Below are 57,671 nucleotides of genomic sequence, written 5' to 3'. Positions count from 1 at the left end.
TGGCCTGAAGAGTTTTTATAATAAACATTGCGTTTCCGCCGAAGAGAATGAGCCCGGCCAGAAGAAGGACCATCAGACCGCGCCAGGGAACACCGGAGAAGCGAACCGAAACATCCCGATGGACCGTTTCACCGGCGCCGGCCGCCGTCAGCGAAACCAGACCGGCATCCCGGGGCTGCCAGGCGATGCGGCCGAAACTATCCGTCGTCCCCAATTCATTCTCCACCGAGACTTCGCTATTCGGGCGATAGAGGGCTTTGACAGTGGCGCCCGCGACCGGCGCCTCGTTCCATGTCACGGTGATGCTTGCCGGTTCGCCTTCCGCGGGAACTTCAGGATTTACGGCAAGCTCCAAGGCCTTCAGCGGGAGAACGCCGAGGAGGACAGCGGCGGCGGCAAGAGTAATGAAGGAACGCATCATGATTCCCCTCCCGGATAATCTTTCAACTCACCCGAGGATTCTTCGTTCTTATAACCCCGCATAAGAGTCAGCACCGCGGCCCCGCCCACACTAATTGTAATCCATGCAAAAAGAGCCAGGTGCGGGAGGATCTGCAGCCAACCCCAGGGCTTTGTGAAGTTGGCGCGGAAGGCTGATCCATAGAGCCCCTCCCGAATCTCATTGACGACGGAGGCCACGAGCACAAAGAGAATAAGAGCGGGAATGATAAACTTGATTAGAAAATCAAAACCCGATCCAAGGGTGTATCGGGAATTCATATTGATCGTTTGACGGATTTTCTTCACGCCGTAGATCCATCCAATGAGGAGGCATTCGATGAGGCCGACGATCAGCAGGCCGTGCGAAAAAGCCCAATGATCGATGAGATCGAGAAGTGTGAATCCAAGCGTTCCATCATCCTCCAAGCCTCTATTGATGACCTGCGGAAGAGCGAATGCGATGCTTCCCAGCCCGCCGAACACAAAAGCAGCGATAAGAAATCTCTTTCGGCTCGTCTGGAATTTGTCGACCATTGCGGAGATGAAAGCCTCAACGAGGGAAATACTCGAGGAGAGCCCCGCAAACAGCAGCAGCACGAAAAACATGATGCCGAAGAGTATCACCGACATATCGCCGCCCGGAAGTTTGCTGATACCGCTGGGGACGATGAAAAACATCATACTGATGGTCGACGCCTTGGGAATCATTGTTGTCGCGAAGAGGATCGTGAAGATCGCGATCCCTGCGATGTATTCAAATCCGCAATTCAGAAACGATGTGATCAATGCATTGTTTGTCTGATCCGATTTCTTTGGAAGGTATGAGGCATACGCCGTCATGATCCCGAACCCGAGGGAAAGCGTAAAAAAGATCTGGCTGAAAGCGCCCTGCCAGACATCTATATTTTTCATCACCTCCAGGTTCGGCGTAAAGAGCAGATAAAGCCCGTGAATCCCGTTGGGGAGGGTGATGCCGCGAATGATAAGAAAGATCATGAAAAGCCACATGAGCGGCACAAAGATTTTCACCGCGCTCTCAATCGTCGTGGCCCCGCGGCGGACAATCCAAACATTTAGGAACCACACAATGATAACAAAGATGACAGCGCTCCAATTGGACAGCATGCGAAAGAAGAAGGCGTACGGATTGGGGAGATCCCCGAGCGCCAGCCCAAAAGGGGGCACAGCGACACTGCTGTGCCATAGACTGCCGAAGGAGCCGACAAACATGCCCACCACCCAGGCAAGGATGGTAATATAGTACATTGTAATAAAGCTGGCGTTAATGATGCCGAACCATCCCAGGAACTCGCCCTTCCGCCCCAATGTCTGACGCAGCGCGACGGGAAAAGATCGCCCGGTATGGTGCCCCAGGCCGAACTCGAGGATCATGACCGGAATTCCGATGATAAGCAGCGCAAAGAAATAGGGGAGGTAAAAGGCGCCTCCCCCAAACTTGTAGGCATTCGCACTGAAGAAAACGATATTGCCAAGACCGATGGCTGATCCCGAGGCGGCGAGAATGAAACCGAGCTGGGATTTCCACTGACCGCGGGTGTTCTCCATAACGGAACCGTCCCCCCTTCCCATCATAGCGGATGCGTCATCTCAATTGACGCAAGTGCCGGTATTATGGAAAGGCAAATGATGTATGGCAAGGAGAATACGAAGCTGAATACAGGGCTAGATCCTCCGGTAAATCTGCCCTCCTTCCTGCTTAAATTCCTGCGCTTTCTCCTTCATCCCCGCATCCACGGCTTTTTCCAGATTATCAAACCCCTTCCCGCGGGCATATTCCCGGACATCCTTCGTAATCTTCATGGCGCAGAAACGGGGACCGCACATGGAGCAGAAATGGGCCGCCTTGTGCGGCTCCTCCGGCAGCGTGGCGTCGTGGTACGCGAGCGCCCGCTCTGGATCAAGTCCCAGGCTGAATTGATCATTCCATCTGAATTCGAACCGCGCCTTCGACATTGCATTATCCCGCACCTGCGCCGCCGGATGCCCCTTCGCCAGATCCGCGGCATGCGCCGCGATCTTGCACGCCACGATCCCTTCACGGACATCATTTTTATCGGGGAGGCCCAAGTGTTCCTTCGGCGTGACATAACAAAGCATGGCGCAGCCATACCAGCCGACCATTGCGGCCCCGATCGCCGAAGTGATGTGATCATATCCGGGGGCGACATCGGTCGTTATCGGCCCCAATGTGTAAAAGGGCGCCTCGTAACAATCGGCCAATTCCTTGTCGACGTTCTCCTTGATGAGATGCATCGGGATGTGTCCCGGCCCTTCGATCATCACCTGCACATCCTGCTTCCAGGCCTTCTGCGTCAATTCACCGAGCGTCGTGAGTTCGGCGAACTGCGCTTCATCGTTGGCGTCGGCGATCGATCCGGGCCTGAGACCATCCCCCAGCGAGACAGCGATATCATAGGCGGCCAGGATTTCGCAGATCTCATCGAATTTTGTATAAAGAAAACTCTCCTGATGATGGGCGAGACACCACTTGGCCATGACCGACCCGCCGCGCGACACGATTCCCGCGACACGATTCGCGGCCAGTGGGACATGCCTCAATCGGATCCCCGCATGAATCGTGAAATAATCAACGCCCTGCTCCGCTTGCTCGATAAGCGTGTCTCTGAAGAGTTCCCAGGTCAGTTCCTCGGGGCTGCCCACCTTCTCCAGCGCCTGATAAATCGGCACCGTGCCGACGGGCACCGGCGAATTACGGATAATCCATTCACGGGTCTCATGGATGTGAAGCCCGGTGGAAAGATCCATCACCGTATCGGTGCCCCAGCGGATCGACCAGAGCATCTTCTCCACCTCTTCCTCAATCGAAGACTTGACCGGGGAGTTCCCGATATTGGCATTCACTTTCACAAGAAAATTCCGGCCGATGATCATCGGCTCCGATTCCGGATGATTGATATTGCAGGGGATGATCGCACGGCCCGCGGCAACCTCCTGCCGCACGAATTCCGGTGTGATCTCCGTTGGAATCCCGGCGCCGAAATGGACGCCTTGATGGCGCCGCAGCAGCACCGTGTCTTTTACATCTTTAAGGCGCTGATTCTCGCGGATGGCGACGAATTCCATTTCGGGCGTCACAACCCCACGGCGCGCGTAATGCATTTGCGTCACCCGCAAACCCTTCGCGGCCCGCAGGGGCCGGTCCCTTTGCGGAAAAGCGACCTTCAACAATTCAGGATCGGCGGCTCTCGCCCGGGTATACGCCGACGAGAGCTCGGGCAATTCCACGACATCACCGCGCTCTCTGATCCATTCCTTTCGGATGGGAGCCAGCCCGCGCAAGAGATCAACGGCGATTCCCGGATCAGTATAGGCGCCGGTCGTGTCATAGATTGTGATGTTGGGATTTTTCACGACCCCATCCCGGGTCATCGTATCGGTCTGCCGGACTTCACGCATTGGAACCTGGAGATCGGGGCGGCTTCCGCTGATATAAATCTTGTGTGATTGCGGAAACGGTCGCGTGGCGGCGTCGATCAAGCGGGAGACATCCTCTTGAGACTTCTTTGACATTGGGCGCATGACAAATCCTCCAGTCAAGGGACCCAGGCTTGTCATCTGGTAGCGGGAGAGCGCTCGGAAGGCAGCTTTCCTACGCCGGCATAACCCGGATCAGGTTCAAAGGGTCTTTCTCAGCCCCAAGGGGGCACCCCTAGCATCTTTCTAAAATCTAATACAATAAGGACTCCCAGCACAAGCAAAGATTTGTTTACGCCGTCTGCTATCATTAATCGACATTTTACTTGGAATTAGTTCTGCTTTTCTCTGTATTAGCATGTTAGAATATGTGAATTAGAAAGATGAATTGACATAACCTTAGAAAAGGAGAGAGGTCATGGCGACGCAACCTCGTTTCCCCGAAGAGCCCGAACGGTTTTTTAATCCCAGCCCGGCCGAGTTAAAGGAGCTTGTGGCGGCGATGCCTAATGCGCGCTGGACCTCCTTCGGCAATCTCAATACAAAGATCAAGACCAAGGCGCGCAGCAAGGCGAGTACCTATATCGTTACCGACAACCCCGATCTTGCGACCGATCAATGCATCTCCAAAGAAGAGGGCAGACGCATCGCAGAACTCCAAGACCGGTATATCGAGAGCCAGGATATGATCATCGTGGATGGCTTCATAGGAAGCGACCCCTGGTTTCGAACACCGGTGCGTCTCTCCATTGAAAAGTCAAATGCCAACATCGCCGCGATGCAGCAGCAGCTTTATTACACCGATGACCCCGCCGTGGGACAGCCCGATTTCAAGCCGGAGCTCACGGTGATTTACACGCCGAATCTCAAGGCGGAGGGGTATCCAAACGACCGGATTATCACCGTCGATTTGGATGCCGGCGTCACACGGGTTCTCAATTCCGACTATTTTGGAGAGGCGAAAAAGGGCGGCCTCCGAATGTGGAATAAGATTGTCTATGATCGCGGCGGCCTTGCCCTTCATGCCGGATGCAAGATTATCCCGGTCGACGGGCGCTCCCGGGTCGGCCTCATCGTCGGCCTGTCGGGTACAGGAAAAACAACAACAACCTTCACACGCCAGAACGAATCCCAGCCGGTCCAGGATGATTTTGTGGCTCTGATGCCGAACGGCCGGATTTATACATCCGAAGACGGCTGCTTCGCCAAAACCTACGGCCTCGATCCGGAGCATGAGCCGGTTATCTATAAGGCCGTCACCGACGCCTCTTCCTATCTGGAGAATGTGTCGCAGGATGAAAACGGCAAAGTCGATTTTTTCGACGATACGTATACACAGAACGGCCGCGCGACCTTCAATCTCGACAAGATCGGGATGGCCGCTGATCCGAACACCATCGACCACGCCTCATTTCTGCTGCTCCTCAACCGCAATGATAATATCATCCCCGCCGTCGCCAGGCTGAAGGGAGCCCAAGCGGCCGCCTACTTTATGCTGGGTGAGACGCGCGGCACAAGCGCCGGCGGTGTCGAAGAGGCCGGCAAGAGCCTGCGCGTGCCGGGAACCAATCCCTTCTTCCCTCTCCGGCACGGTCTCCAGGGAAACCGGTTCCTTGAAATCCTCGAGCAGAGCCGGATGGAAGTCTATCTGATGAATACAGGCCGGATCGGCGGAAGCGACGGCGACCCGAGCAGCCGAAAGATCAAGATCCACCATTCCAGCGCCATTGTAAAAGCGATCGCCGAGGGCACGATCGAGTGGGAAAGAGATCCTGACTTCGGCTACGACATCGCCAAGCATGTACCGGGGATTGAAGCAGCCGATCAGAGCCTATTGAACCCATGGCACCTCTATGTGAAGGATGGCCGGCAGGAGGAGTACTTGAATCTGGTGGCGATCTTCAAGACGGATCGGGAAGCGCATCTCCGCAAATACCCGGCGCTGGATGAAGTGATTGTCCAGGCCGTCCGCGGCTGACGGCTGAAAAGCTCTCTTGCGAAGCGGGGGAGGCGGAAGCCTCTCCCGTTTCTTTGTGCGGAGCCATGTGCAAAGATAACAGCATGAGCAGCGATTCACGACAGAAGGCGCCCAAGGGCTTGCCGCTCCCCTACCGGCGGCGGCCGACCCGTGTGGTCCGCGTCGGACATCTCGCGATCGGCGGGCCTCATCCGATCCTCATCCAGTCGATGACAACATCCGACACGATGGATACCCAAGCGGTATGCGGCGAGATCGAGGGCCTCGTCTCGGCCGGCTGCCCCCTGGTTCGTCTCACTTGCCCCTCGATCCGCGAGGCCGACCATCTCGCTGTGATCAAAGCGGAGCTGCGCCGGCGCGGCCTTCAGGTGCCGCTTGTCGCCGATATTCATTTCACGCCCAATGCGGCCTTGCGGGCGGCCGAGCTGGTAGAGAAGGTCCGGATCAATCCCGGGAACTACGCCGATCGAAAGAAGAACGCCGTCCGCGAATATTCCGACGCGCAATACCGGGAGGAACTCGAGCGGATACAGGCGCGGTTCAAACCGCTCGTCCTGAAATGCAAGGAGCATGGCGCCGCGCTGCGGATCGGCACCAATCACGGATCGCTCTCCGACAGAATCATGAACCGTTACGGCGACACTCCGCTGGGCATGGTGGAGTCCGCGCTGGAATTCGTACGGATCTGCAGAAATTATGACTTTCACAATATTGTACTCTCACTGAAATCCTCCGTCACCTCGGTCGTCATTGAGGCGCACCGCCTCCTCATCGCGCAGATGGATGCAGAGAAGATGGACTATCCGATCCACCTCGGCATCACCGAGGCCGGATCCGGCTGGCCGGCGCGGCTGAAGAGCGCCGTCGGCATCGGGGGGCTGCTGTCGGAAGGGATCGGCGATACGATCCGTGTCAGCTTGACAGAGCCCTCGGTAAATGAAATCGCCGCCTGCCGGGAGATCCTCGCTGGTGTCGCGCGGGTCGAACCCGCATTCGCAGCCTTCATTCCCGCAGGAATGATGAAGACGGATGGTCCCCCGCCCGGCCCTCCGGCCGGCGCCGGCGGGCCCTGCGGCGATGCGCCGGTATCAAAACCGGTCACGCTGCCTGCGCCCCGCATTGTCGAGCGGATTGAACTCGGCACGCTGCCTCTCGGCGGACCGGCGCCGGTGCCGAGGGTCCACTATGCCGCCGCCGCCGCGGTTAACGAGCCGGACCGGCTTCTACGCGAATTGAAGCACCTGCTGCACGACCCAAACGATGATCCACCTGAGGCCTTCTGGATTCACGGCCCCCTGAATGAACGAGCGCCTGAACTTGTACAATATCTAATGTCCAAGCTCAGCGAGGCCGGCATGCGTCAAACCCCTCTAATCTATCGCGGCTTCTACAATGACGCGGTGGATCCACAAATCCTTTTTAATCTTGCCGCTATGGTCGGGGGCATCTCCCTCATTCCGGAGCTCAACAATGGTCTTGACGAAGGGAACCGGCTCCCTGTTGAAACCGTCTGCGCATCGATCGGAGACGGCTGCCCTCTCTTCTGGGAAATACCCGATCCGCGGACCGCTGTGTCCGTCTGCCGCCGGGTCTTAAAGGCCGGACTCTCCCGAACGGCCCTTGTCATTATCAGGCAGGATCTCCGGCACCGGGTTTGGCAGACGGTGGGCGCCCTTGCCGATGCCGGACTGTCCGCCAATGTTGCGCTTATCCTCAGGCTTTGCGGGGATCCGATAGAACAAGCCCTGTCGGCGGGACCGGCCTTGCTGGAATCGGGCGGCGAAGCGCTCCTGGCCGGTCCGGCGTCCGGAAAGGCGAACGAACCCAACCCCATCTCCATCGCCTTCGGCATTTTACAATCGGTCCGCCGGCGCCTGACGCGGGCCGAATTCATCTCCTGCCCTTCATGCGGGCGCACCCTTTTCAATCTGGAGACAACCACCGAGCGGATCCGCCGGAGAACCGGGCATCTGAAAGGTGTCAAAATTGCCGTGATGGGCTGCATTGTCAATGGGCCGGGTGAAATGGCCGATGCTGATTTCGGCTATGTCGGATCGGGTGTCGGTAAGATTGATCTATACCGGGGCAAGATCAGGGTGGAGCGGAACCTGGCGCCGGATGAGGCGGATGAGGCGCTGGTGGCATTGATCAAAGCGGACGGGCGGTGGGTCGATACGGCGGATTAAGCCCCTCTTTCCAAGCGCGGCACCCTTCGACGAATCCCACGAAAATCTTTTGCGCCGCCGGCGCTTCCATCATCTCTTCGGGATGAAACTGAACGGCGACCAGAAAGCGGTTTGGATTCTCATCTTCCAATCCCTCTACAATACCATCGGGCGCCCAGGCCACCGCGCGAAGACCCGCTCCAATCTTATCGATCGCCTGGTGATGCAGGGAGTTCACCGACACTTGATCCTGCTCCATGAGAGCGGCCAGCCGCGACTCCGGATCAATCCGTACGGAATGGGCAAGTGTCCGGCGGGAGTACCCTTTGAGGTACCCATGATCCAGAACTTCCGGCCCTCGGCGGCGGAGATCTTGTATCAGCGTGCCCCCTCGGAAGGTATTGACGGTCTGGATACCGAGACAAATCGCCAGCACCGGCAGGCCCGTCCCATCGGCCCAGCGCAGTAAATCCCACTCCAACGCCTCCCGATCAGGATCCGGCGTTTCTTGAGGATCAACCGGCTCCTGATGGTAGCGCCCCGCAGCCAAATCGGATCCGCCGGGCAGCAACAACCCGCTGAGGAAAGGAGCGAAGAGCGCCGTTTCATCCGGCCGCCCCGGCAAAATGGGAACCGGAATCGCGCCGGACCCCCTCAGAGCATGAATGTACGAACAATTGATACCAAACCGCGGGCCGTGCTCAGCCAGAGAAGAAAGATCCGTCATAAGGGAAACACCCACCATAGGACGCTGTTTAAGCGGGATCTGCTGCATGCCGATGATTCCCCTGGGAGAGGTCCTTTTGGGAGGCCTCACCCTATAAGATATCTTTTTCCCAAATTGATTTTACTGGGGTTGAAAGTTTCAGCCCCCTGACCTTACCATTATCAAGTGGTGAGGGCCAGGACCCCGACCTTTGATTGGGGATCCTGGCCCATCCCACTTAATAGCAATATGTTACGCCATTTTCACCTTGTCCCTTTCCATTACTGGGGGCCGCCTGGCGGCCGGGTGAGGCACAGGCTTCCAAACCTGGGGAGGTTTACCATGGTAAGAATTCGGATTCCAGCGGACCGCGTTCACGAGAACCTCGGTCGCTATATGCTCGTGGACGGAATGGATATTGTTCTTGATCTCGAGAAAAGTAAGGGCGCCATGGTGCATGATGCCAGATCCGGGCGGGACTTCGTTGATTTCTTCTCGTTCTTTGCGTCCCAGCCTATCGGGATGAATCATCCCCGAATGTGCAACCAGGAGACGATTGAATATCTCGGCCGCGCCGCCTTACACAAACCGAGCAACTCCGATGTCTATACGGTGGAGATGGCTGAATATGTCGAGACCTTCGGCCGCGTGGCGGTCCCAAAATCGTTCAAGCATCTCTTCTTTATCGAGGGCGGCGGTCTCGCGGTCGAAAACGCGCTGAAGACGGCCTTTGATTGGAAGTATCATAAGAATAAGGCGAAGGGGATCGACAAAGAGGGATCGAAGATCATCCACTTCCGCCATTGCTTCCATGGCCGGACCGGATACACAATGAGTCTCACCGACTCATTCGATCTCCGTAAAACCGCCCACTTCCCAAAATTCGACTGGCCCCGGATCACAACGCCCTGGATCACCTTCCCCCTGGAAGGCGAAAATCTGAAAGCGGTGGAAGCGGCTGAAACACAGGCCATCGCTGAGATTCATCAGGCGTTGCAGGCGAGCCCCCATGAGATCGCCGGACTCATCATTGAGCCGATTCAGGGCGAGGGGGGCGACAATCATTTCCGCGGTGAGTTCTTTGAAGCGCTCCGCAAGATTTGCGACGAGAACGAAATCCTTCTCATTTTTGATGAAGTCCAATCGGGCTTGGGTTTGACCGGCAAGATGTGGGCGTTCCAGCACTTTAACATCACGCCTGATATTGTCTGCTTCGGCAAGAAGACGCAGGTCTGCGGCATCATGGTTACCGGCCGAATCGATGATGTCGACAACGTCTTCAAAGTCTCCAGCCGTTTGAACTCCACTTGGGGCGGCAACTTTGTGGATATGATCCGCAGCCGGCTACATCTGGAGATCATCGAGGAAGAGAAGCTCGTCGATCGGGCCCGCACATCCGGCGAAATCCTTCTCGGCAGGTTTCAGAAACTGCAGGCGGAACTGGGCGGCGGTATTGAAAACGCCCGGGGCCGGGGCCTGATGTGCGCCTTCAGCGTAAGCGACGGATTTTCGCGGAAAGAAATGCTGGCAAAGATCTATGAGAATGGTGTCATCGCCCTTCCGTGCGGCCGGCGTTCGATTCGGGTCCGGCCCTCCCTCGACATCTCGAGAGAGGTTCTGGAGGCGGGCATCGACAAGATCGAGGCGGCGATCAAGACGGTCGTCGCCGCCGGAAAGGCCTGATTCTCAGATAGAAAGTGTGTTCTATCCGGGGTGGGATCTCCCACCCCGGTTTCTTTTTTGAAAGTTTTTATGGAACTCCGCCGGATGGGGTGACAGCTTCGTATCTGAACCCTGGCCAGGCCGGGCCAAGTCGGATACGATTCAGTGACCGGGGATGGAGGGTGGTTTTCATGATTGAACGTTCACTTGATACGGTTCGCAGTCTGCCTTCCATCACAGGCAGGGTCGATCCGGCCCGCTTGCAGCGGTTTCTGCCGGCCGTTCTCATCATCCTCCTTGCCGCGATTCCGTTGCACTCAACCCAGGCCGTTTCAGTCGAAGGGGATCTGGAAATGTGCCTCCCCTTTTCCACTCCGGAGGACGGCGAGGTGGAATTTTATGGGGGAATCCTCGAGCTCCGGGGAGGCGACGATGTATGCTATCGGTCCTCTTTGAACCCGCCGGATGCGTCTGGCCGGCTCCGTGCGATCTTCTGGGGATTGCCCGCCGGATCGTATCAATGGCGCCTTTTGCGGCCGGGGATTGAAACCGGATGGAGTGCATGGAAAATCGATGTCGCGCCGGGCACCCGGACACGTTGGATCCTTCAGGATCAGGGCCCCCCGATTCTGCACATTCTGAATCCCACCGCCGCTCTGATCGGGCTCGAAGAGCCGGCCCTTTATCTTCCCGGCAGCGGCATTGATCAGCTTAAACAATTGTCAACATTCCCCAAACGGCGCAGCGTCTCCAGCTGGGAAACGCTCGAGTTGAACAATCCGGCGCAACGGGAACCCCTCTCAGTCGACCTTCCGATGGCCATAGGCCGGGCGAGCAGCGGCCTCGCATCACTCACCGCCCCATGGGCTCCTGACGGTTGGCGCGCCGCCCGTCTTGGACGGCAGGATACCCGCACCGGGCTTTTCGGTGTCGGGCGGACGGACTCCTATCAGCGGATGGATGGCACGGGCCGCGCGATTTGGAATCCGCAGAAACCATTCCGCGGCGACCTGGAGATCGTCGGCCGTTATCGAAGCGATGAAGATCCCTATCCGAGGATTACGGCGGATAATCCCAGAACCCACAGCGAGTTGCATGAACAGGAGATTTATGGAAACCTTCAGCTGTGGAGCGCCGGCCGATCGCTCCAATCTTGGAAACTCACCTCCTCCTTCGCGGGGACGGGGAAAGAGCAGGATTACCTGCTGAAGTCTTTCGGGCAAAACCAGGATCACTCTCCTCACGAGGAATCGGCATCCATTGCATGGAACGCGGGCCTCGAAAAGGAATTCCCTTATACAAAACATCTGGATCAGGAAGGGACCCGCGGCCCCTGGCGGCATCGGCTCCGCATCCAAACGCAGTATTCAAGGAACTTCAGGGAGATCAGCGACGGTTTCTACCTCGAAGATCTGGAAAGCTATGGGCGGCCCGACGGCAACGCCGCCACCGTCAGCGACAGTACCGAATGGCGTGGAGACGATCCGTCGACGATGTTTATCGACGAGGGTCACATTTATGAAAACTACCAGCTCAATGTAACAAACTCCTGGAACGCCGGAGCCTCCTGGGAGTCAATGATCAGCAAAGATTCACGCCTACGAGCCGATTTATCCCTCACCCGCCATACGGTCCGGCATTACGAGCACCTCGATCCGAAGCAAATTTACCGCGGCGTTGAAGGAGGCGGGTATCAATCCGTCCAAAGATTCGGTTATACAATTGATGCCATCGACCGGGATGCATCCAGTCAACTGGAGGTGCCGGAGCTTCAAACCGGACTCCTATGGGAGAGCGCCGGAACCGGCGGTCTATGGCAAGTCTCGATTTACGGGCGTTGGTTCAAATCGAATCACTTGGGACCGGCGGACTGGACTCATCTTCCCGCGGCGGATTCCTCTTCCGAGGATTTCAATGCATTGCTCGAAAAACCCGGCTGGGCCGGCGGGATCGGCGGTTCCATCGGGCATTCCATTCTCATCAACGAATCGACGGTCTGGATCCGCGGCCAGGAAAAGGTCAACCGGCCGCCCCTGCTGGCGCTCGGCATGGATCCCGTTTTCCTGCAGCGGTCGGTCTATCTTAAACAATTCGAGGCTCCACTCGGCAATCCGCATCTTGGGGCCGAGGGCGAAACGCAGATAGAGGCCGGCCTGAGGTTCCCCGTGGAAAAGCGCCGCATTCCTCTGCTCGGATGGCTTTTACAAAAATGGGATGGCGCACAGCCCCTCCTCATGCAAGCCGCCCTTTACGGATCGCTGACCCGCCACGCCTGGGTTGAGAAGGCGACTTCAGTTGAATCCGGCTCTCTTGTCTATATTGATGATTCAGGAAAGCAGCGCACGCGGGGGATCCATATCGACGCGCGGTCATCACAACACCTTCCTAAAACAGGATTTTGGATTTATGCCTCCTACGATCTTTCCCGCATGGAATTCAAAGGGGGCGGGCCGTTGTCGCTGGATGGCGGCTGGTATGAACCCGACCTCCCCATTGGAACAGAACGGGTTCGTGAAACGACCGACACCTTTAACACGCCTGTCGCCGCCTGGGCCGGGGCCGGCTATCGACCCCACACACTCGATCAAACGCATCGCTTCAGGCTGGCTCTCATTTATAAGACACCGATGCGGAGCCGCAGCGCCTGGTTGTCGCCCTTCACCGACTGGGCCCTGGGTTTGGCCACGCGCTGGGAAAGCGGACGGCCTTATACGCCGATCGCCGTTAATGCCGAAGCCCTGGTCGGCCCGGCTGAGATAACCGGCATCGGCGATCCGCATTCAGGACGAATGCCGCATACTTTCCGGATCGACCTTTCCGCCGTGAAAGAATGGAACTTCCAGCAGCGTGAGCTGGCGGTCCGATTTGAAATCCTCAATGTGACGGGACGGCGCAACGCCCTGCGTGTTTACCGGGCCACCGGAGAGGCGGATGATGACGGCTTCCTGCAGAGCCAGGAAGGACAAGCGATGATAGATCGCAACGGCGAAGGATTCATTTCAACCTATCAGACGGCGCTTGCGGATCCCTTCAATTACGATATTCCGACGACATTTCGAATCTCGGTGAACCTCTCACTCAGCCGGTTGCCGAGCCTGGTTTCATCCTGAGGAGTAAGCTATGATGAGATTGGTCATCAATGGAATCCCGCAAGATTACGAAGGGACTCCTGAATTGGAATCCCTACTGAAAGCGCTGGAATACGGAACGGAAAGCCGCGGCATCGCTGTGGCGATCAATAACACTGTTGTTCCCCGACGTGATATATCCCGGGTTGTATTGAAGGATGGAGACCGGATCGAGATTATTGAAGCCGTTCAGGGCGGCTGAGGAGGTGAAAATGCGTTGTTATGCAAAGGATGCCGTGGGCGGACAGGGAGCCGGTTCAGGACGCGGCGCCATGGAAGGTCTCCTCATTGGAGATCGGATTTTTAAATCCCGTTTGATTTTGGGGACAGGAAAGTACGTTGATTTTGAAACGATGGCCAAAGCCTTTGAAGCGGCCCGAACGGAATTTGTCACCGTAGCCATCCGCCGGGTGAATCTGGACCGCGCCAAAGGCCCCTCGCTTCTCGATTTTATTGATCGTGACAAAATCACGCTGCTGCCCAACACGGCCGGATGTTATTCGGCGAAAGACGCCATCCTCACGGCGCAGCTGGCCCGGGAAGCCCTTGGGACCGACCTGATCAAGCTCGAGGTGATCGGCGACGATAAAACCCTCTTTCCCGATGTCCCGCAGACGATCGAGGCGGCGAAGGTGCTGATCGCCGACGGGTTCACCGTCCTGCCCTATGTCACCGATGATCCTGTCGCCTGCTTGAGGCTGCAGGAGATCGGATGCGCGGCCGTCATGCCCCTGGGAGCTCCGATTGGGTCGGGGTTGGGAATCCGTAATCCCTATAATATCCGCATCATCCTGGAACAGGCGAAGGTGCCGGTGATTGTCGATGCCGGCGTCGGGATCGCCTCCGATGTCGCCGTGGCGATGGAGATGGGGTGCGACGCCGTTTTGTTAAACACAGCGGTCGCCGGCGCAAAAGATCCGGTCAAGATGGCGGCATCAATGTATCATGCCATGCAGGCGGGACGTCTCGCTTTTGAATCGGGACGGATTCCGCGCAAGCTCTACGCCACCGCATCGAGTCCCCTGACCGGTGTTGTCGAGACGGCTTGATCCCGGCCGATGTCGGATAGAGTCAATTTCCGTTACTACCAGATCACCGACCGCAAAGCGGTGGGTGCCGAGAAACAGGCCGAAATCCTAAAAGCCCTCATTGCCGCCGGCCTGCGGGGATTGCAGATCCGCGAGAAAGACCTTTCACAGCAGAAGCTGTTGAAATTTGTCGACGCCCTTCTCCCCAACATCGGAGATCAGGTTTCCGTATTGGTCAATACAGACATCGAGGTCGCGCAGGCGCGGCATTTAGGTCTTCATCGCCCGGAACGCGGTCTTGCGACGGCGGAGATCAGGGCCCGCCTCGGTCCCGATCCCTTGATCGGCGTCTCGTGTCACGACCTCGAGGGGGCGATGCAAGCGCAAAACACGGGCGCCGATTTCATAACACTCAGCCCCGTCTTTGCGACTCCCGGAAAGGGGCCGGCAATGGGATTGGAGATGTTTCGTAAAATAGTCTCTCAACTCTCGATTCCCGTCTTCGCCCTGGGAGGGATCACTGCAGCCAACACGCGGAGTTGCATTGAATCCGGCGCGTATGGTATCGCCGCCATTCGAGCCACACTCACGGCGCAGAACCCGGTGCAGGCGTTCTTGGAGATTCTTGAGGAGATCGGAGAGTCTTGACGAACTCTTCACGAACTCCGCATTCAATAACTCATCCGGAGGCCGCATGACTCTAGAAACCAGCCGGTTATTCCTCCGCCCGATGACGGCGGACGATATCGACGCCTTTCTCGTCATCTTCACCGACCCGAAGGTGATGAAGTCGTTCGATAATATTTTGTTTACCCGCGAACAAATGACCGCATGGGTCACGCGCAACCTTGAGCACCAGAAGATCCATGGATACGGCCTCTTCTCCGTGCTCTTGAAAGAGGATGGCGTTCTCATCGGTGATTGCGGGCTCGAATGCCAAGATCTTGACGGCCGCCGGGAGATCGAGCTCGGATATGATTTCCGGAGCGATTATTGGAATCAAGGATATGCGACCGAAGCCGCTCGCGCGGTTCGTGATTATGCCTTTCACGATTTAAAAATCGATCGACTCATCAGTTTTATCCGGCCCGAAAACCCGGCATCGATGCGGGTGGCGGAAAAGATCGACATGAAACGGGAGAGGGAGATTCTACGCGGGGGGAAACCCTATTGGATCTATGCGCAGCAAGCGGGATAAGGAGCCTTTGATGGACAGCAGGGAACTCCGGCGGCGTCTGGAAGAGCAGCTGCCGTTGGTTGAGCATCCGATGCGTTACCTTGGCGGCGAATTAAACCAGATACGCAAGGATCCTGCACAGGTCCGCGTGCAGTGGCTGCTCATTCTTCCCGAAGTTTACGAGATCGGCATGAGTCATCAGGGATTGAAAACTCTCTATGACATTCTCAATCGCCGTCCCGACGCCCTCGCGGAACGAACCTATTCCCCGTGGATCGATCTGGAAGCGCGCATGCGGCGGGCGGGGATCCCCCTCTTCAGCCTTGAGACACACCGTCCGGCCCGGGAGTTTGACATTATCGGCATCTCGCTGCAATACGAGCTGACCGGCACGAATATTCTGAACCTGCTCGATCTGGCCGGCATCCCTATCTGGCAAAAGGACCGCTCCGATGACGACCCGCTGATCTTCGCCGGCGGACCGGTCGCCACGAATCCCGAACCCCTGGCCGATTTCTTTGACGCGATCCTGATCGGCGACGGTGAAGAGGTCGTTCACGCGATCAGCGATGGCGTCATCGCGACGAAGGGCGCGCCGCGCGCTGAAAGACTCCTGGCCCTCGCACAAATCGAGGGGATCTATGTCCCCTCACTCTACCGGCCGGAATATGACGCTGATGGGGCTCTGCTGAGAGTCGAACCGATCCACCCGGCGATTCCCAAAAAAGTAAAGCGCCGATATGTCGCGGATCTGAATACAACCGCTTATCCTACCAAGCCCCTGGTGCCGTTACAGGAAATTGTACAAGATCGGTTGGGCGTCGAAGTTCTGCGGGGCTGCACGCAGGGCTGCCGCTATTGTCAGGCCGGCTATTTTTACCGGCCGCTGCGCGAGCGGTCGGTCAGCCGCATTACGGAATTGACGACAGAGGGTCTTAGACAATCGGGCTGGGATGAAGTCAGTCTTGTCAGTCTTTCGACAGCCGACCACACACAGATCGAAGCGATCACCGACGTCTTGTCCACCCGTCTTTCGCCTGATCATATCGGCATTTCTTTGCCCAGCCTGCGGGCCGATCGTTTTAGCGTCGCCCTGGCCGACAAGGTCAGCCAGGTCAGGAAGTCCGGTTTCACCTTCGCGCCCGAAGCCGGCACCGAGCGCCTCCGTTTCGCCATCAATAAGCAGATCACCGACGCGGAGTTCTATGAGACGGTTCGCGCCGTATACCGCCGGGGCTGGCGGCAGATCAAACTCTACTTCATGATCGGGCTGCCCACTGAAACCAAGGAGGACCTTGACGGAATCGTCGAAATGATGGGGAAACTCCGGGGAATCGGCCGCGAGTTCGGTGGGTCGGTCAGCGTAACGGCCAGCATCGGTTCTTTTATACCGAAATCCCACACACCCTTCCAATGGGAACCTTTTGAATCGCCGGACAGTCTCAAAGAGAAGATCGCTTTTCTCAAACCACGGATCGAGACCAAATGGTCCCGCATGAAGTTTCACAATGTCGACAGTTCTTATATCGAGGCGGTCCATTCACAGGGCGACCGCCGCTTGGCGGCTGTGATCTATGAGGCTTGGCGGCGAGGGGCTCGCTTTGACGGCTGGTCCGAGCATTTTTCCCTCGCGAGTTGGGAGGCGGCGTTTCGCGCGGCGGGTATTGATCCGTTGTCTTACATCCGCAGAAAAGAGACCTCGGAGCCCCTGCCCTGGGATCACATCGACATTTTGATCAACAAGAAGTTTCTCATCAAGGATCTACAACGGGCGCGAGAAGGCGTCATCCTTGAGGATTGCCGCCGCGGGAATTGTTCAGGCTGCGGTGTTCCCGGATCGGGGACGGATATCCAACTGGCCGAAGCGGTCACGGCGGAGGAGTTGCTGCTGTTAAAGACGGGGGACGGCCCGGCACATGGTTCGAGCCTCGATCCCGAGGTCCCGGCGCAGAGAATCCGGCTCGTCTACCGAAAGCTCGGCATTTCCCGATTCATCGGCCACCTGGATCTTTGCCGTTTACTCGCACGCGCCATCAAACTTGCCGGTATGTCACTGGCTTACAGCAAGGGATTCAACCCCCGGCCGAAGCTCATTATCGCCGCGCCGCTTTCAGTCGGCACCGAGTCGCTTTGTGAAATCGCGGTTCTTGATCTCATGCAGCCGGTGCCCCCCGGCGAGATTTGCAATATCGAGAGGTACCTGCCGGATGGAATCACGGTGCGTGATGCCTCCGAAATTGAAACGGCGGGCCGGAGACTAACGGTGGCGGCGACATCGGCGAAATATCTCATCTCGATGGAATCATTGTTTAACGGATCGCGTTCGCCGCGAACGCCGGAATGGCTGCACGAACGGCTCGCCGCCTATGCTGCCGCCGTCACGTGGGAGATTCAAAAACAGAGCAAAAAGGGATTCAGAACCATCGATCTTAAAAGAGCTGTTCTTCGTCTCGAGGCGGCATATCCCGAATTGGAGATCCTCAAAGCCGCCGGATGGGATTCCGCCGGCCCGTTTCTCGCGCTCGATGTGCGGATGCAGAGTGAGGGGAATCAGGTCGCCAGTCCAAGTCTGATACTCGAACATCTTTTCGAACTCGATCACGAAGCGATAGCCTGCGTCCGCTGCCTGCGGGTAGGACTCGCGACTTAATCCCAAACGGCAGCGGGAGTTGTTTTACCCCGGGGTCAAAACAAAAGTGGAGCAGCCTCTTTCTATTCCCCGATAATCTTCACCAGCACCCTTTTTGAGCGGCGGCCGTCGAACTCACCGTAGAAGATCTGTTCCCAGGGGCCGAAATCCAGCCGGCCGTCGGTAATGGCGACAACGACCTCCCGGCCCATGATTTGCCGTTTGTGATGGGCGTCGCCGTTGTCTTCTCCTGTCCTATTATGGTGATAACGCTCCGGGGAGGGATCAAACGGCGCCAATTGCTCCAGCCATTGTTTGTAATCTTCATGCAAACCCGGTTCATCATCATTAATAAAAACCGAAGCGGTGATATGCATCGCATTGACGAGACAAAGGCCTTCTTTGACGCCGCTTGCGGTCACGAGATCAACAACCTGAGGGGTGATATTCAGAAAATCCATACGGGTGGGAATGTTAAGAATCAGATGCTTTGTGAGTGATTTCATTTTGATTCTCCCTAGATCGTCATGATATCTCTTCTGATCCCGTCAAGACGATGCGCCATGACAAAGACGAGGGGCAGGAGCATTCCCGTCATAATGAGGCTTCCTTCGGGGCCGTAATCGCCTCCTGTTAAAAACGACGGCCCCGTCACGGAAAGATCCAAAATTCGGAAGGTTGTGATACCGCTGACCGGAAGTGAAATGGCGCATCCGACGAAAAAATTCCAGAAACCGTGGATCAATGTCGCGGCCCACAGGCTCCCGGTCCACTCGACCAGCATGGCCAAGACCAAGCCGATAAGAAATGTATTCATGATACTGACCGGGCTGACTTCGGGGTTCAATCCATGCCCGAGGGCAAAGATAAGGGAAGAGGCGGCGGCGGCATTCGGCCAGCTCCACCGATCCCTTAGATTGGCATATATATATCCCCTGACAATCCATTCCTCCAAGCCGCCCTGAACCATAAAGCCGAGCAGAAAGAGTATTGAGGTGACAAAACTCCCGGCCGGGGAAGGCCACCACCCGGGCCCTGTTCTAACGGTGTCGCTGAGGCCGTTCCACTGAAACTCGCTGAGGAAAGGAATGATAAAGAGCCAGAGACCGAGAAAGAGAACCGTGGCGGCCAGCGCGGGGATAATCTGCCGCAGGGCCACCGATCTTCTGCCCCCGGGCCAGTAGGCGCCCATCTCCCGCAAACTGCGCCGATCAAGCCTTCGGAGGAATGGGATCGTCGCCAGCACCGTGGCCGGCGCCAGCAAGGCATAGGCGAAAAGCAAGGCCTCTCCCGCAATCTCCGAATCCAGCAAAAGATTGGGATCCTGGCCGGTGAGAAGAAGCCAAAGAGCGATCGCCGGACTTCCAATCAGGAGCTGTAGGGCGCCGACAACGACGAAAAGATAGAGAGCGATCCGGGCGAGGGGATGCCACTTCGGATGTATATCCTGATCATTACCGTCGAAATCCTCATGATCGTTCATTGACCATCAATCCTTGTCCTAGAATGGCGACAGCGACGTCCGAGGCCCCAAGCCTTTCACAAAGGCCGCCAGCAATTTGGAAATCGCTTCGAGATCGTCGAGCGAGACAATCTCACCGGGTGTGTGCATATACCGGCACGGCACAGTGACAACCCCGAGCGGCACCCCGCCGCGGGTTTTATAAATCTCGTCGCCATCGGTACCCGTCCGCCCGCCTTCAACCTCAAATTGAAGCTTGATCCGGCCCTGTGCCGCCGCCTTCTCAAGCAACCGCGAAATGGAGCTGTTGATACGCGGACCGCGCTGGATGACCGGCCCCCGCCCCAGATGTATGTTGGTCGTGTCCTTTTCCGTCACATCGGGTTGATCAATCGCAAAGGTAACATCGACGGCAATCGCCAAATCGGGTTTGAGTTCAAAGCTCGCTGTAAAAGCGCCGTCCCCTCCTATCTCCTCGCCGACCGTTGAAAGGGCTATCACACAGGCCTTCGGTTGGGTGCGGCCAAGCAATCGAAAAGCCTCGGCGGCGCAGAAAACACCCGCCCGATTGTCCAGGGCCTTGGATGTCACACGCTGTTTCCCCAATTTTAAAAGACCCCTGCGGAAAGTCACCGGGTCGCCGGCTCGTACCAGCTTTTCCGCCTCACTCTTTGTGGAGGCTCCAATATCAATGTAGAGATCCTGTATCTTTCCGACCTTGTTCCTCTCATCCCCTTGCAGGAGATGCATCGGCCTGCGGCCGATGACGCCGAGAATCATCCCCTTTTGAGTGTGAACCTCCACCCGCGTCGCGGGGAGCGTCACCGGATCGATCCCGCCGATTGTGCGGAAGAAAAGAAATCCGTCTTTGTCGATATGATGAACAATCAGACCGATTTCATCGGCATGTCCGGTGAGGATCACCCTGGGTTTTCCTTTTGGATTGCGGATCGCGGCAACCGATCCATGGGGGGAGTGAATGATCTCATCAGCATAAGGGCGGACATAGGCTTCAAAAACGGATTGTACAGGTCCCTCGCTTCCAGAGGGCCCGGGGGATTCAAGGAGTTTCTCAAGGAATGAAAGGGATGAAGCCTGCATCGGGTCGCCTCCACAATTTGGGGTCATTGCCGGAAACTCAAGATTATTCCAAACATTAGACCCCAAATCGTGGAGATGCAACCACGGCGATACTACTTCAACAGCACCATCCGCTTGGTCGATTTGTAGTCATTGATCGTCAATTGCGACCAATAGACGCCGCAACCGACCTGATGCCCCCAATTATCAGTTCCATCCCAAGTGATGTTTTGGAGACCGGCGTCGACTGTTTTGTCTAAGAGCTGCCGTACGAGCCGCCCGGAGACATCATAGATCGCCAGCTCAACGCGGCTTTTTCGGGCGACAGAGAAAGAGATCACCGTACGGGGATTGAATGGGTTCGGCCTGTTCTGGAAGAGGCGATTCACCGCCGTTTCGACGGCATCGGGATCCGGTACACCCGCCGGCGGGCCGTTAGCCACCCAATCGAGGGTCCCCCAGATCTCTGAGGCGATGGCGCTCACGATGCCGGCGCTGTCGGCGAAGCATTGTCCCAACTCTGAATCAAACGAGCGGGTGATGCGATGATAACTGTACCCCTCGATCGTCGACCGGTAATTGGCGAGGCCAAGGTTTTCATGAACAATCTGGGCATAGTCGACCACGCCCTTCGGGCCGCTGAGATCATAATCAAACCAGCTCCGATTCCCAAGGCCCGTGCCGCTTGGGGAGAGGACGGAAAAGTTGAGAGCCAACGGGCAGCCATTCCCATAGCCGTAAAGGTCCATGGCCGTTGGGAAAGATGAACCCTCCGCGTCAATGATCTGCACGCAATAAGAGTCATCTTCAGGCGTGCCTTCGGGACAATCGGGAGCGCTGTAGGGTGAACATTCCAATTCCGCACCCAGCGTATTGTGAAGAAATGAGGGACGATGGTATTCGATGATGGCGGCCATCTGATTACCATTCATAATCAAGCCCTGGCGCACTTCAAAGGCCCCCATGATCGTGGTCAGCAACCAATCCTCAAGACCGATCATATCCGACTCTTCCATCGCGCCGGCGCTGAGATCACCGGTATTGACGAAAATGGTGTTGTAGGAAAGAAGTTGTGGGAGTGTGGCGCCGTTGTTGCTGCTGTAATAGATTCGGTAAATCGAGTTTCCATTAAAATGTGTGGTGGAGCCGTACTCGTCATATTGATCAAAGTTCGGTCCCACACCCGGAATCTCAGGGAGGATTGAATTGAGAGCAGGCTGGATAAACTTCTCCGCGCCCAAATTGTAAGCATCCACATAGAGAACGGTCGGCCAGACGATGTCATGAGTTATCGGATCCTCCCTCATACTTGGAAGAATGTCGATCTTGCGAAAGAACCCACCGGATGTGTCATCCACGAATGAGACCTCGTTATTTCCAATATAATTCGCGGTCACAAAATATTGAATCAAAGTGCCGGGTGTAAAGAGATCATCCGGGAGGATTTCATTCTCATCGGTCAGATCGCCATAAGCCGGATTAAAACCCATTGTCGATTCGTGGAAATAGGAGCACATCTTGTTTGCGTAGGGCAGGATTGTCTGGCAGGAGTCCATCCTGACCGCGACAAACCCCGCTTCCGGATCACCGGGGAGACGGTTTTTCCAAGCGGAATAATCCCCGGCGTCAATTTCGGGACCGACACGGGGAATACGGAACCAGAGATGAGCTTCCCACGACGATGTGGTGCCCCAAACCGGTGGCCCGGTGATCGCCAAGGAATCCCCTAAAATATAAGGCGGCTCGGCGCCGGCCTCCACAACCCAGGAATCGCAACGGCCGGGTTCGTCGGCATAAAGAAACATGCTCTGACTGAAAGCATCATTATAATAGCAGCCTTCGCCATACCGGATAGGCGGCGCAACAGGATTATGCGTCATCGCCACCCGGAAATTGTCAAACAACGGCGTCTCATTACTTTCACCGGTACAATCATTAATTCCGAAGCACAAACAGCACGCCATCAATTCAACACAGAAGCGATAGTAGTCAGCGGTGCCCGGAAGATCCTCATCGGTCCATGAAGAATTCACCTTGTAGCACAGGGGGGCGGCGCCAAGATAGAGCCAGTTCGAATCACCCGTGCGTGGGGACCACCCCAAAGCTCCCGTGAATTCGCATTCCCATGGTTCATAAAACCATCCCGAGCGGTAAAGAACACCGTTTTCACGCGGCATCACGCCATATATGTCAAAAGTTGCGAAAATTTTATTATAGTCCGCGGCTGGATAAGCGGTGCGATCAATAATGGGGCTCACGGCCATATTCCATTGATTCTGATCACCCGCCGGATCACCGTGATGGTAAGTTTCATCATGAAACGCGAGGACATAGTTTTCCAAATCGCAGTCGCAGGGATCTAAAATTGTATAGTTCGAAACATCATGAACAGCCACCCAATCCCCGATTCCCGGACAATGCTCGGCGACAAATCCTTCATCATTCTCCTCAAAATCATAATCCGCGACGACGCCGCCGCTGAGCACGATATCATCGAGTCCGATGGCGCCGTAGGTGGAACAATATTCTCCATCGGCATCATCCCATCCCCCATCCGAGACGAACTCAAACCGCAATTTCACGCCGTCGGTTCCCCCTGGGATTTCAAAGGCGTAAAGCGTGTCGTCAAAAGCAACGGGTGCATAAGGCGCCCCCTCGATGCCGGCATCGAGATCGGCGATCGTCAGGACTTCGAGTTCATCCATATCTTCATAGGCCACAAGCTGGACCTTTGTCCAGTCGAAGACAATGCCCTCCGAATCAGTGAAATAATTGAATGCGATGGCAATATCTTCCCCTGTGTAGCTCATGAGTGCACTTGTCACCCTTTGACAAAGATCGCTCCCGTAGCCGTAGGTCGCGGTATCCGGCGTGGCGCCGGCATCACAGACCCAGCATTCTTCAACGGCCCTGGATTTTTCGCCGCCGCACCAAAGATGCCCCACGGAGCCATTCGTCATCGGCGCGTCCATCGGAAATTCATAGTCATCAGCCGTCATGCGGGCCCAATAGGTATCGCCGGTGTTTAATGTTTGGTCAATGCTATACCAGCCCTGCAAGGTGCCGTCAGCAAAATCCCAGATGCCGCCCACAACGGCGTAGCCGTTGCCGTCGTGACCGCCCCAAAAAACCGTGTCGGACCGTGTACTGATCCGATCTCCACTGAGCGGCCGATCGCTCCCACGATTGTCAGCAGAGGACCTTGATATATTTAAAAAATGATCGTTGCGAGGCGTGAGCGCCGAAGCAGTGACGGCCGTCACAAAGAGACAAAAAACAGCATAGACTACCGTCGTCTTTCTCATATCAATCTCCCCCATTCCATTGACCACCCTTCACCGACAAGAAGGCACAGACGCCCAAATGAGTGGTCAATGAGATTGACCCCTAGATAGTGCCAATATTATAGGTCGCCTTCCACAATATGTCAAAGAGAATCAACGAGATAAAGAAACGGCCCCGGGTGTCAACCCGGGGCCGGATAATGACTTAACTCGGCGTGTGAAACTATTTCATCAACAACATCTTCTTGGTCAATTCGCGGTTATCCACAGCTAGACGGTAGAAATAAACACCGCTGGCAACCGGATGCCCGGCCTGATCACGTCCGGTCCAGACCGCTTGGTGAGTTCCGGCTTCTCTTGCTCCGGAAACCAGCGTCGCGACACGGCGGCCGGTGACATCAAAGATGCTCAGATCAACAGCACCCGCTTTCGGCAGATCGAAGCGGATCATTGTCTGCATCTTCAACGGATTCGGCGTATTTGAAAAGAGGGCCAGCGACTTGGGTGCGCCACTCACGGGCACATCCGCGGAACCGCCGCCATAGAAGATTTTGAGGCACCACTCATTCAATACCCCCAGATCGGCGCCGGCGTTATCGCTGACGTGCAATCTCCAGTTCCCATCGGTGTCATCACCGATAAAGGCATCCAGCGATTCGGCCGGAGTGAGATCGGTCGGATACCATCCGATGATATTCTCCGCCGTCCCTCCTGACCGGTTGTGCAGAACCACATTGGTTCCATCCGGTGAGGTGAGGTCGACGATGAGATCGCCGATGTAGGTATGCGTAATGTTCACATAGACCTCAACGGCCGTCACCATACCTCCGATGCTGATCGTCATGTCATCGTAAACTCCGGTGGGATTGCTGTCGGGAATCGAGAGCCCCGGTGATTCACAACTTTCGGAGGCGAAAACCGGTGTCAGCAAGAAATCGACACCCGTCATATGCTGGCCGCTGGAAAGACTGATATCCTCCATGCCGATAGACCAGCCATCCTTCGAGGCCTTTATCGAGCAATTTCCATTGAAAAGGCCTTCCAGCACATACTCACCCGCGGCATTCGTAGTGGTCGAGGCGCCACCCGGGATCACCTCAACCAGAACGCCTGAGTGATCTGTCTCATCCAGCAAGGTCACCGTACCTTCAACCGTGCAATCGCCGAATTCCGGCGTCATGAGCCAGGTCACCGTATTTTGCAGAAGTAGAGGCCGTACGGAGGCATCCATCGCAGAATAGTTAAAGCAGAAGAAGACGATCTGTCCGCCCTCGGGCGCCGGATTCGAGTCATAGGTGATGATACTGGCATCCGTGGGATAACTAGTCCAGGATCCAACCACAACGGCATCGGTGGTTGCATCCATCGCGTCTTGATCGGCATAAGTACTACTAGCCACCGTAATCGGTCCGGTGATGACATTCGGGACACTCATGACATAATGGTCCGGTTCGGCAACGGTGACATTACCGCCACTATCAGAATTCCAACCCGTGATGTGGAGAACCTTAGCACCAAAGTTCGTATCAGACCGGTAGGTATACCCAACCTCTCCACCCTCGATGAGGAGGTGCCCGCCGTTTTCAACGAAATTGATGAGACTGTTCCTGAACGCGGCATCGGGCAACGAACCTGTATTCGCACCGGTGCAAACCATCAGGAGATCATAATTGCCCCACATCTGAGGATCGGTGACCGAAATACTCTCAGACGTCACCGTGTAACCGAGATCTTCCAGGTCGGCGATCATATCCGCTGCGGTCTTGGCCGTTTCGGTCGTATATTCCTCAGCGATCACCGCACCTGTCTTCTCGTCGATCTTCGCCGGATGAATTCCGGACTTGGCGGAGTCATCGATCAACAACAGATCGCCGATGGTGGGATCGAGCACGAAGTCCATATTGTGGACACTCTGATCGATCGTCATCGAGATTGTCTGAGGAATATGATGCCAAGCCTTCACATTCACAGAATAATCGAAGTATGGCAGTGAGGACGTTGTATAGGATCCGTCCAACGGATCGCTTGTTGTCTCGGCATAAAGTTCCATTGTGTCGGAACGGTAGATCTTCACCGTCGCCTCGAGAGGCAGACCCGAGAGGGACTGCGTGACCGTTCCCGTCATAACGCCGCTGGGAGCGGCGGTCATGTCGATATCGAGGGAGTTCGCGCCGTAGTTGACAAAGAACGGAGTCTCATAGTGCAGATATCCGAAATAATCGGCTGTAATTGTATATGGCGCGACAAGGATATCGGATCCTACATTATAGTCACCTGAAGCATTGGCGACGGCGGTGAAGATCAGATCATCCTCATCGTCATACCCTCTTACAATCGCCCCGACCGCCGGGCCGTCCGCATCAACGTGACCCGCCAGGGTCCCAAAAGCTTCAATCACCGGGAAGGTCCGCTTGATAAGATTGTAGCCGCTGATGGCTATAATCCCCTCAATCGATCCCGTTTCATCGGGAGTGATCTCCATTTCAGAATCGGTCGTGCTGCCAACGAGTTCCCCGTTGAGGAAAGCCCAAAGGGTATAATCCGGAACGGGGCAGGAGGCATGCAGAACACCCGGTAGATTCAAGGCAAACTGATTGGAGAGTCCCACTTCAGTCGTGACCGACAATCCACCCAGTACACTCGACGCAACCACCGAGACATATTCTCTGAAGAGCTCCCAAGGCTCGGCGGGATTTTGTCCCACAATGTCAATCTTGGGGCCATAAGGGTAATTCACCGTAATCGTACAATACCCGGTCGCATCGCTGAAAGAGTGGTCCGATTCGTAATTCAAACCATCGGCCCAAACTTCGATTCCCGGCTTCGGCGTCACGCCATCGTACTCAAAAACACCGACGCTGATCTCTGTCTCGACATTGGCATTGATCCAGGTAGGGTCGATGTAGATCGTCGCCGGAACAATAACAGAGACATCGGTGATATACGGCTCATGATTCTGCGCCGTGACAACCAGCTTTGCCGGTCCGGGAAGGAGTGGTGTGGCGAAGATAGGAAGCTCAAGTGTTCCCGTCGCACCCACCATACCGGCGCCGAGTAACTCGCCATCTCTCGACAAACCGACATAACTGCCGGGAGCCGCTTCGATTGTGATCGAAGTCCAGGTTGTGAAAATCGTCGGGGGATACACAACAGGGTTTTCCGCGGGAACACCGAGATAAGTGCTGAGACTCGGGTCGCCCATGAGGTTGTAAATATTCCAGTAGTAGGTGATGCGGCTGGAACCCGATTGTAAAACCGCCAGGTTGCCGGCATAAACGATGGCGTCGTTGCAAACATACCACTGGGTCATCGCTTCGCCATGGTCATGGAAGAGACCGTCATAGGCGCCCAATCCCGTCTCTGCGTAGGTCGGATTGGCGGTGATATTTGTCGTGTGACCGACGCCAAACCAGAAATCCTCATCCCAGTAGGTTGAGTTGCTGGCGCCGATATATCCGATCGCGCCCTTATCCGGAGCCCGCAACCAGGTCTCGGCGAAGCACTCGCCGATATTGTAGGAACTGGTCAAACAGCAGTTTCCGATGGCGGTGCAGTACTCTTCGGAATTCTGCAGCCCGTTGATATTACTCTGCGTGAAGGAAGGATCGGACCAGGAGGTTGTGCTTCCATGGGCCGTGTAATTGATGAAGGAAACACCGTCGCTGACATTCTGGACGATGTTGGCGGCATTGCTTCCCGAATTGGGATAGAGATAGGTGTGGCTGAAAATACCGTGCGCCGCATTGAAGTATTCATTCGTGCCATAGTTGATCTGACCGTTACCATGTGTGGCGCCGTAACCACTATCCATACCGGCGATCATGACGACCTCGCCCAGATAACTGGGATTGGACATCGTGAACTGCTCATACATAAGAGTCTTATCAAGAATCGCCTGGAGCTGGGTTGGGTTTGTGGCGGAGAAACGGCCGTAATAGATATCCGGCACCAGATCGCCCTCGACATCACAGTAGGGACGATCGGTCGCGTCACCGCTGAGAGTCCAAGTCGGCATCTGCTCCACATCACCGACAAAGAGAACAAATGTGGGCGCGGGCTGTTCTTCGGTGCCCATCCAGTAGAGTGTGTGGATATAGGTCTGGATCTCTTCCTTGGTGCTTCCGACCTCAGGCGTTCCCGTCACGGCGACGATGACGTTATATCCGCACTCGGTCTTCCAATCGACAAACTCCTGCATCTGGTTTTCAAATTCGGGCGGGGTCACGATGACCATCGTCGCGTAACTATCCATCAGGTTGGGATGATCATCGTGGGCATCGCGAGTCCCCTCGATCATGTTGTACAGGACTTGGAAGAAAGGGCTGCTGGTTTCGGCCTTCAATTCATTCCCGGCCTCGAAATCGGCATTATCGAAGTGGATGCGGAAAGCGATCGTTTCATAAACGCGGATCTGATTCTCCGCCGGGTAATACTCGACGGGAGAAACCTCGAGCCGGCCGATATTCACCGAACGGAGCCGGCCTTGCGGCACGACCGCTACCAGCTCCCGGGAGACGCGCTCAACATTATATGCATCGCGGTTGATGACGAAGGGCCAGGTCGCGGGATCGGCATTCTTCGGCATGCTCGGCTGGACGGGGAAGATCGGATGTGTGATCCCATAATCAGCCAGATTGACGAGACGGCTCTCCGATGAAACCACCTCGACACGCACTGTGGCGCCGTAGGGGATCTCGATGAGACGGTTCATCATCGGTAGTTCCGGTGTTCCCTCAATTTGAGAAGCGTGGAATCCGGGAATCATGAGGCGCGAGAAGGCCCCTTCTGTTGTCATCACGTCCATTGCCGTCAATTCACCGACTTGAACACGATATTGAAGGGTTTCGAGTTCTTGTTGCTCCAGCGTCATCTGATTCTCCGCCACGGAGAGCGATAACGTCTGGAGATCGGCCTGTGCTCCCGCCATCAATAGGCACAGCAGAGCAGCGCCGAGAAGCGCGACGCATAAGTGTTTCATCACCAGTTCCTTTCTGGGCATGAGATCCTTTCGGATTGTGAATTCTGAAAGTCGAAACCAACCTCCCACATTATATCATTTCTGATTCCAATCTTCTATGGGTAACCCAGCGATCTCATAGGAGCAGTGAGCTGTGGGATCCCAGAGGATCGAAAGTCCTGGAACCAGAGATATGGCGGGAAGTTGCGGAACGATACTGACAACATCGAAACGACCCCGTAAAAATACTTTTAATATATTAATTCAATTATTCTAATTTTATGCTTCGTTTGGGTTCATTGAGCATCGGAATCCGCCCTTGAAGGGGTCATCTCGCTGCCGACTATCTCTTTGATTTTATGGGAGCTAGCTGGATGAGAGCTGGCAGATCCAGTGGCAGCTTCCAGACAGGCCGCCGGCTGGAGCTCAGGGAAGGAATCGCTCGACCTTGGAGAGCTTTTCCGGAAGATACTTCTCAATCACATAATTGAGACCCCATTTGGCCAGGGCCTGCTGTTCCGCACGAACACCCATCTTCAGCATCTGCTGCAGGGACTTCATCCAGGTACTTTGGCTCTGGAAGAAGGGGTCGTTCTTTATCGCATCCTTGGCGCGCTTGATATCGACATCTTTTAGAGGATGGGTCGGCAATTTATAATCGACAATGTCCTGCGGCGTCACACCGAGAAAACGGCAATGGGGTACACAAAAGAAACGATTGATGTGGGCCGCGTTTCCCGATCCGACCTTGAGCGTTCTATAGATATTACAAATTCCGTAGGGATCACAATCGACGAAGGCATAAACCGGAATCTTCATCTCATCAGAAAGACGGCGGATAAACCGGCGTGTCGCCCGCGTCGGAACGCCGCCCATCGAGACGAGAATGCAATTGGCCGTCTTCCAAAACTTATGGTTCTGCAGGCGTTGGAACATACCTCCGGTTTCCACGACGAGGACGAACTCGGCCCGCGTCTCAAAGGAAAGATGTTCGACACTCGAAGGGATCGAATAGGCGCCAGACCCGAATCGGGTGCAATCGATCCGTTCTATCTCCCCCGACTCCAGATCGGGATCCAAGACCGCGAGTTCCCCGGCGACCGCGCCGCCATGCTCATCCGGGACAAAACGGAGCTGCTCCCGGTTGACTTCATCGACAGAAAACAGGGCTTCGATATCGTCCATGACGGCATCCGATTCGGTCTGCTCCTGAAAGCCGGCCTCGGCCCAATTCTTGGACTGGTAATAAACATCCCTCTTGGTCGCAAAGTCGTTGGTTTCCACCAATTCCTTCGAGAGGCTCATCATCCGTAATGATTGAGCGAATGTTTTCACCGTATTGACACTCAGCGTTCGGATCTTCTTTTGGCTTCCGATCTCGAAGTATCCCTTTTTCAGGCTGTACGAGATGTTCCCCAGCGATCGGACCGGCAATTTCAGATCCGGTTTCCGCCGTTTGGAAATGGTGGTATAGATTCCCTCCGCCGTTTTGGAGATGATATTCAGGGTTCTTAGATCGGCGGCCTGGTTCCGCTTGCGGACCTCGCCGACGGATATTTTCCCCTCGGCTTTTGATTTGGTTCTTGGACTCATGCTGTCTCCCTACCTCTACATTTTTCTGCTTTTTTCGAGGATCGAACTCAATAGATCGACCGTCTTCTCCCGTTCCGCGTCTTTTAAGGAGAGGATGCTTTGCAGAGCAATTCCTATATGCGGGATGTACTTTTGTATATAGGAGCGCTTTTGAGCTTCTTCCTTTTCTTTGCGGCGGCGGCCGATATGAGAGGCCAGACGGCGGCCGGCCTCCTGAAGGGCCAGCCGGATCTCCTTTAGAATCTCAGGATAGTGCGCAATCGACTCCTTGCTCTCAGATGTGAAAGGCACCCAGGCCGAGGCCATATGGCAGACGACGATCAGGGGACCTGACGGCAAAGCGCCGCGGGCCTGCGAGAGCCTGTACTTCTTCCAATCCACGCCGAGAACCGACTTTGTGATAGCACAGGCCGACTGCTGATAGAGCAAGGGGACCCGGTTGGCATAACGATAAAGAGAGATCAGATCCTCGGCGTTCAGATTTCCCCCGAACGCGAATCCCACCTCGATTTGAAAAGGGATGCCCCGGTAAACCGCCGGCGGTCGCGTTACGGCGGTGACGAAATCGGCCTCGATCTCCTGGGCCAGGGACTCCATGAGCTGCTTTTCCCCGATCGGTGACAGGCAGTTTGTCGGTGGTACCATGATCTTGACGGTGTTCATCGCTGCATGGAGTTTCTCGGCATCCTGGTGTTTAAGCCGATTCGGTCTCGTATTTCCGCGAATCTCCGCCGTTTCTAAAATAAGACTGGCCACCCGGAGAGTGACCCGGCTGAATTGGCGCTGGAGAAAAGATGATAAGTTCTGCAATTTGGATTCAGAGAGCAATTGGATGAGGACACCCAATTCCACACCATAGGGATGGGGCAGAATTTCCTTCGGCTGCGGCGGAATTTCATCGGTCACACGGACAAAATGGACAGGTTCACCATTTTCCGCTCCGCTGGGTGGATTGTAAATCAACTCCAGGTGGGGATTGGAAATCGCCACTTGCCGGAGATATCCATCAACACTGTGCCGGCCCTTCTTATAAGTGGCCTCCAAAATCATTTCAACCCGGGTTCCGTGTTCCTTATCCCACTCGAACTGTTCCTCGCTCCGGATGTTGGGCTGATTTGTCCGCGTATCAATGGTCAACTCGAAGGCGTAGGCGGGGCGATTCGATCCTATCCGGGAGAAAATCTTCATCGGCTGGCCGGTCGTTAACAAGCCGTACATCCCCGCCGCTGAGATACCGATCCCCTGCTGTCCCCGGGCCTGCCTGAATGTGTGGAATTTCGATCCATAGAGCAGCTTCCCAAAAATTTTCGGGATTTGTGCGCGTACAATCCCGGGGCCATTGTCTTCCACGGCCACGCGGAACCGCTCTTCGGCCAATTGTTCAATTTCAACATGGATTTCGGGGAGGATTTGGGCTTCTTCGCAGGCGTCGAGACTGTTATCCACGGCCTCCTTAACCGTTGTTAATAATGCTTTTGCGGGATTATCAAACCCAAGAAGATGCCGGTTTTTCGCAAAGAACTCAGAGACCGATATCTCGCGCTGCTTGGACGCCATGTGGTCGGCCGTCGTGCCTTTTGATACCCGTGAAACCCGGGCGGATTTTGCTTTTGGCCTCGTTTTACCATTTCCGGATCTTTCAACCACAGGCAGATCCATGGACGTCTTTCCAGATTGACCAACCAGGGACGTTCTCGCGGTCACCGGGCTCCTCTCAAAATCCATGGAAACCTGTTGGGGCTTCCGAGATTTTTTCGATGTCTTCGTTTCTGTGGTGGCCTTTCTTGTTCTACCCATCCCTCCGGAACCTCCTCTCGGCCGGTGATATGGTTCAAAAATGGAGCCTATCCATTCCAATTGACATATGCAATATGGGAATCCTGAAAATGGATATATCACAATTCCGGAGACCCTTTCATATTTCCAGCAATGTAAATGTCGATTTGCTTGACAGGATTTCAATTTGTTATCATAGTGGCATAAGTTTCGCGGGAGTCATTTTGGGTTCGATTTTCGTTGAAACGAGTAGGCGAGATGCTGCGGAGTGGTTATCGGGCATGTTGGTTTTGGATGTAGAATTCGTGCCGTTGTTCCGCAGTCGAATTGGGTTATATATGTCAAGGAGTGAGCGCATATGGCAAGGATGAAGAAGAAAGCACCGAAAACGGTGCTGACCCCGGCAGCGCGCAAGGCCAGAGAGAGGGCAATCATTGCCGATCTCAAGGCGGGGAAACTGAGCTATCGTGAGATCGCGGCGAAGCATGGCGTGTCTCTCCCGACGGTTAACAGCAAGGCTCGGAAGGCTGGAATCACACGGCCGAGAGGTCGTAAGCCTGGAGTGAAGACCACAGCCCGCCGTCCCGCCGCGAAAAAGACAGCGCGTAAGAAAGCCACAAAGAAGAAAGCGACCAAGAAGAAGGCCACCCGCAAGAAGGCCACAAAGAGGAAGGTCGCGCGCAAGAAAGCCGCCAAGAGGACAGTGACCAAGAAGAAGGCGACTCGCAAGAAGGCCACCCGCAAGAAGGCCACCCGCAAGAAGGCCACTCGCAAGAAGGCCACAAAGCGCCGCTAAAGCCCCTCTCTTCCAAGAGGTGGTTATTTAATAGCGGGCTCAGTATGAGGGGGCGATATAGGCTCACTGCCTATCGCCCCCTTCTCATTCAATGCCATTCCAAATCCTATTGCCGTTTTGAGCTTCTGCCGATAGGATCACAAGATATGTTCCCGGCGGCCCTTTGAATTCTTAACTTAATAAATAACAAGGAGTTCGGGTTCCACACCCAATCTCTACAACCAATCGAGGAGTTGCAGATCGTGAAACCGACTCTTTTCAGCGGCATTCAACCAAGCGGCGAGATTCATATCGGGAATTACTGCGGCGCCATCCGGAACTGGGTTCGTCTCATGGATGACTACCAATGTGTATTCTGCATTGTTGATTACCATGCCATCACGGCTGAGTACGACCCTTCAATGATGCAGACCCGGATCTTTGAGGCGACCAAGGCCAATATTGCGGCCGGATTAGATCCCGAGCGATGCATCATCTTTGTCCAATCCGCGGTGCCCGAACATACGGAGTTGACCTGGATCTTCAATACACTCACACCTATCGGGCTCCTCTCCCGTATGACCCAGTTCAAAGAGAAGTCCCGCCAGCACGAAGAGAATATCAACGTCGGTCTCTTCGATTATCCGGTTCTTCAGGCGGCGGATATTCTCCTCTACAAGGCTGTGGCCGTGCCCGTCGGTGAGGATCAGGTCCAGCATGTCGAGCTGACGCGGGATATCGCACGAAAGTTCAACAATCAATTCGCCCCGATCTTCCCCGAACCAAAGGCCCTCGTCCCCAAAGACGGCGCTCGTATCATGGGTCTCGATGGCGAGAGCAAAATGAGCAAATCCCTTGATAACTACATTGGACTGCTTGAAACACCGGATGCTATCTGGGAAAAGCTCCGGCCGGCCAAGACCGATCCGGCGCGACAACGACGGACGGATAAGGGAGATCCCGAGGTTTGCAACATCTATTCATTACACAAAAATTTCTCCGACTCCGAGACACAGGCTTGGGCGGCTGAAGGTTGCCGAACCGCGGGTATCGGCTGCATCGAATGCAAAAAGAAACTCCATGAAAAGATGATGCTGACTCTGGACCCGATCCGGGAGAGGGCGGATGAACTTTCTAAGAAACCAGATTATATAAAGAGTGTTCTCGAGGAGGGGGCTCGGCGGGCTCGGAGAATCGCCGCCGCCACCATGGAAGAAACACGTGAAATGATGGGTCTGCGCCCCCCCAGCGGAGACAAGACATCCTAGACCCTTTGATAGCGGGGACCGCCAGCCGTCCCAGGGGAAAACTTTTGATTCGGCCCGCCACACTCGTGCTGCTTGCTCTATTGCTGATCCCCGGAAACGGAAGGGCCGATACGGAAACGGCCTTAAACACAGGTCAGACCGATTCCGAATCAGCCCTCACCAGCGGTCTGACTCATGGGAATCTCTGGCCTTGGGATGAGCCGGCACTCTCCGCGGCCGCCACCCGTTTCTTCGAATATACCTATCAGATGGAATATGATCGGTGCCGGGCCATCGCCGATTCCCTGAAAGCGGCCAGGCCCGAGGATCCCCTTACACTGATCTTTGAAGCGCGCATCTTCCGTTCGATCTTTCGTGAAGTGGATGTCACGCGCCCCACGAAAGAGGCTCAGTTCGATCAGTTTCTCGAAGTTCTATCCGAAATGAGTTCCCGCTCCCAGGCGCTTCTGGATAAAAATCCGGATGATCCCCGCGCCCATCTCGCCCTTGGCTGGGGCGGCATGTTGAAATCCCAATTCCAGGTCATGTTAAAGGAGTATTGGGGGGCGAATAAGACCTCAAGCAGCGCTATTGAGCATGTGAAACGGGTCCTTGAACTCAAGCCTGAGCAACCCGATGCCAAGTTTCTGCTCGGCGCTTATCTCTATATGGTCGACACCCTCCCGAAATTTATCAAACTTATCAAATGGATTCCCTTTCTCGGGATCCCTTCCGGGGACAGGGAACGGGGCTTGGAGATGCTGAAGGAAGCGGCCGCCGCTCCCATTCCGACGGCTCGTGATTACCAGCTCTTTTATGGCTTCTCCGATGTCTTCTATGAGGGGGTTTTTAGAAGAAGTGAACAAACTTTCCTCCCTTTTCACATTGCATACCCGGCAAATCCCCGTTTCAGTCTTCCATTGGCCCTCGTGGCGCCGTATGACCCGATGGAGGGGCTGATGGCCGATCGCTACTGGCGGCTTTTATCCCAAGAATGGGAGATCACACGCCGCACAGCAGGTGTCCGCGGTCCATGGTGGCAGGGACAAGTACGATGGAGTGTCACGATGGCCCTGCGGATATGTCTCATGGCGGCCTTTCAGTGGGAGGCGATCGGCCGGCCGGATATGGCTCTCCCGATCTACCAGGAGATGGTGGCTGATCCTCTCACCCGCTACTTCCGGTTGAGCGGCCCCATACGAATGGGGCTGGCCCGCTCCGCCTGGCTGCAAGGCGACCGGAATATGGCCTTGCACGCGCTCGAAGAGATTGTTCAGATCGATATCCTCGAACCCTGGCATGACAAGGCGGAGAAATTTCAGAAGGAGATAGAGAATGCGGCGGCGCCTCCCGCACATCTTGAACTTTGGAAAATAGCCAGCCTTCCTTTGATAGAGGTCTTTGAATCCTGCAAGCATCCAGGGACAGCCTGGGAAGAAGGATCAAAAGACGGATTTCCCTTCTCGCGGGCGCAGTTGCGGGAAATCGAGACCCTTGCCGCAAATGGCGCATCAAAAGACCCGATTCTCCTGAAACTATTGGGGGATTGCTACACCCTCTCCGGGCTCTTTGATAAGGCGCTCGACGCCTATGAAAAAACTTTGAACGCGGCCGGTGAAAATGAAGCCTATTGGGCAATCCACATACAAACCATTCTCTCAGAAACCTTTATTCTTGAACGACTCGGCCGCAAGAAAGAGGCGGTAAAAAACGCCGAAGAGGCATTGAAACGGGTCGCCCACGCCGATCTCCTCCGCTATTCCCTCGAGAGCCGTCTCGATGGAGCGAAACGCGCCGCTGATCGTTGACATCCGTCTGGAAGAGGCGCAGCATACGGGGGAAGTTCGCCCACAACCTTCCTGAGAAATGTACAGGAGCGTCCAATGAAAACGTCTAAAAAACGACCCTCTGTAGTGAGGAAGACCAAGAAGGCCGGGAAGAGCAACCTGGATCCAAAGATCCTCGAAGCCACTTTCTTGGAGATCATCCGGAGAACCTCGTGCGAGCTGCCCGGTGATGCCCTGAATGCGATTCGCGCCGGTCAGAAGCGGGAGAAGCCCTCATCCCTCGGCAAGTATGCCCTGGGTGTTGTTCTGGAGAATGTCGAACTGGCTCGGAAGAACTCGCTTCCTCTCTGCCAGGACACGGGAACGGTCACCTTTTACATCAAACATCCTCATGAGATCGATGAATCGGTCCTGAAGCGAGCCGCGAGCGCGGCGACAGCCAAGGCCACCGCCATGGGGTATCTACGGCAGAACTCCGTTGATTCACTGACCGGCAAGAATTCCGGCAACAATCTCGGACCGGGGAGCCCTGTTTTCTATATTGAGACATGGAGAAACCCGTCGATGGACATCCGCCTCATCTTGAAGGGCGGCGGATGTGAGAATGTCGGCACCCAGTACTCCCTGCCCAATGTGGGATTAAAGGCGGGGCGGGATTTGGATGGTGTTGAGAAATGTATTCTCGATGCGGTCTTCAAGGCCCAGGGCAAAGGATGCGGGCCGGGGATTCTCGGTGTGTGTATCGGCGGCGACCGGGCGAGCAGCCTCTCGATGGCGAAGAAACAGTTCCTTCGCCCGCTCAACGACACCAGCGACAACAAAGACCTCGCGAAGCTGGAAAAGGCTATCGTGAAGAAATCGAACTCTCTCGATATCGGTCCCATGGGATTCGGTGGAGAGACGACTGTTCTGGGATGCAAGATCGGCGCGTTGAACCGTCTTCCGGCGAGCTACTTTGTCAGCCTTTCGTATATGTGCTGGGCCTACCGGAGACAGGGCGCGACCGTGGGGCTCGACGGATCGCTCAAAGGTTGGCTCTATCCCACGGGAGCCGCGGGCGGGACGAAGACAGGCGCCAAGAGCGGGAAAGCCACTTCCGCGAAGGCCAAGCCTGCGAGAACCGGTTCTGTAAAGACCAAGCCTGTGAAGACCGGTTCCGCAAAGAAAGGAGGCCGCCGATGAAGGGGCAAGCGATTCAATTACAGACCCCGCTCAGTGAGAGCGATGTCCGCAACCTCCGCCGCGGCGATGTTGTTGAGATCACCGGCATGATCTATACCGGACGGGATGCGGTGCACAAATATCTGCATGACGGCGGCGAGAGCCCCGTCGATCTGAACGGCTCTATCATCTATCACTGCGGGCCGGTGATGGTGCAGGAAAACGGCGTCTGGGTCGTTAAGGCCGCGGGGCCGACGACCAGTATCCGCGAGGAGCCGTATCAGGGAGATTTGATCCGCAAATTCAATATCCGCGGTGTGATCGGCAAGGGCGGGATGGGTAAGAAGACACTCGACGCCTGCCGGGAACATGGTTGTGTCTATCTGCATGCGATCGGCGGCGCCGCGCAGGTGCTTGCCGAGCGGATTGTGCGGGTCGACAAGGTTGATTTTCTGGAGAAATTCGGCAGCCCCGAGGCGATCTGGCATCTCGTCGCCGACAAATTCCCCGCCGTCGTCACGATGGATGCGCACGGCGACAGCCTTCATGAGGAGGTGGAGGGCATCTCGAGGCAGAAGCTGGAGAGTTTGTTTTAGTCTCTGAAGGTAAGAGCATTGTTAAACGGCCGGGATCGATTCTCGGCCGTTTTTCTTTGCCTGGCTCCTGTGCGAAAAAGAATCCGTCCGGCCGGGGGACCGTGGTATCCGGCCGAGCTTCATCTCCGGCAAAAAGCCGCCAGCGCCCGGCTTGCCCGGTCGATCTTGCGGTAAACGGGAAGCCCCGCTGCTTGCATCATCTTCACCATCGGATCGTACAATTCCCCCGCATCAACGGTGAAGACCATCGGTTTGTTTGTCTTTTTAAAGAGCCGGATCAATCCCTGTGGGTACGACTTTTCCTGAGTGATATCCTCAGGGTGCCCCCCTCCGGGATGAGGCGCCAGCGTGTCCAGGGCCGGTGTGACGGGAACGGCCGAAACAATCAGGGCGTCGACGCCTCCATCCTCGATCATCGCTTCCACGGCGCCCAGGAAGGCCGGCGTCGCCGCCATCGGTGTGGCATCGACCGGATTTTTACAATGGGCGATATCGGGAAGGTGCTCTTCGATTCTCTTCACCGTTTTATTCGAAAATTCCGCCGCCTCCATATCATAGAAATGATCCATGACCGAGGAGCACTCGAAACCGGCATTCGAGATCACGCCCACCTTCCGCCCCTTCGGCCGACGATCCTCTAAAAGGGTGAAGATTTGCACGGCGTCTTCGTATTCGTTCAGCGTCTCGGCCATCACGACACCCTCGGCCTTGAGAAGTGTCCCGGCGATCTTGTAATCCCCCGCCATACTTGCCGTGTGGCTCTGCGCCGCCTTGGCGCCAAGGGGCGTCCGGCCGACCTTGAAGAGGATAAGCGTGCGTCCCGCTTCGTGAAGACGGCGGGCCAACCTGAGATATCGCCGCCCATCGCCTGGTTGAAAACCCTCGACATAGCAGGCCAGGGTACGGACTTCAGGTTCATACTCGAGGTAATACTCGAGCAGATCAGCGGCGGTGAGATCCATCTCGTTTCCATACGAAATGTTCGCCTTGGGGAAGATGATCCCATCGAAATTGCTGGAAAAGGTCACAAGATAGGCGCCGCTTTGGCTGATGACGGCGAGGTTCTTGCCCCGTCCGCCCCGGTACGGCAGCTTATATTCGGGAAGAAAGAAGGTGTTGTACTGATCGCGTGAGACAATTCCCAGGCAATTCCCGCCGATCATGACCGGCCCTTTGTCAGGCCGGCGGCGTGAATCGCGCAGGATCTGCTTGATGGCGTCGGCGAGATCCTCCCGCCCCCGTTCGTTGAACCCGCCGGGAATCAGAATGATCGATTCGGTTTTCTCCTGCTCGGTCAGATCGCGGATCATCTCCACCGCCCCCTCGGCCGGAACCGAAACGACCGACATATCGACCTTTTCGGGGAGATCGGCGACCGTAGGGTAACAGGGAATCCCGTCAATTTCCTGCTCGGATGGATGCAGAGTGTATAACTTGCTATTCTCTATCCCCTCCCCCGCGATCAGATTGCGGAGGATAAAGCGGCCCGGATTCAATCCCTTTGACGAAACGCCGAGAACAACGGCGCTCTTGGGATAGAGCAGATTCTTGACCTTGCTCAACGGGCGGGCCGGCGGCAGCGGCTTCTGTTGATCTATTCGAGCCACGCCGTCGAGGGGGAGGATCCGGCCGCAGGCGGTCACGACCAACGGATTGATTTCCAGCTCGGCGAGCGACCATCCGTCATCGGCTGAATCGACCGCGGCGCCCAATGGGACCAGTTTCTCAAGGAGATCCAAAAGAGGCTCGATGGGGATCGGCGGCTTTTTGTACAACCGCGAGGGGGAGCAGAAGACCTTCATCGCGGCGTGCTCAAGGAGCCGTCCGCGGATCGCCTCTCGATCAAACGTATCGGCCGAGAAAATCGAGAGCGTCGATCCCCCCGAGACCGAGTCGAACCACTCGGTTAGGAGGCCGCCCGGGCCCAGAACGATCGTTGGACCGAAAGCGCGATCCCAACGCCATCCCAGGAGGAGTTCGTGGCCGAGATCGCGATTGAATTCGACCTTTTCAACAATGAGAAGATTGATCAAGGCGGCGGTTGAAGAGGTCTTGGAGATGTGATCCCACATCGCCCGCCCGACCGATCGCACCGTTTTGGGATCTTTGGGGCAGACGGCGATCCCGCCCGCTTCGGTTTTGTGAAGGATATCCGGGGACTGAATCTTGATGACGGCCTGGTTCCCGGGGAGGGCGGCCAAGGCCTTCTCCATGGCGGCCGTTTTGGGGGATTTCGAAAGCTGGATCAGATCGGTTGATGGATGCCAGGTGAAGTGTGCGGCCGGCGTGATTCCCAATCCGTCAAGGAGTGAATAAACCTCGCTTTCGAGAAGCTGCTTCCGGCCGGATGCCGCCATCTTATGAAACAATTCCAAAATCCCCCCCCCAGCCCCTAAGCATGAATCTGCCGCCGCACCTCTTCCTCCACCATGGGGCCGGCAAGCCGGCGAACGAGGCGAAGAGCGAACTCAACGGCGGTGCCGGGTCCCCTGCTGGTGATGAGGGAACCGTCCTCCACGACGGGAAGCTGTACTATCCTGACTCCCCCGAGCTCCTCTTCCACCGCGGCATGGCAGGTGATCCGCCGATCTTTCAGAAGACCCGCATCAAGGAGAACCAGCGGTCCGGCGCAGATGGCGGCGACATCGTGATGTTGCGCCGCCCGCTCACGCAGCAGCGCGCGCAGGTCGGGATCGGCTCGCAGGATTTTAACATTTTCCATTCCGCCGGGGATCACCACGAGGTCCCACGACTCCTGCAAGACCTCGGTTAACCGGCGGTCGGCGCCGAGACGAATCCCATGCGAGCCGGTGATATGGGTATCACCGACGCTGGCCGTCACGACATGGCAGCCGGCGCGCATGAGGATATCGATAACAGCGACCGCTTCGATCTCTTCGACGCCGCGGGCCATCGGAACCAGAACCCTCTTTGCCCTCAATGTCATATGAGTCGTCTTCTCCGGCGCTGGATCCACTGTTTGACCGGCAGGGCGGCGACCAGGATCCAGGCGATCGGGATGCCGCCCCAGTAGACACCGCCGTGGCGTCGAAACTCATCATCATTGGATGCCGGTCCGAGAAGCAAAGGTTCCGACATGGGATCATTGGCCGAAAATGTTCGATCAAGCCGGGTGAAAAAACGGCCCGGCGCGAGGAACGCGGCGAGAGAGGGATAGGTGACACCTATCGCAGCATACTCATCCTCTGTGATCCGGTTGGCGTAGAGGGTCTGGAATCCCTGCAGATTCATCCGGTGGTCGTCCACGACAAAGACCGCGACCGGGAAAGACCAGGCCCGATTGATGGCAAGAATCGGCAGCGGCAGTTCAAAGCTGTCGGCGGAATAGGTGAAAGCGATCGGCGCGATATTCGCGTCCCATCTCCAATCCGGCGGTTCATACCCCGGCTGCGTGGTATCGGGTCGCAGGACCGTGAAAAACCAACCCCTTTCGACATAGGGAGCGAACTTCTCGGCGTCGCTATGGGAAAGCTCAAAACCGTTGTCACGAAGCCACGCGACGAGGGTGTCGGGGTTATCGCTGGAGAGGATCGTCGCCTCAAGATTTCCGATGGTCTGCTGGCTGTAGATGATCTCGTCCTCCGTCGCATAACCCGCCTGCGTGTCCCAGGCATTTTCACTGCACCCCAGACCGCCCGACCCCCAATCCCGTTTGGAATATGTAGAACGGGTCATATCGGTGGCGTTCCACCACAGGCTGGCCGGCGCCAGATCCAATTCAGGCAGCGAGGGTGTCGGCACAATCAGAGCAAAGGTTGCGGCGCCCCAGGTAAAGCGGATATTGGGGATCATTCGAACGAGGCCTTCCTCACGGTCCATGATCGTGAGGACCATCTGACCTTCCGATTGAATCCAGCACCCATCACAAGGGACGCAGCCCACAAAGGCCAAGGACGGCGAGATGCAGGCGCCGAGAAGAATCACCGGCAGAGCCATCGATAGAATCCGGCGACGGAGCTGACCCGTATTTTTGGCATCGAATCTATTGAATCTCATCGGTTCACCCCCGGTTTAACGATGGACGGTGTAACTCAGGCCGATCTGCAACGAGTTGGCCGAGTAATTGATCTCGGGAATGTCGCTATCCTCGTAGGTGACATCGCCGAGGAATGTCATTCTGTTACTCAACCAGAGACCCCAAGGACCGCTGAGCGTGAGCTCCGGCCGGATCTCCAGAAGCAGACCGAAGGTCGGGCTCTTATACGATGTGCCGTAGCCGTCCTTCCAACCGGTCAAGATTGTTTGGAAGCCGGCCCCGAGACAGAACTTGATTGGAAACGAGGTCGACTCCGCCAGGACATCCCGGCGCACTCCTAATCGAATCGGAACAAGCCAGTACTTATCCTCCGGCATCTCAAAAGTCGGATCGTTCCAATACTCGTGTCCGGCCGATTTCATATATCCGACTTCAAACATCAACCAGGTCCCCGATGTGGAAAGCATCGGTGAGAAACCGAAGCTGAACTCGGCTCCTGTTCCATAGGCGCTGCGGTTCCCGCTATCGAGAGGCACGAAGAAACCGCCCCCCGCATCGAAGGCATAGATCAGCGGGCTGGCGAGGACCTCCGCAGAGCCGGCCGAAAAGAGGACCACCCCAAGAATGGTTAGGATGAGAAGGCCTCGCGCCCGGTTTGAATTTTCGCGGCCTGATTGAAGCCGCGGGTGGGCCACAGGAAAGCGGTTGCAGGTCATAGGCTTTGCCCCCTTATGATGGAAACACGATCGAAGAACATGCCGACCCTCTCGGAAGGATAATCCCGTGCATAGAATAATCCAGCAGCGGGACCATTTAAAAGCTTTGTCATCACCCCCAGGCCGATTATGGAACACCCGCCCGGGAAATGTGTTCCTGTGGTGTTCTTATTGAGAGAGATCGAATATTCTGGTATCCCACAGGGAACCGAGAGATCGAAGTTTCTGGTATCTCACGACTCGATCATGAGATGGCAACCTTCCGATTGGGAGACATGGAGGATGGTCTTTTGGATCTGAATCGTCTGACGCAGAAAACGCAGGAAGCCCTACAGCAGGCGCAGAATCATGCGATCCGGCTGGGTCACCATGAAGTGGATGGAGAGCATCTCCTTATCGCTCTGCTCGATCAAGAAGAGGGCCTCCTCCCCAGGCTTCTCGCGAAGATGAATGTTCCCCTGCCGGAATTCCGGGCGGTGATCGAGTCCGCGCTGGCGCGACGGCCGCGGATTTCCGGGCCCGGCGTGGAGCCGGGAAAGGTCATGGTCACCCACCGGTTGAACAAACTGCTGCTCCGGGCCGAGGAAGAGGCCCGCCGCTTGCAAGACGACTATATCTCCGTTGAGCATCTTGCCCTTGGATTCCTCGAAGAGGGAACCGAGACGGCGGCAGGCCGCGCCTTTCAACAGTTTCAGGTGACCCGCGACGGATTTCTGGGAGCGCTGCAATCGGTCCGCGGGAATCAGCGGATCCAAAGCGACAATCCCGAAGCGACCTATGACGCGCTGAAGCGTTACGGCCGCGATCTTGTACAAGAGGCTGAACGGGGCAAGCTGGATCCGGTGATCGGCCGCGATATGGAGATCCGCCGGATTATCCGGATTCTGTCCCGCAAGACAAAGAATAATCCTGTTCTCATCGGCGAACCCGGCGTCGGGAAGACAGCGATCGCCGAGGGATTGGCGCAGCGCATCGTGCGGGGCGACGTGCCGGAGGGTCTGAAAGACAGAAGGATTTTCGCCCTCGATATGGGCTCCCTCGTCGCCGGCGCGAAGTTCCGCGGGGAGTTTGAGGAACGCCTGAAGGCGGTTCTTCAGGAAATCAAATCTTCCGAGGGCCGGATTATCCTCTTCATCGACGAGTTACACAATATTGTCGGCGCGGGCAAGGCGGAGGGCTCGATGGACGCCGGGAATATGCTGAAACCGATGCTCGCCCGCGGCGAACTCCACTGTGTCGGCGCGACGACTTTGGATGAATACCGCAAGCATATCGAGAAAGATGCGGCTCTGGAACGGCGCTTTCAGCCGGTTCTGGTCGAACCGCCGACCGTTGAAGACACGATTTCGATTCTCCGCGGCCTGCGGGAATCTTTTCAAGTGCATCATGGCGTCAAGATATTGGATAACTCGCTCGTCTCGGCCGCTGTTCTATCAAACCGGTATATCAGCGACCGCTTTTTGCCCGATAAGGCGATCGACCTGGTCGATGAGGCGTGCGCCATGATCCGCACCGAGATCGATTCAATGCCGGCGGATCTCGATGAGATGACACGCCGTGTCATGCAGCTCGAAATTGAAGAATCCGCATTAAAGAAAGAGAAAGATAAAGCGAGCCGCAGCCGGCTGGGATCATTGCAGAAGGAGCTGGCCGACTTGCAAGACCGGGTTAAGACAATGAAGGCGCAGTGGGATCAAGAGAAGGAGGCGATTCAAAAGATCCGGGCGCTGCGCGAAGAGATAAAAAAAGTCCGGAATGAAATCGAAGAGGCGAAGCGGGCCTACGATTTGAACAAGGCCGGCGAACTGCAGCATGGACGTTTGCCCGAGCTTCAACAAAAGCTTGCGGGCGAAGAACTGAAGCTGACCGATACGCAAGGGCCTGAGCGCCTGCTGCGGGAAGAGGTGACCGAGGAAGAGATCGCCGAGATCGTCTCCAAATGGACCGGAATCCCCGTCACCCGTCTCATGGAGGGTGAACGCGAAAAGCTGCTGAGACTGGACGAGGTTCTCCATGAGCGGGTTGTGGGTCAAAACGAGGCGGTGAATCTGATCGCCGACGCGGTGATCCGCGCGCGATCGGGTATCAAAGACCCGCGGCGGCCGATCGGTTCCTTTATCTTTCTCGGACCGACCGGTGTCGGGAAAACCGAGCTGGCGCGCAGCCTCGCTGAAACGTTGTTCGACAGCGAGGATAATATGATCCGCATCGACATGAGCGAGTATATGGAAAGGCACACCGTCAGCCGTCTCGTCGGCGCCCCTCCCGGTTATGTTGGATATGATGAGGGTGGGCAGCTGACCGAATCGGTGCGCAGAAAACCGTATGCGGTCATCCTTTTCGACGAGATTGAAAAGGCGCACACCGATGTCTTCAATGTGCTGCTTCAAATCCTCGATGACGGGCGCCTCACCGATGCGCAGGGGCGCACCGTCGATTTCAAGAACACGGTCATCATCATGACATCGAATCTCGGTTCGGAATTTCTACTGGAGGGTGTCACCGACGCCGGTGAGATCCTGGAATCAGCGCGGGATCAGGTGATGCGCTCGCTGCGCGCCACCTTCCGGCCCGAGTTTTTGAACCGCGTCGATGATATTATTCTCTTCAAACCACTGACGCTCGATGAGATCAAACAGATCGTCGATCTGCTGATGACGGCCCTGCGGAAACGGCTTGAGGATCGAAGGATCAGCTTGACATTGACCGATGCGGCGCGGGAGTTTGTTGCGCGGGCCGGATTCGACCCGGTTTACGGCGCGCGGCCGTTGAAGCGTTATCTGCAGCGGGAACTGGAAACGCGGATCGGCCGGCAGATCATCAAGGGCGACGTTGTAGACGGCAGCACGATCACCATCGATCTCGAGAACAATGCGCTGAAAGTTCTGGTGGAAGCGCCGAAGGGAGATGCGGCGGCTGACGCAGCGGCTGATGTGTCAGGTGATGAGTAATCAGGCGCCTCGTTGCACGAAAACTTCCGGTGGCATGGCAATGGCAGGAAATTCGCGAAGGATGGCTTTGTCTGATGTGACCAATGGAACCCGCAATTCCCTTGCCAAGGCGACACACTCACAGTCATAGGCGGAGAGTGTTGATTCTGTAACGAGACGGAGAATCTGATCGGATCGGCTCAGATATTCCCTCCCAGCCAAAAGCTCTTCCGCTTTTTCCTGTAACTTTGTGGCTTGAGATTGTTTCAACTCACCCTTTCTAAGATAGTGCGCCAGAAGATTTCGGAATTCGCTCCGCCAAAGAATCGGCGCAGCCCATTCAGGGTCTATTAGGAAGACCTGCCGGGCTGCTTTTGTTACCGCCCCACCTATCAGCAGGTACGCCAATTGACTCGTATCAACAACAATCATGGCCTACCCTTTTCCTTCGCCTTTCTAAGATCACTCTCCGTCAATGGCGTAAGGTTAAAACGCTTGCGGGATCGGTCAGCGCTGGAAAGCCAGGCTTCTGGATCAAGCGGGCTCACATTGACGGCTTGTTCAAGACAGACGATGACTTCACTGTTCAGGCTTCTCCGATGGCGGAGGGCTCGGTTTTTCAAGCGCTGATAGAGCGTTTCGGGAAGACCCTTAATGGTGATATTCGGCACGGCACTCTCCTCTTATGGTTCCATTATGGAACCATATTGCCACCATCGGCGCGACCGGTCAAGGAACGGCCTCTTGTTCCTCTGCATGTCTATCTCGGGAGGTTCTCCCCATTTGGGCTGCTCATATGAGGAGAACTCCCATCCCCAAGAATGCCGCCAACACCTAACCCTCATGATATAAACCCGTTACAACGGCGTAATTCCAGGCATGGGGATTGCTTTTATCCCCTTCATGAAAATGAAGCAGAGATTTCCATGGTTTGTTGGATCGGATCAAATCCGGGAGGAACGGACCGCTCAGGATTATTCCATCCGAAGATAAAGGTGATAAGATGATGTCCGGCGAATGGAATGCGGAAGACGTGTCTTTGAAACACGTCACCATCTTGAAGATATCCCGGCCGATGAACCTTGGCATGCAAGGGTAAGAAGGATCCATCCGGCATGACTCTCAAACTGAGATTGGCGACAATGATGGTCATCATTCTGATCGCCGTCATGGTCCTGCAATACCTGCTGATGCAGAGAGAGCAGCATGTTCTTCTGGCCCGCCTTTCAGAATTGAGTTCGGGACTCGATCAAACGACCCTCGTTTTTGCACAGAGAGTTCATGAACTGGCCCGGAATCGGGAATTGCCGAACCTGGACGCCATCGTCGAGGAGTTCATCTGTGACGCCGCTTTTCAAGCCGCTGATTCAGTTGCTCAGGTTAAAATTCTGGCCTGGGTGGCGGATGACACCCTCGGGACAAGCCGCAAGATTCTGCGAAGGGACCGATTCATCAAATCAGATGAAAAGAATCGCCGCCTCCTTTGGGTGCCCGGCCCGGTTTGTGACTCTCTCGCTCTTGGAAAAAAGGGTGATTGGGGATCCCCTAGAACTCTAATTGTTAAACTCGACACGCTTGGCTTCTCGCACGGCGATTCGAGCGCTACGGCCGCACCCGCGCTTTCGTCCCCTCAAACCGCTGGAGGCGGAAAGGGCGGCCATGACATCATTATCAATCTGCCATTGAACGTTTCCGATTCCGACAGCGCCTTCTATTCACTGCAGTATAGATACCCGTTGAACCACTTGACGGAAGACCTCGGCCGAGCACGATGGCGCGGCCTTTATTGGCTGGTCAGTATCCTCGGGCTCGGGATTTTGGGGGCCTTTCTGGTCGCCGCACAATTCACCCGTCCAATAAAAGCACTGCAATCCTCCTTCGGCCGGGTGGTCGACGGCGATCTCGACCAACTGATCACCCCAAAGCGATCCGATGAGATCGGAAGATTGACCGGTTCTTTTAATGAGATGGTCGGGCGCCTCAAGGAATCGCAGCAGGTTGAAAAGCGCCTGGCGGAGGCCGAGCGTCTCGCGGCCGTCGGACGTTTGGCGGCGGGTGTCGCGCACGAAATCCGCAATCCGCTCAACACCATCCTCCTGACGATGCAGCATATGCGCGACAAAGTCATAGAGGCCGGCGGTGTGCAGGATCGGCCGGGGGCCGGGGGCGGGGAACCCAAGGAATTCGGCCGCTACTACAACCTGGTGACCTCCGAGATCTCGCGACTCGAAAAGATGGTCGGCGCTTTTCTCGATTTCTCAAGATCCGGTGAGCTTCAGTTGGAATCAGTGAACGTGAGCGAAAGCCTGAGATCGAGTGTGGCTCTCTTCAGCTCGGAAGCAGAGGCGTTGGGTATCTCCCTAAGCTTGGAGTGCGCCGATGGCATCGAAATCGAAGCTGATCCGGGCCGCTTACCGATGATCTGGAACAATCTGCTCTCCAATGCCTTGGAAGCGACGCCGAAGGGGAAGAAAATCTTTGTACAAGCCGGAATTGAAAAGGATCATCTCGTTATCTCGGTCATCGACGAAGGTTCCGGCATCAGCCAGGAAGAGCTCCTTCATATTTGGGATCCTTTCTACTCCGGCCGTTCGGGGGGCGTCGGATTGGGATTGAGCATCGTCCGCTCCGTGGCCGAGCATCACAGCGGCTGGGTGCGCGCCGACAGTGAGACAGGAAGAGGAACGCGGATGACCGTGACCCTTCCCGCGCGGCAGGAGCGTCATCCGGCCGTGAATGATGTCCATCCATTGATTGAAGGAGAACCGGATTCGTGAAGACGATCCCGCTAAACATTCTCATCGTCGATGATGAGACGGCGCAAAGACAAATCCTGGGCGAAATCCTGCAGGATGAAGGTTACACCGTCTCCTCGGCGGGTTCAGGCGGCGACGCCCTGAAGATCATGCAGGACCGGAAACCCATCGATCTGCTCATCACCGATCTGCGGATGCCCGGCATGGATGGTGTCGAACTCCTGCGACAGGCGCTGATCCTCAAACCCGATCTGATTGTTATACTCATGACGGCCTTCGGCACCGTATCATCGGCCGTCGAGGCGATGAAGAGCGGCGCCTTCGACTATCTTCAAAAACCCTTTAACAAAGATGAATTGGTCCAGCGCGTCAGGCGGGTAGCCGAACGGGTCGGCCTGCTTCGCGAGAACAAACGGCTGCGCGAGAAGCTCGGCGCACAGGCCGCGCCGAAAATCTATGGCCGGTCGCCCTCGATCCAGGAATGCCTCAGGCGGCTGGAGAAGCTGACGAAACTTCAAGGCGATGTCCTCATCACCGGTGAAAGCGGGACGGGCAAGGAACTTGTCGCGCGGGCGCTGCATTATAACGGTTTGAGGGCGGATGGTCCTTTTGTCCCTGTCAATTGCGCGGCCATACCCGAGGGGATCGCGGAGAGCGAACTCTTCGGCCATGAGCGGGGATCCTTCACCCACGCCACGGCCGACCGGATCGGGCGTTTTGAACAAGCCGACGGCGGAACCCTTTTTCTCGATGAGATCAGCGCCATGCCGTTGAATCTTCAGGCCAAACTACTGCGGGTCGTGGAAGACAGATCGGTGGAGCGCATCGGCGGCCATACCCTTCGTCCGATCGATGTGCGGCTCATCGCGGCGACGAACCGTGATCTCCCGCAAATGGTAAAAGAGGGATCCTTCCGGGAAGATCTTTATTACCGCCTTAATGTACATGAACTTCTGCTGCCGCCCTTGCGGGATCGAAAAGATGATATACCTATCCTTGCGGAACTCTTCCGGAACCGGGCCGCGGCCCGTTCCGGCGTCCCAGCCCCCGACTTAAGCGAATCGCTTCTTCAATACCTCAAGGGGTATCCCTTCCCCGGCAATGTCAGGGAACTCGAGCATATGATGGAGAAGATGGTGGCCCTCTCCGACGGCGAGCCCCTGGGTTTGGAGGACCTGCCTCCTTCCGTCCGAAAACATCAGCCGCCGGCCCCGCTAGAATCGAACCGGCCCGCCGGATCCCTCCCGCTTGAGCCGGGACGACTGCTCGATCAAGGCCCGATCTCACTCACCGATCTCGAAGAACAGCTTCTGCGGGAAGCCATCCACAGATCCAACGGCAATCTCAGCGAGGCGGCCCGCCGGCTCGGCATCTCCTACAAGACGATGCGTTACCGGGCGCAAAAATTCGGCCTTGGGGATGAGTAGCAATTCACCAATCCCCAAGGCCGTTTCAGATTCTATTAAGACTGTCGCGGCTGCTTATGGCTGCCGGACGTTATCAATGTAAAATGTTCCCGGCCCATCATTCCAAGAGGCAAAACTGATATGGGTCAATTTCTTCGGGGGACCCTTTTTAACCTTGTACGCTTCCATTTCAACCGGAGTATCCATCACACCGGGAACAGAGACCGTGTAGCGTTTCTTGGAAACGTCGACCTTCACAGAAACCGTGTACCATGTCTTGAGATCCAGACCGGGCGCGACCAGGGTTTTCTTGTCCCACTCCTTCCCGCCCTCGAAGGCCACCAAATTGATCTTGCCCGGCGTCTCGGCATTTTCGAACCCTAAAAAGACGAACCGCTCCTTGCCCACCGCATTGGGTCCTTTGCCCTTGGCCGAAGCGTCTCCGATAATTTGAAAGGCCGACCGGTTGTACTGAGGCAATATTTCCCTGACACAGATATCCCACTGAAGGGCGAATTCACCCGTCTGTGATTCGCCCAGCCGCTGCGTCATGTAGGTATTGTATTCCGGATCACCCTTGATCATGGCTTTGGTTGTAGCATTCCCAAAAACCTTCTTCTTTGAACATTTCAGCAGCATCCGGCCATTGCCGTTCCGGCGGCTCTCACACCACCCCCACTTTTCCTTTGCCCGCAATTGCTGGCCGTCGGCATTCGATTCAAAATCACCATCCGTAATGAGGGGGTTCTCGGCCTGAATCTTTGGCATTCCACCAAAAATCCATCCGGGGGCGTCAAGACTCAGCAGACCGCATAGCATGGCAACAAAAACAGCAGATTTCAGAATCTTACGAATCATCTTCTCCTCCTCGTCATCCCAGGGAACTCCCAGCCGGGAACCCATGACCTTTGACCGGAGACCCCCGATCGTCGATGAACATCTCAGGCCGGATTCTACCTTGATTTTCTCCCGTGGCACAGCGTCCACATCAACCGGCCCATATTTTTAACCCCAGAGCGATATAATGGGCATCCCATTGCAAAACAATAGATTACAAGGCATCGCTCCGCCGGATTTGGGATAAGCTGATCGTATCCTTCCCCGCAACGGAACCTGGACAAGTCCCTTTGCGTCTTGTCTTATCGAATGTGGGGAGTTGCAGAAGGGTCAGCGAACAGGGTGAGAGGTTGATGGACATAACCACATTAGTCGGCCAATGCCGGAAAGGAGATGCTCTCGCCTGGGAGCTGTTGGTGACACGCTTCCAGGGCCGGATATACGGACTCGCCTATCATTATATCGGCAACGCCGAAGAAGCGCGGGATCTGGCACAAGACATCTTCATCCGCATATACAACCGGCTGGACAGTTGCACGAATGAGAAGACCTTCGTGCCGTGGATGCTCCGGGTCGCCCGGAACATGTGCATCGACCGCCTGCGGCGCAGAAAGGCCCGCCCGCCCATGAGCGGCGTTCCGGTGGATGAGATGACGCACTTACAAGCAGACACACTGGACCCCGCGGAGGAATTTCAACTCAGCTCGAGAAAGAAGCTGGTGCATACCGCCCTTCGAAAGCTGAGCGAGATCAACCGGGAGATCATTGTTCTGAAGGAGATTCAAGGCTTGAGTTTGGAAGAGATCTCCAAAATGTTGAAGTTGCCGATCGGCACAGTGAAGTCACGTTCCAACCGTGCCCGGATTCAACTGGCGCGGCAGGTGCTCGAGATGGCCGGCAGAAACACAGAAGGGACCGGAGACTGATTCGTCATGGATTGCGCGGCATTTGAAAAGATCCTCGATCGACTGCTCGGAGACAGATTGTCTCACGCGGAAGATCAGGCCGCCCGCGAACACATGGTGGAGTGTGAGCACTGCCGTGAAGTCTACAGGCTTTTCAAAACTGAGCCCGATTTGCTGTCGGATGAAACCCAGGCCGAGCTGACCGGCGCGATTCTCGAACAGACGACCGGTTCCCCCTGCCGCCGTCTCGAAGAACTTCTTTGCGATCACATTGAGGGAAATCTGGATCCAACGAACGAGGAATTGGTGGCGCACCACCTCGAACGCTGCGACAATTGCACTCTGCTCAAGAACATCTTAGCGAATCTTTCCGAAGATCTCCGTTCGATGGCGGAGATCCAACCGGATTCGCGGTTTGTCATGGATGTCCTCGATCGCACCATCTACAAACCCAGCTTGAAGAGCCGGGTCACCGGCACTGTCACCGGCGCCGTCTCCGGCTGGTGGTCCCGTCAGATCCGGCGTCCTCGTTTCCCGCTGGAAGTGGCTTACTCTTTTGCAATGATCCTGTTTATTCTTTTTAATATTTTCGGTTTCCCATTCGAAGGCAACTCGGATCCGGCGGCACGGGCCGGGACAAATCCCATTGAGTCGGTTTCGCAGGCTTGGCAGGCCAATGAACCGGCCCGCGGCCGTATCGCGGATTTCGGCGGAAGTGTCTGGGAGCGGACCGGCGTTCCGCTTGCAAAAGAGACCGGAAATCTCTGGGATGCTTTTGTAGAAACCGGCGACAAACTCCTCGACACGGCGTCGATTGGAGGATCTTACGCCGGTAAGGCCGGGGTATCGGTTATAAAAGGAAACTTCATCGAAACCTGGCAGCATATCACCGAGATGAAGAAGACGATATCGCAGCGCTGGAAGGGTATTGAAAAAGATAAAGAAGAAAGCACCGAACCTTAACTATCAGGTTTGCGTCATGAGGGTATCAGAAAGATAAATGATCGGCCCGGCGAGAAGACATTTCAGAGGCGATCAAGCGGTTTCAAAGGAGGATGACATGAGTTCATATCAAGACGGCACACCGGATCCGAACTTCAGCCCGCCCGGCCAAGCGCGGCAAGCCCCACCCCTGCCTCAAGGCGCACCCGCCCCCGTGCACCTGCCGCCCGCGCGTCGGAAATCGGCGGCGCTGGCCGGCTTTCTCTCCATGCTTCCGGGACTGGGACAGGTTTATGTCGGATACTACCAGCGCGGCTTCATCAATATCATTGTGGTCTCGGCCACAATTACCTTGCTCGCCAACGACGTGGGAGCGCTCAGCCCATTACTGGGAATTTTCCTCTCGTTCTACTGGCTGTATAACGTTGTCGACGCGGTCCGGCTTGCTTCCTTTTACAATGAAGCCTTAGCGGGAATGGGTCCCGATCCACTGAGAGATCAGAAGATTAAGGCGGGTGCGGGCGGTTCGATGGTCGGCGGCGCCCTTCTCCTTCTTGTCGGATTCATCCTATTCCTCAACTCCGTCTTCGAGATCTCGCTTGATTGGCTGGAGGATTGGTGGCCGGTCCTTCCGATGGCCCTGGGAGTTTATCTGCTCTACCAAGGGATCAAGGAGCGCCAGAAACTCGATTCGAAGAATTAGATCGACCGGCGGAATTCAACGTCGCCATCATAACCGCGGGGTCCGAGGGCCCCGCGGTTTTTTTATTCCACGATTTGAGTTGGGAAAATTCCTGTCCTATCATCTCCAGGAGACGCTGGAGGATCGGGAGGAACAGGCAGCGATGGCCAGGAAAACAAAGGGTCCGCAAAAGAAGGAATCGGCGCCGAAATTATCAGGCTTTATGAACCGGGAAAAGCTGTTCCTCATCATTTTTATTGCCGCGGCGTTCTTCGTACGATGGATCTACCTGCTCCAGATCAGGGACAACCCCACCTTTCTCAATCCCACTGCCGACCCGCTTCTCTATCACATTCGCGCGGGAGAGATCCTGGGCGGCGACCTGCTGGGCAGGGGAGTCTATTTTCACTCGAGCCCACTCTATCCCTTCTTCATGGCGCTGAACTATCTCATCAACGGGAGCAGCATTTTCGGGCTCTACGTCGCGCAGGGCTTGATCGATTCGATGACGGTTCTGCTTCTGTGGATCCTCACCCGGCGGCTGCTGGGATCGACGACGGCATGGATTACGGCGATTTTCGCCGGTTTCTATCAGGCCTTCCTTTTCTTCTCGGGCGAGATGCTCGAAATTACATTGGTTCTCACCTGTCTGACCGCGGCGCTTCTGCTCCTCGTCATTTCCGCCGAACGCGGACCCTCCAAAAGACCGGAAACCCTTCTGCCGGCCCTATCCGGCCTCCTTCTGGGTTTCGCCGTGCTCGGCAAACCGAATATCCTCGGTGTCATTCCTTTTCTGCTGGCCGGATGGAAATGGCAATCGGGCCGGCCGTGGCGCGCGGCGCTACGTCCCGCCATGAGTCTCACCGCCGCTGTTCTTGTCGTCGTCCTCCCCGTCACCCTTCGAAACCTCATCGTCGGCGGGGATCTTGTCTTGACCACCTCCAACGGCGGGATCAACTTTTACATTGGCAATAACGAAACGGCCGAGGGGATATTCAGCGTCGATCCGGCCATGGAATCCGACCTCGAGCAGGCCTCGACCCTGCTGGCCGAGAAGGCCGCCGGCCGGCGCCTCAAACCAAGCGAGGTTTCCACCTACTGGTTTCGGCACGGCCTTGCTTTTATCGCAAAGGAGCCGGGCCGTGACATCATTCTGCTGGGACGCAAGTTTCTTCTCTTTTGGAACGCTTATGAGATCCCCAACCACTTCGATCTGAACTTCTTTGAGCGGTATTCACCGGTGCTGCGCTGGACGCCCTTCCGGTTCGGGACGCTGATCCCCTTCGCCATCGCCGGGCTCTTGATCGCCTGGCCGATGCGGCGGCGGCTGGCGATCCCCGCCCTTTTCGTCCTCGGGTATCTTCTGACGCTTCTGCCCTTCTTTATCACGGCCCGTTACCGGCTGCCGGCGGTTCCCTTCCTGCTCATCTTCTCGGGAATCGCCGTGGCGAGCCTGCTTCAGATTATTCCGGGACCATGGCGTTCATCGGATCTTCCCCGTCCCCGCCCCGTTCTTCTCATCGGCGGGCTCCTTGCGGGAACGGCCCTGGTTCATATTCCAATGTATAAGCCTAGTGATTTTTTCGCCAACCAGCATGCGGCGATCGCATCGGTGTATAAGCAGCAGAGACACTTCGGCGAGGCGGCCGAGGAGTACCGCAAGGCGGTTGAACTCGGCCCGCGTGGCGTCCTCTTCAGGAACAATCTCGGGGTCTGCCTTCTGGAGCTGGGACGGATTGATGAGGGCGAGGAGATGATCCGATCCGCCCTCGTCCTCGATCCTGATTACGCCCCGGCTCTTCGTAATCTCGGCCGGATCCTGGAATCCCGGGGTGATTATGATGCGGCGATCGACGCGCACCGGCGCGCCTACGAAATCGACCCCAGCCTTGTTGAGGCCGGTGTCAATCAAGGCCGGCTCATGGCGCAGATCGGGCGGTTCGAACCCGCGCGGGAGGTCCTCATCCGCGTTTTGGCGCAGCATCCCCGTAACGTCGACGCTCTCTGGAATCTCGGCGTTCTAGTCGGCACGCGGATGAATCGTCCCGAAGAGGCCCTTGTTTACATCGACCGTCTTTTAACAATAGATCCATCTCACGAGCAGGCCAAACTCCTCAGGTCTTATTTGGCGACCAAACCGGCGGAGAACAAATAGAAGCAACCATAGCAACAGAGAGGAATCGCGATGAAACGTAAGTCCTTGATTCTCGGTCTGATCATCGCCGCCATTCCCATCGTTATACCCGGCGGGGCTATCACGCCCGAGCAGCGAAAGATGGCCGCGGTCGCGATTCTCATGGCTGTTTGGTGGATCACCGAAGCCATCCCGATCCCCGCAACGGCGCTGCTCCCTTTGGCCCTCTTCCCGCTTCTCGGTATCATGCCGAGCAAACAGGTCGCGCCGTCCTACGGCGACCAACTTGTCTTTCTCTTCCTTGGCGGATTCCTGATCGCCTCCGCTATCGAGCGCTGGAATCTTCACCGCCGGATCGCCATTCTCACGATCTCATGGATCGGTGCCAGCCCCGGAAGGCTGCTCATCGGTTTCATGACCTCCACCGCTCTTCTCTCGATGTGGATTTCCAACACGGCAACCGCGCTCATGATGGTTCCCATCGCCATCGCCGTCGTGACCCATCTCGCCGATGCTTCACCCGAGGGCCACAACCGGGAGAGTCTCAAACGGGAGCTGGGATGCATTATCATGTTGGGGATAGCCTATGCCGCCAGCATCGGCGGCGTCGGCACCCTCATCGGCACGCCCCCGAATATCGTCTTCACTGGTTTAACAAATAAACTTTTCCCCGAAGCGCCTGAAATCAGTTTCATGCAGTGGATGATCATCGGAGTCCCCTTCGTGCTCGTGGCCATGCCCGCGGCCGCCTGGGTCATTTGGCGATTCGGCGGCACTTTACCAAAGGGACAACTCCATCCGGGCGAAGCGGCCCGCCAGGTCCGTGAAGAGCGTCGGAAGCTCGGACCGATGACGGGAGCGGAGAAGGTCGTGCTCACCGTTTTTGCCACAACCGCCCTCCTTTGGATGACGCGCCGCCCCATCGAACTGGGGAGCCTGACCCTGCCCGGCTGGTCAACCCTCTTCCCATGGCAGGCAGGGATTCATGATGCCACCGTGGCAGTGACCATGGCGCTCCTTCTTTTTATCCTCCCGGTCCGGCCACCCGGTTCCAAAAGCCGGCGGCCGGTGCTGCAGTGGCAAGAGGCCGTGGGCCGGGTCCCCTGGGGGATCCTGATCCTCTTCGGCGGCGGCTTCGCCCTGGCGGCCGGTTTCAGGCAGACCGGTCTCGACGGGTGGCTTGGCGCCCAATTAGCTCAGCTCACCGGCGTAGCGACGCCGTTTCTGGTGCTCGCCACCAGCCTTCTCACCACATTTTTGACCGAGGTCACATCGAATACGGCCACAACAACCCTCCTTATGCCGGTTTTGGCCTCGGCGGCCAAAGGCGCCCACCTGCATCCCTATCTCCTGATGCTCCCGGCGGCGCTGGCCGCATCCTGCGCCTTCATGCTCCCGGTCGCCACGCCCCCCAATGCTATCGTCTTTGGCAGCGGGTGGTTAACGATCCCCCGCATGGCGCGGACCGGTCTCATCCTGAACCTGATCACAGCCCTTATAATTGTGGCGCTCGTCCTGACCCTCGGTCGGCTGGCCCTCGATATGGGCTCCCTTGGGCTTCCCGCTTGGGCCTCCACCCCGCCCCCGGCGCCCTGATCGGAATGTTGACAAGGGGTTAACTTCGGAACCCACCCGGACGATGAGTTACAAGAGCTGGGACGGTGGGGAGATCGCCTCCGGCTTTTGGGGAAGTTTGTCCAGTTATTGTGGGACATCGGGGGATACCATGAATATTGAAGATGTTCTGGGTGATGAGTATCGGGAAATGCAGGAGGAGTACCTTGTGCAAATCCGGTCCTCATTGGATCAGATGAAGCATGACCTCGACGGTGGGGATCTCATTTCAATTCGCCGGACATCGCACAGTCTCAAAGGTTCGGCGGGTATGTTCGGTTATGACCGTGTCGGAGAGCTTGGCTCACAGATTGAGCAGGCCGCTCTCGCTGAGGATGTGATTCATATCGAACCTCTGCTCATCGAACTCGAAGAGACATATCAAGAGATCCGACAAAGAGCCGCCTAAATTTTTCGAAGGGAAAACGCCGGCCTCTGGTTTTTCTCAGGGGGCGTGCTGCAGGCTATCGCTTTTTTCCAGGCGGCCCGCCACGACCGCACCTCATACAACCGCCCCATTCTTGTAAGCGATCAATAAACCCCATCTTGTCATCCCTTTAAATTCTCCGGAGACTGTTCTCAGAGAGGAGGACAGTCATGTCCCAACAAGAAACGAAGAAGCTCACCGAGAAGCAGCAGTATTGGCTGAATCACATCGAGACTT

General features: G+C 56.2%; 41 protein-coding genes and 1 riboswitch (1 of these 42 running past the window's edge). Of the genes, 23 read left to right on the top strand and 18 right to left on the bottom strand.

The genetic code is table 11. From position 1 onward, the window contains the following. The 3 genes from KJ970_08430 to thiC form a co-directional block, all read right to left on the bottom strand. On the bottom strand, positions 1-421 hold the 5' portion of the coding sequence (locus tag KJ970_08430; protein ID MBU2690941.1) for a hypothetical protein. It extends 8 nt beyond the left edge of the window; 421 of the gene's 429 nt are visible here — the first part of the coding sequence; it begins with the start codon at positions 419-421; its stop codon lies beyond the left edge, outside the window. Then, positions 418-2,007 (bottom strand): sodium-dependent transporter, encoded by a 1,590-nt coding sequence (locus tag KJ970_08425; protein ID MBU2690940.1) that lies wholly within the window; start codon positions 2,005-2,007, stop codon positions 418-420. The genes KJ970_08430 and KJ970_08425 overlap by 4 nt, the downstream gene beginning before the upstream one ends. 117 nt (positions 2,008-2,124) lie before the next feature. After that, on the bottom strand, positions 2,125-4,002 hold the full coding sequence (thiC, locus tag KJ970_08420; protein MBU2690939.1) for a phosphomethylpyrimidine synthase ThiC: 1,878 nt from the start codon (positions 4,000-4,002) through the stop codon (positions 2,125-2,127). A 50-nt stretch (positions 4,003-4,052) separates the two neighbouring features. Beyond that, positions 4,053-4,144: riboswitch (TPP riboswitch) on the bottom strand. A 171-nt stretch (positions 4,145-4,315) separates the two neighbouring features. Here thiC and KJ970_08415 point away from each other — a divergent pair. After that, positions 4,316-5,875 (top strand): phosphoenolpyruvate carboxykinase, encoded by a 1,560-nt coding sequence (locus tag KJ970_08415; protein ID MBU2690938.1) that lies wholly within the window; start codon positions 4,316-4,318, stop codon positions 5,873-5,875. Positions 5,876-5,958: 83 nt separating this feature from the next. Continuing rightward, positions 5,959-8,061, top strand: coding sequence for a (E)-4-hydroxy-3-methylbut-2-enyl-diphosphate synthase (gene ispG / locus KJ970_08410; GenBank protein ID MBU2690937.1), 2,103 nt, complete (start codon positions 5,959-5,961; stop codon positions 8,059-8,061). Here the strand turns inward: ispG and KJ970_08405 are convergent. Then, positions 8,024-8,815, bottom strand: a complete 792-nt coding sequence (locus KJ970_08405; GenBank protein ID MBU2690936.1) for a gamma-glutamyl-gamma-aminobutyrate hydrolase family protein — start codon at positions 8,813-8,815, stop codon at positions 8,024-8,026. The two genes, ispG and KJ970_08405, sit on opposite strands and share 38 nt — an antisense overlap. A 288-nt stretch (positions 8,816-9,103) precedes the next feature. Between KJ970_08405 and lat the strand changes: the two genes are divergently transcribed. The 7 genes from lat (at position 9,104) to KJ970_08370 (ending at position 18,391) form a co-directional block, all read left to right on the top strand. Next, positions 9,104-10,429 (top strand): L-lysine 6-transaminase, encoded by a 1,326-nt coding sequence (gene lat / locus KJ970_08400; protein ID MBU2690935.1) that lies wholly within the window; start codon positions 9,104-9,106, stop codon positions 10,427-10,429. Between the two features lie 170 nt (positions 10,430-10,599). Continuing rightward, positions 10,600-13,518, top strand: coding sequence for a hypothetical protein (locus KJ970_08395; GenBank protein MBU2690934.1), 2,919 nt, complete (start codon positions 10,600-10,602; stop codon positions 13,516-13,518). A gap of 10 nt (positions 13,519-13,528) precedes the next feature. Then, on the top strand, positions 13,529-13,738 hold the full coding sequence (gene thiS / locus KJ970_08390; GenBank protein ID MBU2690933.1) for a sulfur carrier protein ThiS: 210 nt from the start codon (positions 13,529-13,531) through the stop codon (positions 13,736-13,738). Between the two features lie 70 nt (positions 13,739-13,808). After that, positions 13,809-14,585, top strand: coding sequence for a thiazole synthase (locus tag KJ970_08385; protein ID MBU2690932.1), 777 nt, complete (start codon positions 13,809-13,811; stop codon positions 14,583-14,585). Positions 14,586-14,594: 9 nt separating this feature from the next. After that, entirely contained in the window at positions 14,595-15,212 is a 618-nt protein-coding gene (locus KJ970_08380; protein MBU2690931.1) for a thiamine phosphate synthase, read from the top strand. Positions 15,213-15,258: 46 nt separating this feature from the next. Beyond that, entirely contained in the window at positions 15,259-15,762 is a 504-nt protein-coding gene (locus KJ970_08375; protein MBU2690930.1) for a GNAT family N-acetyltransferase, read from the top strand. 10 nt (positions 15,763-15,772) lie between these two features. Continuing rightward, positions 15,773-18,391 (top strand): TIGR03960 family B12-binding radical SAM protein, encoded by a 2,619-nt coding sequence (locus tag KJ970_08370; GenBank protein ID MBU2690929.1) that lies wholly within the window; start codon positions 15,773-15,775, stop codon positions 18,389-18,391. A 62-nt stretch (positions 18,392-18,453) separates the two neighbouring features. On the opposite strand, the gene KJ970_08365 is transcribed toward KJ970_08370, so the two are convergent. The 7 genes from KJ970_08365 to KJ970_08335 all read right to left on the bottom strand — a co-directional run bounded on the left by KJ970_08365 (position 18,454) and on the right by KJ970_08335 (position 32,303). Then, positions 18,454-18,876 (bottom strand): secondary thiamine-phosphate synthase enzyme YjbQ, encoded by a 423-nt coding sequence (locus tag KJ970_08365; protein ID MBU2690928.1) that lies wholly within the window; start codon positions 18,874-18,876, stop codon positions 18,454-18,456. Between the two features lie 11 nt (positions 18,877-18,887). Next, positions 18,888-19,853: a CPBP family intramembrane metalloprotease gene (locus KJ970_08360; protein ID MBU2690927.1), complete on the bottom strand. Its 966-nt coding sequence runs from the start codon at positions 19,851-19,853 to the stop codon at positions 18,888-18,890. A gap of 18 nt (positions 19,854-19,871) precedes the next feature. Next, positions 19,872-20,933, bottom strand: coding sequence for a M42 family metallopeptidase (locus KJ970_08355; protein ID MBU2690926.1), 1,062 nt, complete (start codon positions 20,931-20,933; stop codon positions 19,872-19,874). A gap of 92 nt (positions 20,934-21,025) precedes the next feature. Beyond that, on the bottom strand, positions 21,026-24,217 hold the full coding sequence (locus tag KJ970_08350) for a T9SS type A sorting domain-containing protein (GenBank protein ID MBU2690925.1): 3,192 nt from the start codon (positions 24,215-24,217) through the stop codon (positions 21,026-21,028). 202 nt (positions 24,218-24,419) lie between these two features. After that, entirely contained in the window at positions 24,420-29,174 is a 4,755-nt protein-coding gene (locus KJ970_08345) for a proprotein convertase P-domain-containing protein (GenBank protein MBU2690924.1), read from the bottom strand. A 405-nt stretch (positions 29,175-29,579) separates the two neighbouring features. Further along, positions 29,580-30,746, bottom strand: coding sequence for a DNA topoisomerase IV subunit A (locus KJ970_08340; protein ID MBU2690923.1), 1,167 nt, complete (start codon positions 30,744-30,746; stop codon positions 29,580-29,582). Positions 30,747-30,761: 15 nt separating this feature from the next. After that, positions 30,762-32,303 (bottom strand): DNA topoisomerase VI subunit B, encoded by a 1,542-nt coding sequence (locus tag KJ970_08335; protein MBU2690922.1) that lies wholly within the window; start codon positions 32,301-32,303, stop codon positions 30,762-30,764. 577 nt (positions 32,304-32,880) lie between these two features. Here KJ970_08335 and KJ970_08330 point away from each other — a divergent pair. The 5 genes from KJ970_08330 (at position 32,881) to KJ970_08310 (ending at position 38,088) form a co-directional block, all read left to right on the top strand. Continuing rightward, positions 32,881-33,318, top strand: a complete 438-nt coding sequence (locus tag KJ970_08330; GenBank protein MBU2690921.1) for a trp operon repressor — start codon at positions 32,881-32,883, stop codon at positions 33,316-33,318. Between the two features lie 233 nt (positions 33,319-33,551). Continuing rightward, positions 33,552-34,565: a tryptophan--tRNA ligase gene (trpS, locus tag KJ970_08325; GenBank protein ID MBU2690920.1), complete on the top strand. Its 1,014-nt coding sequence runs from the start codon at positions 33,552-33,554 to the stop codon at positions 34,563-34,565. Between the two features lie 44 nt (positions 34,566-34,609). Then, a complete protein-coding gene (locus KJ970_08320; GenBank protein MBU2690919.1) occupies positions 34,610-36,352 on the top strand; it encodes a tetratricopeptide repeat protein in 1,743 nt (580 codons plus the stop codon). A 75-nt stretch (positions 36,353-36,427) separates the two neighbouring features. Then, positions 36,428-37,513, top strand: coding sequence for a fumarate hydratase (locus KJ970_08315; GenBank protein ID MBU2690918.1), 1,086 nt, complete (start codon positions 36,428-36,430; stop codon positions 37,511-37,513). After that, positions 37,510-38,088 (top strand): fumarate hydratase C-terminal domain-containing protein, encoded by a 579-nt coding sequence (locus KJ970_08310; protein MBU2690917.1) that lies wholly within the window; start codon positions 37,510-37,512, stop codon positions 38,086-38,088. Before KJ970_08315 ends, KJ970_08310 begins: the two co-directional genes overlap by 4 nt. Before the next feature lie 119 nt (positions 38,089-38,207). Here KJ970_08310 and KJ970_08305 read toward each other — a convergent pair whose 3' ends face one another. The 4 genes from KJ970_08305 to KJ970_08290 are packed head-to-tail and all read right to left on the bottom strand — an operon-like array spanning position 38,208 to position 42,801. Beyond that, on the bottom strand, positions 38,208-40,463 hold the full coding sequence (locus KJ970_08305; GenBank protein ID MBU2690916.1) for an acetate--CoA ligase family protein: 2,256 nt from the start codon (positions 40,461-40,463) through the stop codon (positions 38,208-38,210). Positions 40,464-40,480: 17 nt separating this feature from the next. Continuing rightward, on the bottom strand, positions 40,481-41,035 hold the full coding sequence (locus tag KJ970_08300; protein MBU2690915.1) for a DJ-1/PfpI family protein: 555 nt from the start codon (positions 41,033-41,035) through the stop codon (positions 40,481-40,483). Then, the gene (locus KJ970_08295) at positions 41,032-42,105 is read right to left on the bottom strand and encodes a DUF2330 domain-containing protein (GenBank protein ID MBU2690914.1); all 1,074 of its coding nucleotides are present in this window, start codon (positions 42,103-42,105) and stop codon (positions 41,032-41,034) included. Before KJ970_08295 ends, KJ970_08300 begins: the two co-directional genes overlap by 4 nt. A 15-nt stretch (positions 42,106-42,120) precedes the next feature. After that, the gene (locus KJ970_08290; protein MBU2690913.1) at positions 42,121-42,801 is read right to left on the bottom strand and encodes a porin family protein; all 681 of its coding nucleotides are present in this window, start codon (positions 42,799-42,801) and stop codon (positions 42,121-42,123) included. Positions 42,802-43,091: 290 nt separating this feature from the next. Between KJ970_08290 and clpB the strand changes: the two genes are divergently transcribed. Then, on the top strand, positions 43,092-45,752 hold the full coding sequence (clpB, locus tag KJ970_08285; GenBank protein MBU2690912.1) for an ATP-dependent chaperone ClpB: 2,661 nt from the start codon (positions 43,092-43,094) through the stop codon (positions 45,750-45,752). Here clpB and KJ970_08280 read toward each other — a convergent pair whose 3' ends face one another. Both KJ970_08280 and KJ970_08275 read right to left on the bottom strand, forming a co-directional pair. After that, positions 45,753-46,163, bottom strand: coding sequence for a type II toxin-antitoxin system VapC family toxin (locus KJ970_08280; GenBank protein MBU2690911.1), 411 nt, complete (start codon positions 46,161-46,163; stop codon positions 45,753-45,755). Continuing rightward, positions 46,160-46,402: an Arc family DNA-binding protein gene (locus tag KJ970_08275; GenBank protein MBU2690910.1), complete on the bottom strand. Its 243-nt coding sequence runs from the start codon at positions 46,400-46,402 to the stop codon at positions 46,160-46,162. The genes KJ970_08280 and KJ970_08275 overlap by 4 nt, the downstream gene beginning before the upstream one ends. Before the next feature lie 444 nt (positions 46,403-46,846). Here KJ970_08275 and KJ970_08270 point away from each other — a divergent pair, with 444 nt between their 5' ends. Then, positions 46,847-48,508, top strand: a complete 1,662-nt coding sequence (locus tag KJ970_08270; protein ID MBU2690909.1) for a HAMP domain-containing histidine kinase — start codon at positions 46,847-46,849, stop codon at positions 48,506-48,508. Beyond that, positions 48,505-49,914 (top strand): sigma-54 dependent transcriptional regulator, encoded by a 1,410-nt coding sequence (locus KJ970_08265; protein ID MBU2690908.1) that lies wholly within the window; start codon positions 48,505-48,507, stop codon positions 49,912-49,914. The genes KJ970_08270 and KJ970_08265 overlap by 4 nt, the downstream gene beginning before the upstream one ends. Before the next feature lie 54 nt (positions 49,915-49,968). Here the strand turns inward: KJ970_08265 and KJ970_08260 are convergent, their stop codons facing one another. Continuing rightward, on the bottom strand, positions 49,969-50,751 hold the full coding sequence (locus KJ970_08260; protein MBU2690907.1) for a hypothetical protein: 783 nt from the start codon (positions 50,749-50,751) through the stop codon (positions 49,969-49,971). A gap of 332 nt (positions 50,752-51,083) precedes the next feature. Here KJ970_08260 and KJ970_08255 point away from each other — a divergent pair, with 332 nt between their 5' ends. The 6 genes from KJ970_08255 to KJ970_08230 all read left to right on the top strand — a co-directional run bounded on the left by KJ970_08255 (position 51,084) and on the right by KJ970_08230 (position 57,416). Beyond that, complete coding sequence (locus KJ970_08255) at positions 51,084-51,656, top strand: sigma-70 family RNA polymerase sigma factor (GenBank protein ID MBU2690906.1); 573 nt, start codon at positions 51,084-51,086, stop codon at positions 51,654-51,656. A gap of 6 nt (positions 51,657-51,662) precedes the next feature. Continuing rightward, positions 51,663-52,598, top strand: a complete 936-nt coding sequence (locus KJ970_08250; protein MBU2690905.1) for a zf-HC2 domain-containing protein — start codon at positions 51,663-51,665, stop codon at positions 52,596-52,598. 97 nt (positions 52,599-52,695) lie between these two features. Further along, a complete protein-coding gene (locus KJ970_08245) occupies positions 52,696-53,280 on the top strand; it encodes a hypothetical protein (GenBank protein ID MBU2690904.1) in 585 nt (194 codons plus the stop codon). Positions 53,281-53,359: 79 nt separating this feature from the next. Further along, positions 53,360-55,414: a tetratricopeptide repeat protein gene (locus KJ970_08240; GenBank protein MBU2690903.1), complete on the top strand. Its 2,055-nt coding sequence runs from the start codon at positions 53,360-53,362 to the stop codon at positions 55,412-55,414. A gap of 30 nt (positions 55,415-55,444) precedes the next feature. Beyond that, positions 55,445-56,989, top strand: coding sequence for an SLC13 family permease (locus KJ970_08235; protein MBU2690902.1), 1,545 nt, complete (start codon positions 55,445-55,447; stop codon positions 56,987-56,989). A 43-nt stretch (positions 56,990-57,032) separates the two neighbouring features. Then, complete coding sequence (locus KJ970_08230) at positions 57,033-57,416, top strand: Hpt domain-containing protein (GenBank protein MBU2690901.1); 384 nt, start codon at positions 57,033-57,035, stop codon at positions 57,414-57,416. Positions 57,417-57,671: the final 255 nt, after the last annotated feature.

The organism is Candidatus Eisenbacteria bacterium (assembly GCA_018831195.1).
GTDB lineage: Bacteria > Eisenbacteria > RBG-16-71-46 > CAIMUX01 > JAHJDP01 > JAHJDP01.
Note: the sequence above shows the minus strand (reverse complement) of the source record. Positions and strands in the feature narration are given on the sequence as shown.

Bases quoted from the DNA above. Each gene is read 5' to 3' on its own strand.
- KJ970_08425 (MBU2690940.1), bottom strand. From the start codon at position 2,007: ATGGAGAACACCCGCGGTCAGTGGAAATCCCAGCTCGGTTTCATTCTC.
- thiC (MBU2690939.1), bottom strand. From the start codon at position 4,002: ATGCGCCCAATGTCAAAGAAGTCTCAAGAGGATGTCTCCCGCTTGATC.
- KJ970_08415 (MBU2690938.1), top strand. From the start codon at position 4,316: ATGGCGACGCAACCTCGTTTCCCCGAAGAGCCCGAACGGTTTTTTAAT.
- ispG (MBU2690937.1), top strand. From the start codon at position 5,959: ATGAGCAGCGATTCACGACAGAAGGCGCCCAAGGGCTTGCCGCTCCCC.
- KJ970_08405 (MBU2690936.1), bottom strand. From the start codon at position 8,815: ATGCAGCAGATCCCGCTTAAACAGCGTCCTATGGTGGGTGTTTCCCTT.
- KJ970_08395 (MBU2690934.1), top strand. From the start codon at position 10,600: ATGATTGAACGTTCACTTGATACGGTTCGCAGTCTGCCTTCCATCACA.
- thiS (MBU2690933.1), top strand. From the start codon at position 13,529: ATGATGAGATTGGTCATCAATGGAATCCCGCAAGATTACGAAGGGACT.
- KJ970_08385 (MBU2690932.1), top strand. From the start codon at position 13,809: ATGGAAGGTCTCCTCATTGGAGATCGGATTTTTAAATCCCGTTTGATT.
- KJ970_08380 (MBU2690931.1), top strand. From the start codon at position 14,595: ATGTCGGATAGAGTCAATTTCCGTTACTACCAGATCACCGACCGCAAA.
- KJ970_08375 (MBU2690930.1), top strand. From the start codon at position 15,259: ATGACTCTAGAAACCAGCCGGTTATTCCTCCGCCCGATGACGGCGGAC.
- KJ970_08370 (MBU2690929.1), top strand. From the start codon at position 15,773: ATGGACAGCAGGGAACTCCGGCGGCGTCTGGAAGAGCAGCTGCCGTTG.
- KJ970_08365 (MBU2690928.1), bottom strand. From the start codon at position 18,876: ATGAAATCACTCACAAAGCATCTGATTCTTAACATTCCCACCCGTATG.
- KJ970_08360 (MBU2690927.1), bottom strand. From the start codon at position 19,853: ATGAACGATCATGAGGATTTCGACGGTAATGATCAGGATATACATCCG.
- KJ970_08355 (MBU2690926.1), bottom strand. From the start codon at position 20,933: ATGCAGGCTTCATCCCTTTCATTCCTTGAGAAACTCCTTGAATCCCCC.
- KJ970_08350 (MBU2690925.1), bottom strand. From the start codon at position 24,217: ATGAGAAAGACGACGGTAGTCTATGCTGTTTTTTGTCTCTTTGTGACG.
- KJ970_08345 (MBU2690924.1), bottom strand. From the start codon at position 29,174: ATGAAACACTTATGCGTCGCGCTTCTCGGCGCTGCTCTGCTGTGCCTA.
- KJ970_08340 (MBU2690923.1), bottom strand. From the start codon at position 30,746: ATGAGTCCAAGAACCAAATCAAAAGCCGAGGGGAAAATATCCGTCGGC.
- KJ970_08335 (MBU2690922.1), bottom strand. From the start codon at position 32,303: ATGGCGTCCAAGCAGCGCGAGATATCGGTCTCTGAGTTCTTTGCGAAA.
- KJ970_08330 (MBU2690921.1), top strand. From the start codon at position 32,881: ATGGCAAGGATGAAGAAGAAAGCACCGAAAACGGTGCTGACCCCGGCA.
- KJ970_08315 (MBU2690918.1), top strand. From the start codon at position 36,428: ATGAAAACGTCTAAAAAACGACCCTCTGTAGTGAGGAAGACCAAGAAG.
- KJ970_08310 (MBU2690917.1), top strand. From the start codon at position 37,510: ATGAAGGGGCAAGCGATTCAATTACAGACCCCGCTCAGTGAGAGCGAT.
- KJ970_08300 (MBU2690915.1), bottom strand. From the start codon at position 41,035: ATGACATTGAGGGCAAAGAGGGTTCTGGTTCCGATGGCCCGCGGCGTC.
- KJ970_08295 (MBU2690914.1), bottom strand. From the start codon at position 42,105: ATGAGATTCAATAGATTCGATGCCAAAAATACGGGTCAGCTCCGTCGC.
- KJ970_08290 (MBU2690913.1), bottom strand. From the start codon at position 42,801: ATGACCTGCAACCGCTTTCCTGTGGCCCACCCGCGGCTTCAATCAGGC.
- KJ970_08280 (MBU2690911.1), bottom strand. From the start codon at position 46,163: ATGATTGTTGTTGATACGAGTCAATTGGCGTACCTGCTGATAGGTGGG.
- KJ970_08270 (MBU2690909.1), top strand. From the start codon at position 46,847: ATGACTCTCAAACTGAGATTGGCGACAATGATGGTCATCATTCTGATC.
- KJ970_08260 (MBU2690907.1), bottom strand. From the start codon at position 50,751: ATGATTCGTAAGATTCTGAAATCTGCTGTTTTTGTTGCCATGCTATGC.
- KJ970_08255 (MBU2690906.1), top strand. From the start codon at position 51,084: ATGGACATAACCACATTAGTCGGCCAATGCCGGAAAGGAGATGCTCTC.
- KJ970_08250 (MBU2690905.1), top strand. From the start codon at position 51,663: ATGGATTGCGCGGCATTTGAAAAGATCCTCGATCGACTGCTCGGAGAC.
- KJ970_08245 (MBU2690904.1), top strand. From the start codon at position 52,696: ATGAGTTCATATCAAGACGGCACACCGGATCCGAACTTCAGCCCGCCC.
- KJ970_08235 (MBU2690902.1), top strand. From the start codon at position 55,445: ATGAAACGTAAGTCCTTGATTCTCGGTCTGATCATCGCCGCCATTCCC.
- KJ970_08230 (MBU2690901.1), top strand. From the start codon at position 57,033: ATGAGTTACAAGAGCTGGGACGGTGGGGAGATCGCCTCCGGCTTTTGG.